The sequence below is a fragment of the Pseudomonas sp. LBUM1646 genome, assembly GCF_059716165.1.
Genome location: NZ_CP166810.1, coordinates 5,819,749 through 5,877,419 on the forward strand (window position 1 = coordinate 5,819,749; position 57,671 = coordinate 5,877,419).

Consider the following 57,671-nt stretch of genomic DNA (forward strand, 5'->3'; position numbering starts at 1 on the left):
CGACCACGACGCACGCCAATGGTGCGTGGTGTCCAGAGGAGTCATGGGGCATGCAGGCTTTTTTATCACCGGGGATCGGACTGCTGGGGCGTTTTGGCTTCGCACGCAAATTTCAGCTGCTGTTTTTGCTGTTTATCCTGCCGCTGGCCGGCAGCCTGTGGATGATCGGCCAGGATTATCGGGACAAACTGCAGCTCATTTCCGGCGAACGTGCCGGGGTTCGTCAACTACTGGCCCTGGACGCGCTCGACAACCTGCTCGCCGCCCAGCGTGACCGCGCCGCCCGTTGGCGCGCCACTGAAACCAATCGCCAGCCGACGCCGGCCACGATCGCCGCCATGGGCGCTTTCGACGCCGTGCAGCCCGCCGTCGCCCAAGCCACCACGGACTTGGGCAATGCCCTGAACACCGAAGGTGCCGAGGGCGAAACCCTGACCCGCTATCAAGCCCTGCAAACCGCCCTCAACGGTCTCGACTCGAAAAGCCTGAGCAGCGTCGGTTGGTGGCCGGACGGTTACGATCGCTTCACCAATGCCCTGAGCGCCCTGCAAGCGCTGCGCGAACAAATCGTCATGGACAATCGTCTGACCCTGGCGCCATGGCTGGAAACCTATTTGCTGACGCAGATCTCCACCCAACATGCGCCGGACCTGATCGAACGGGTCGGGCGCCTCGCCGCAGTCGGCCAGGCCTCCGTGGTGTCCGGGCAGTTCACCTTGCAAAGCCGTCTGCAACTTCGGGATTTGCGCAGCCGCATCGGTGATGCCCGCGAGCAGTTGGTGAAAACCGCGAGCCTGCTCGAAGCACGCCTGCCTAGCGCCCTGCAAACCTGGGCCGGGCAATACCATGACAGCCTCAAGCATCTCGACTCGACATTGAAAGTCCTCGATGACGGCGTGTTCGGCGGCAGCATCAACCTCAAGCCGGACGACTTCGAACGCAACCTCGACGCGCTGCTCACCGACCTCGCTGCGCTGCGCCAGCAATCGCTGGTGTCGCTGGATCAACGCCTGGATTACTACCACACCTCGGCCATCCGCCAGTTCATCCTGGTGGCGACGATCTTTGGTTGCCTGCTGTTGGCCGCGCTGTACTTGTTCGTCTGCTTGCAGGCCTCGATCCGGCACAGCGCCAGCGGCATTACCGTCCTGGCCGAAGCCTTGCGTGACGGCAACCTGAGCCTGCAAGTGCCGGTGCAAGGCCGTGACGAATTGGCGGCGATCAGCACCGCCCTCAACGTCGCCGTGGTGCAACTGCGTAACAGTTTGCTCGGGGTCGATCACGAGACCTTGCAGCTGAGCAATGCCGTGCGCACGCTCAACGATCACTCGAGCGGCGCGCTGGGCGAAGTCGAGGCTCAGCAAATCCAGATCAGCCAGATCGCCGCTGCTGCCACGCAATTGGCCGCCACCTCGCAAGGGGTCGCCCAGAGCTGCGAACAGGCGTCCGGCAGTGCGCAGCACACCCAACGCATTGCCGCCGACAGTAGTCGCGACAGCCAACGCACGACGGCGAGCATTCAGCAGCTCAATCAGCGGCTCAATGACACCGCGGCGGCATTGGGTCGGGTCAGCGAGCAAGGGCAGCAGATTCAATTGGTGGTCGACACCATTCGTGGCGTCGCCGAGCAGACCAACCTGTTGGCGCTCAACGCCGCCATTGAAGCGGCTCGCGCGGGCGAACAGGGTCGCGGGTTTGCCGTGGTGGCGGATGAAGTGCGCAGTCTTTCCCAACGTACGCAGTCGTCCACCGCGCAGATCGCCAGCACCGTCGACAGCCTGCGCAGCACCGTGAATGAAGCAGTGACCCTGATGGAAGCCGCTTGCGGCCAGGCGCAGACCGACGCTGAAGCCGTCACGGGCCTGGGCGCACGACTGGGGGAAATCGCCAGCGCCGTGCAAAGCGTCACCGACACCCTGGCGCAAATCGCCACCGCCGTCGAAGAGCAAGCGAGCACCGCCGATGAGGTCAGCGGCAACATCCAGCAAGTCGATCAGGCCGCCGTCAGGTTGCTGGAAGGCGCGCGGGCCGTGAACCTCGCGGCAGACACCTTGAGCCAGGGCAGCAAGGCCTTGAGTGCGAATACCGGGAGATTTCAGCTCAGTTGATGCCCTGCCCTGCCCAGGTTTTTCGGGGCAGGACGATAACCGGTTGAAAGTGTGGAGAAATATTTTAAATTTGCGCTTGACGCATCTGCGTTCCAGGTGAATAATGCGCGCCACTTGGCTACATAGCTCAGTTGGTTAGAGCATAGCATTCATAATGCTGGGGTCCGGGGTTCAAGTCCCTGTGTAGCCACCAAGTACTAAAAACGGCTTACCGAAAGGTAGGCCGTTTTTTTATGCCTCGAGAAAAGTGCCCGACCCAGTCAGGCGCGAAGCGTCGACAACGCAGACAACCCGCGCTCCCAAATTTGCCAGGTGCGCAGCCAGACCATGGCCTGCCAATCGCTGTCGGCGGGATAGAACTGCTCCAGCAAATTGAGTTTGATCCCACGTCCGACCGCATCACTCGGATCGCCATGCAAATGTAGCCAGTGGTCATCGCGCAAATGCCGATGAACCTCTGCCCCCGGATACGTCCCGCACTCGATCACAAACGGCATCAGTCGCACGTCAGGCAAGGCATTGAGCAACGCCTGCGAGGTGTAACCGGTCGCGGTCGCCGCCACCCCGGTTTCACTCGTGGTGTTGGCGCCGGTGTGCAAGGTGTAAAGCCATGGGCCATAAATGGCCTGAGCATCCGCCAGCGCCGGGTAAGCCTCTTCGGTAATGGTCAGCAGCATCGGATGACCGTACTCTCCGGCCCCGGTGTGCAAGTCGAAGCACATCGCGACGTCGGCGTGAGCAACATGCTTTTGAATGATCTGGTGCAGCGTGCGGTTCGACCAACTCGGCGCCAGGCCGCCATAGAACAAACCATCAGGGTGACTGTGCTGGCCACCCTCGACAATCGACATCACCGCCGGCCAGCCGTGTTCCTTGATCTGCCCGTCGAGCAAGGCATCGGCGCGATCACGCTCGGGACCGTGCAACTCAGTGCAGGCATAGATTTCATCCAGCAACCCGTAGGCCTGGTTATCCGGCAGCGGTCGCTCGAAGTTCAGGTGATTGCGGTTGAGGTCGATATTGTCTTCATTGACCCGACGCAACCACGCCGTGCCCCACGGGTTGATCAGATGGATCATCACCACCGCGACATCCGTCGGCAGCGAACGCTTGCCCAAGTCCTGCAACCATTTGATCTGACATCCCGAGCCATAGAAGCCTTCGACCCCATGGGTGCCGCTCAACACAATCAACAGACGCTTGGCCCCCGGGTCGCCGAGCACCGCCACATCGGTGCTCAACGGTTCACCGAACGGCCCTTTGAGCGGATGCGGATATTCGGTCAACGTCGCCCCTGCAGCAGTGGCCGCTGCGAGGAATTGTTCACGTTGCCCACGGTAACTTGGCTGGGTAGGAAACTCGTTCTGCATGTGTGCCTCTTGTTGGTTTTCTGGCCGCTCTATTGATCTCGACCCTACAGAAAATTCGCCTGCTCATGAAGGGTAAAAGTGTCTTGGCTGTCGGACGTGGTTTGCGTCGTGCTCTAACGGCCGATAAAGTCCCCGGATCTTTTATCCCACGGACGGAGTGCCCCCGCGTGTTCTCAGCCTTCCACTTGAGCCGCTATCGCCTGTCAGCCTTGTCGCTGATCGCCACCGCATTAACCCTCGCCGCCTGCAACGCCCCACCCTCCTCGCCTTCGGTCTCGACGTTGCCCGTCGCACCGGAAGCCGCCTCGGGTTATCGCACCGACCTGCAAACCCGGCACGCCTCTAAACACATGGCGGCAGCGGCCAACCCGCTGGCGGCCGAAGCCGGGCGCGAGATGCTGCGTCAGGGTGGTTCGGCCATCGATGCGGCCATTGCGATGCAAGCGGTATTGACCCTGGTCGAACCGCAATCGTCGGGCATCGGCGGCGGCGCGTTGATCGTGTTGTGGGACGGTAAGGCTGTGCGTACGTATGACGGTCGCGAAACCGCTCCGTCTGGCGCCACCGAGAAACTTTTCCTGCAAGCTGATGGCACACCGATGCCGTTCACCCAGGCGCAGATTGGTGGTCGCTCAGTGGGAACGCCGGGCGTGTTGCGGGCGCTTGAACTGGCGCATCAGAAACACGGGCGCCTGCCCTGGGCGAAGCTGTTCGAGCCGGCAATCAAACTCGCGGAACAAGGCTTTGCGATCTCACCGCGCTTGCATCAACTGATCGCTTCGGACTCGTCCATGCAGCGTTCGCCGGACATGGTGGCGTACTTTCTGAATGCCGACGGCAGCCCGAAAGCCGTCGGCACGACACTGAAGAACCCGGCGCTGGCCGCTGTACTGAAACGCATCGCCAACGAAGGTCCCGACGCGCTATATAAAGGCCCGGTTGCCGAAGAAATCGTCGCCAAGGTCCAGGGCCATAAAAACCCTGGCAGCCTGTCGCTGAACGATCTTCAAGGCTACAAGGCCAAAGAGCGCGCGCCACTGTGCACCGATTACAAGCGCTGGCAGGTCTGCGGCATGCCGCCACCGTCGTCGGGCGGGATTGCCGTGGCGCAGATCCTCGGCACCTTGCAAGCCCTGGAAACCCGCGACCCGCGTTTTGCCCTGGCACCGCTCAAACCGCTGAAGACGGATAAACCGGCAGGCATCGAGCCGGCTCCAGAAGCCGTGCACCTGATCTCCGAAGCCGAACGCCTGGCCTACGCTGACCGCGCGCAATACGTAGCCGACACCGACTTCGTGCCGGTGCCGGTCAAAGGCCTGGTGGACCCGGCCTACCTGGCCAGCCGCGCCGCCCTGATCGGCGATCGCAGCATGGGCATGGCCAAACCTGGCACACCGCCGGGCATTCAAGTCGCCTACGCGCCGGACCGCTCGCCCCTGCGCATCTCCACCTCGCAAGTGGTCGCCGTCGATGACGAAGGCGGCGCCGTGTCGATGACCACCACCGTCGAAGCCGCGTTCGGCTCGCACCTGATGGTCCAGGGCTTCATGCTCAACAACCAGATGACCGACTTCTCGTTCATCCCCGAAGAGAACGGGCAGAAAGTCGCCAACCGCGTCGAACCCGGCAAACGCCCGCGCTCGTCCATGGCACCGACCCTGATCTTCGATCGCCAGAGCGGCGAGTTCCTCGCCACCATCGGCTCCCCCGGCGGCTCGCAAATCATCGAATACGTCGCCAAATCCACCATCGGCCTGCTCGACTGGAACCTCGACCCGCAAGCCGCCATCAGCCTGCCCAACTTCGGTAGCCGCAACGGCCCGACCGAACTGGAACAAGGGCAGTTCAGCCCGGTGCTGATTCAGGCATTGAAGGATAAAGGGCATGCGGTGAATGAAATCGATATGACCAGCGGGACCCAGGCGATTGTTCGGGTGAAGGATGCGCAGGGGAAAGCTTCGTTGGCCGGCGGGGCGGATCCGCGGCGTGAGGGGGAAGCGTTGGGGGATTGAATCGTACATGGGGATGAGAAAGGGCTTACCGGGAGGTAGGCCTTTTTTTATGGAGAATGAGCTTGATCAGCTCTCTCGCGTAGCCTTTTCCTACCCGCAATTAACGGTTTCTTGGGTAAGGTTTCGAGGGGGCTCACCTCCAGCATTGCAACAGCGTTTACCTCTGCTAACTGAATGGACTGAGGGCGCTTTCCCGTACGTCGGCTTCGCCTACACAGACTTGCATCAGTCCCACTGCGGGACTAGGATCACGCCATGAGAATAATCACCATCAGTCAGCTGAAAAGCTTCTGGGAGAGATACCCGGATTCGGAGCAATCGTTCCTAGCCTGGTTTGACGAGTCAAGAAAAGCGAATTGGACAACACCAGCGGACATAGAAGCGCACTTCGCTACCGCGAGTATTCTTAAAGGTCGCAGAATTGTGTTCAACATCAAGGGCAATGACTTTCGACTGGTAGTTGCCGTGGCTTACCGCTTCGGCGCGGTGTACATAAAATTTGTCGGCACCCATGAGCAGTACGACGCAATTGACGCTGATACCGTCGAGATGGAGTAACCCATGAACATTCGTCCGATTCACACCGACGAGGATTACCGTGCAGCGCTAAAGAGCGTTTCTGCACTGTTTGATAATGAGCCTGAGCCAGGCACGCCCGAGGGCGACTATTTCGACATCATGATCACGCTCATCGAAGCGTATGAGTCGAAGCAGTTTCCGGTCGATCTGCCAAACCCGATCGATGCGATCAAATTTCGTATGGAGCAGTCCGGCCTGTCTGCTGCTGATCTGGCGCCGGCCATTGGCCGGACGAACCGAGTTTACGAAGTGCTTAATGGCAAACGCGCATTGACGCTCCCAATGATCTGGAAATTGCATGAGCTGTTCGGAATTCCAGCAGAGAGTTTGATCAAACCGGTGAAGTTGGCTTGATCAGATGGCGTAGAACGTAACCGGGCTATACAACACGAAAGAAAACCCGGGGGCTGAAAATCTCCGCCTCCGGGACCGACTCAAGTCGGCACACCCAAACGAGCCGGATCACCACTTCAGCATTCACCGCACCACCCGTCACGCTGGTGACCTTGCCTTCCAGGCAGTTCCGCGCAGAGAGGCGGATGTCACTGGATTCGGAAGCGCTACGCATCTACGCGCTCACATACACCCACGCCTCAATCCCGGATTTCAAGACCACGCTGACACGCTTGTAGTCCGACACTTCATAGCTGTCAGCGGCGGCCAGTTCTTCAGGTGTGATCTGAAACACTGTCCCGGCAATCGGCGCACTGCTTGTGCTACCGGGGCGCAGAATCGGGTGGTGAGTCTTGCCACTGGTGGCTAGCACGTCAGGGTCGGTAATTTCCACCCAGGACTGTTCATACCCCAACATCGCATCGGTGCTGCCGGCCAGTTCGCGGCCGAAGTTGGCCAGTTGCACGGCTTTGTCTTGCAAAGTGCCGTAGGAAAACAGGTAAACAGTTGCAGCCGTCATCGATAGATCCTTGATTGAATTTTTACTTGCCAGTCACCCTGGCCATAACGCGATCTGTAGCAGCTGGCGAAGCCTGCGTCCGGCTGCGCAGCAGCCGCAATACCTGAACTCCCGATCGTCCTGAAGCACCGCGTCGACTGATTTCACGTCTGCTGCGCAGACGGACGCAGGCTTCGCCAGCTGCTACAAAGAGCGTGTTTCACCTCAACTCTTCTTAACTGACCGGCACTAAGCCTAACGGCTGATCTTCAACGCCTGCCGCGCCTGATGTTTCTCCAGCGCCAGGTCGATCAGGCGGCTGACCAACTCGCTATAAGTCATGCCGGTGGCCTGCCACAGTTTGGGGTACATGCTGATACGGGTGAAGCCGGGCAGCGAGTTGATCTCGTTGATCAACACTTCGCCACTGTCGGTCAGGAACACATCGACTCGCGCCAACCCGGAACAGCCGAGCACCTGGAACGCCTCGACGGCCAGGGCGCGAATGCGTTCGCTCGCTTCGACGCTGATGTTGGCCGGCACCACCACTTGGGCGGCCTGGTCGTCGATGTATTTGCTGTCGTAGGAATAGAAGCCGCTGCTCACCACAATTTCGCCGCAACCACTGGCGATCGGCTGATCATTGCCAAGCACCGCGCATTCTATCTCGCGACCGCTGACGGCAGACTCGATCAGCACTTTTTCGTCAAAGCTCAGGGCCAGTTCAACCGCGGCCGCGTATTCGGTTTCGTCGGTGACTTTGCTCACGCCCACCGACGAGCCCTGGTTCGCCGGTTTGACGAACAGCGGCAGGCCGAGTTTGCCTTGGACCTCCGCCAATCCGGTGCGCGCGGCGCTGGCACGGTTCAACGTCACAAAGGGCGTAACCGCAATCCCGGCATCACGCAGCAAACGCTTGCTGATGTCCTTGTCCATGCACACCGCCGAACCCAGCACATCGGAGCCGACAAACGGCAAATCCGCCATGCGCAGCAAGCCTTGCAGGCAGCCGTCTTCGCCGAGGGTGCCGTGGACGATCGGGAAGATCACATCGACGTGCCCCAGCAGTTCCTGGCTTGAGGTTTCCACCAATTGCTGACTGGCCTTGCCCGGTACCACCGCCAGTTCGCGATTGGATTGATTGAGGGCGATCAGTGCCGGGTTTTCCTGGTTCAGCAGGAAGTTCGAGGGATCGTTGAGGTGCCAGTGGCCTTGTTTGTCGATGCCGATCAGCACCGGTTCGAAGCGCGAACGGTCCAGTGCATCGACGATGTTTTTCGCCGATTGCAGCGACACTTCATGCTCCGCCGAACGACCGCCAAAAATAATTCCTACCCGCAGCTTGCTCATTGCCTGGCCTCATGGTGAACGTGCTGTTTGATACCACGGCAACGCCGATGAGTTAAAGGCTGAAACTTCGCGCCGTCTCCACAAGTCATTGCTAATACGCATCCCGTCATGCAGAGGCTGCCCTTGAACGCTCCGACCGATCGTCGCAACAGCCTCTCCCTGGACGGGCTCAACTTCTTTCTCGCCGACGTGCGCGATGGGCTCGGGCCGTACCTGGCGATCTATTTGCTAGCGGTGCATCACTGGGACCCGGCCAGCATCGGCCTGGTGATGACCCTGGCCGGGATCGCCGCGCTGCTGACCCAGACTCCGGCCGGTGCGCTGATTGACCGAACCCGTCGCAAACGCGCAGTGATCATCGTGGCAGCGCTGCTGGTGACGGTGAGTTGCCTGGTGCTGCCCTTCATTACCTCGTTCACTCTGGCCGCCCTGACCCAAGCCTTGAGCGCCGTCGCGGCCTCGGTATTCGCCCCGGCCATCTCCGCGATTTCGCTGGGCATCACCGGGCCTCGGGCCTTTACCCGCCGCACCGGGCGCAATGAAACCTTCAACCATGCCGGCAATGCTGCCGCGGCGTTGCTGGCCGGTGGTTTTGCCTATTTGTTCGGCCCCGTGGCGGTGTTTTACCTGATGGCCGTGATGGCGCTGGCCAGCGTGATTGCCATCAGCTTTATTGCGCCACAAGCCATCGATCACGACGTTGCCCGAGGCTTCGACCCGCAAGGCCCCGCCCACGGCGAACAACCGTCGGGGTTGAGTGTGCTGCTGCACAACCGACCGCTGCTGGTATTCGCTATTTGTTGTGGGCTGTTTCATCTGGCGAACGCAGCAATGCTGCCACTGGTGAGTCAGAAATTGTCCTTGGTGAACCTGCAAATGGCCACGCCGCTGACGTCCGCCTGCATCGTCGCCGCACAATTGGTGATGGTGCCGGTGGCGTTGCTGGTGGGATGGAAGGCCGATGTCTGGGGGCGCAAACCGTTGCTGCTCGCCGGTTTCCTGATCCTGCCGTTGCGCGGGGTGCTTTATACCCTGTCGGACGATCCTTACTGGCTGGTGGCAGTGCAGTTACTCGACGGCGTCGGGGCCGGGATCTTCGGCGCTTTGTTTCCGGTGGTGATCAAGGACCTGACCCAAGGCACCGGACGCTTCAATGTGAGCCTGGGCGCGCTGTCGACGGTGTTTGGTCTGGGCGCCGCACTGAGTAACGGACTGGCTGGACTGGTGGTTCAGCAGGCCGGCTACAGCACAGCATTCCTGACCTTGGCGGCGGTGGCGGCGACAGCGCTGGTGTTGCTCGTGGTGGCCATGCCCGAGACGTTGAATCGCTCATCTGCCATTGCCGATCAACCCGTGGCCACCGCGCTGACCTGATCAGCGATTGGCCACCAGGTGCGCGCCGAACAGCAAGTAGCAACTGCCGGCAAAGCGGTCCAGCCACTGGCGCGAACGCTCATAAACGCTGGCGAACCGACGGCTGGCAAACAGCAGCGCCACGCAGCAATACCAACTGAACGACAGGCTCGCCATGATCAGCACCGCCAGCGCCAGCAACATCGGTGGCGGTGAGGCCGGCATGGCCGTGGCGAAAATCGTTGCGACGAACAGCGCCGACTTGGGATTGGTCATGTTGCCCAAAAAGCCCCGTCCATAGGCCGACAGCAGCGAACGCCCTGCTCCGTCCAGCGGGTCGCTTGCGCCCGGCACCGTCGCCGGTTTGCGCTTGAACTGCTTCAAACCCAGATAGATCAGGTAACAGCCACCAGCAATCTTGAACGTCAGATAAAGCGTCGGCGCCGCGCTGAACAACGACTTGATGCCCAAGCCACCGGCCAATCCCCATAACACCGTGCCCGTGGCAACGCCCAACGCGGATATCACACCGTGCCGTCGGGAACAACTGGCCGCCAATTGCGCAATGTTGAAGAAGTTGGGACCCGGAGTGACTACCGCAACCGTCCACAAAAGGGCCAGTGACAATAACGGTGCGGCGTAACTCAGGTGGATCAGTTCCATTGGAGGGATCGCCTTCGTGGCACAGGAGGATTTTGTACCTTGCAACATTTTGTGGTTCTTTTCTACTCGTCACTGGGATTCCATGCGTCAGCAGACAGACCCGTTGTCACTGGGTTAACGTGGGCTGAACCGAGTTCAAGACAGCAGCACCATGGCCAAGCACACGCCACCCAACGACTGGTTCCACCGCGCGCCCAACATCGGCGGGCTGGAGCGTATCGAGGCGTTTTTTGCCGGCCACGGCTACGACCTGCATCGTCACGACACCTATGCCATCGGCCGCACCTTGGGCGGGGTGCAGAGCTTTCAGTATCGCGGTGGCTGGCGTCACAGCCTGCCCGGTGGGACGTTGGTGCTGCACCCGGATGAACTCCACAATGGCGAGGCCGGCACCGACAGCGGTTTCCACTACCGAATGATGTACATCGAGCCGGCGCTGATCCAGCAGATACTCGGCGGTCAGCCGCTACCGTTCATCAAGACCGGCCTGTCTACCGATCCACGCTTGTTCGCCGCCACCGATGTGCTGATGCGCAGCCTGGATGATCCACTCGACCCGCTGGAAGAACAGGACGCGTTGTTCGATCTGGCGCACGCCTTGAGTACCGTCTCCGGCGCGCCCGGCAAACGCCAGAGTTTCGACTATACGGCGGCCGAGCGCGCTCGGGAGTTCATGCACAGTGCCCTTGATCGCACCGTGACCCTGGAGGAACTGGCGCACCACAGCGGTCGGGATCGCTGGAGTCTGTCACGGGATTTCCGTTTGCTGTTCGGCACCAGCCCTTATCGCTACCTGACCATGCGACGCCTGGACCTGGTCCGTGCACTGCTGATTCAGGGCCAGTCGCTGGTCAGCGCCGCCCTCACCGCCGGCTTCACCGATCAGAGCCATATGACCCGGCAGTTCAGCAAAACCTACGGCCTGTCACCGGCCCGCTGGATGAAAATGCATCGACGCTGAGTCACGCACAATCGTTCAAGAATCACGTCGATACGCTGGTTATCGTGGGCCCGGAATCAATCCGGAGAACCACCTGATGAACACATTCAAAAGCCTCAACTTCCTGCAGAAAATCGAGCTGATCGACCAGCACTGGTCACCGAGGGTGATCGCTGAAATGAACGACTATCAATTTAAAGTGGTGAAGTTGCTGGGGGATTTCATCTGGCACGATCACCTCGACACCGACGAAACATTCATCGTCCTCGAAGGGCAATTGCGCATCGACTTTCGCGACGGTCATGTGCTGATTTCGGCAGGCGAAATGTACGTCGTGCCCAAGGGCGTCGAGCACAAGCCGTCGGCGGAACAGGAAGTGAAACTGCTGCTGATCGAACCCAAGGGCGTGGTGAACACCGGCAGTGAAGGCGGCGAACGCACGGCGGTGAATGATCTGTGGATTTGAAAAACACCGCAAATGCGCAGACTGTGGCCGTCGTAATCACCTGACCGATTTTCGGTCGACGAATAAGGACATTCCATGAGCGACTTCCCGACCCTCGAAACACCCCGTCTGCTGTTACGCGAAATCGTAACGGCCGACGCCCCTGCCGTGCTGGCGACTCACGGAGATGAGCAGGCCATGCGCTGGTTTGGCATGGACCCGATCACCGACATCGCCCAGGCCCAGGCATTGGTAGAGACGTTCGCCGAATCGCGTACTCTGCCCAATCCCGGCATCCGCTGGGGCATTCAGCTGCGGGAGCACGAAGATTTGCTCGGCAATTGCGGCCTGTTCAAATGGAACAAATCGTGGAAAAGCTGCTCACTGGGTTTCGCGCTGGGGCAGTCGGCCTGGGGCAAGGGCATCATGTCCGAAGCGCTGCAAGCCACGCTGGTCTGGGGGTTTGAACAGATGCAACTGAATCGGATCGAGGCCACGGTCCACCCGGAGAACCAAGCGTGTTTGAAGTTGCTCGAACGCTTGGGTTTCGTCCAGGAAGGACAGCTTCGTCAGGCGGGTTTCTGGTTGGGGGAACATCACGACTTGCTGCAACTTTCGTTGTTGCGCGCAGAGTTTGCAGCGTCGCCGATCAGCGCTGTTTAGTCAGACTCGCCCAGCGTCTTGCCATCCACCGGGTCACCGATCGTCAGGAAGTGCCCACCGGCGACATGGTGCAAGGTACGCAACGCATCGTGCCCCTCGAAGTGCCAGCGGCCGTCGCTGAACACACGCTCATCAGCTTGGGCAGCAATCACCTCAGCCAGAAACAGGTCGTATTGCTGATGATTGTGCGGCTCCGGCAGCAGCCGGCACTCCAGCCACGCGACACAACCGTCCAGCATCGGCGCATCGATCAGCTCACCGCTGAAGGTCGGCAAGCCATAGGCCTGGAACTTGTCCTGGCCGTGCGCCTGCGTCAGTTCCAGGCCCGACGTCGAACCCACGGTTTGCACGATATCGGCCTGGGCGACGCAGGGCACGTTCACCACGAACGTGCCCGAGGCTTCCAGCAGTTGCCGGGTCCAGGTGGACTTGTCCAGCACCACCGCAATTTTCGGCGGTTCAAAATCCAGCGGCATGGCCCAGGCCGCGGCCATGATATTGCGCTGGCCGTCGTGGGCCGCACTGACCAGCACGGTCGGCCCGTGATTGAGCAGGCGATAGGCCTTGGATAACGGAACCGGACGGCGATGGGAAACGGTCATGGGTGTCTGCTCCGGAAGAAAACGCCGATTGTATCGGCAACCGGAGGACAAACATCAAGTCGCCAATTGATTCGCAAACTGCCCGACCGCGCTCACCACTTTCTGCGCGCCGTCGCGAATCTCGACGATCACTGTGCCCGCCTCCGCCGCGAGTGCCAGGCCTTGTTCTGCCTGGAGCTTGCCGTCGGTCATCAGGCTGACGGCGTTGCGCGCCATGTCCTGGTTCTGCCGCACCACGCCGACAATTTCATCGGTGGCCTGGCTGGTGCGTGACGCCAGTTGCCGGACCTCGTCCGCCACCACCGCAAACCCCCGGCCCTGCTCACCGGCACGCGCCGCTTCGATGGCCGCGTTGAGCGCCAACAGGTTGGTCTGCTCGGCAATGCCGCTGATGGTCTTGACGATGGTGCCGATCACCAGCGACTGCTCGTTCAACGCTTCAATGCCTTCACCGGCGGTTTGCATGTGCTTGGCCAGGTCGCGCATCACGTCCACCGCCTGAGTCACCACCGCCGTACCGCGCTGGGCGCTGTTATCGGTTTGCAGCGACGTGCTGTAGGCGATGTTGGCGGCCTCGGCGACGGCTTGCTCCTGATTGACCTGATCGGTAATCACCGTGGCGAACTTCACCACTTTGTAGAGCTTGTTGTTGGCGTCGACCACCGGGTTATAGGACGCCTCCAGCCAGACCACACGACCGTGGCTGTCGATGCGTTTGAAACGGTCAGCGACAAACTCGCCATTGTTCAGACGGCGCCAGAAGTTCTGATATTCGGCGCTGTTGTACTCCTCCGGCTCACAGAAAGTACGATGATGTTTGCCCTGGATCTGCGCCAGGCTGTAACCCATGCCGTTGAGGAATCGCTCATTGGCAGCCAGCACATTGCCGTTGAGGTCGAACTCGATCACCGCCGTCGAACGCACCAGCGCACCAATCAGGTTCTCGTGCTCGCGAGACGCTTCGATAGTACGAGTCAGGTCACTGGAATAAATCGAGAAGTGCTTGATACGACCGTCCGCCGAGCGTACCGGCTGCAGGATTGAACGCAGCCACGCCTCGACACCATTGCCGCGCAACAAACGCACGGTGCCGGCAAAATGCTCACCTCGGGTCAGTGCGTTTTTGAAGCGCCGATGGAATTCGTCGGACTTCACATGCGCCGGCACGATGTCTTCGATGTGCCGACCGATCAGGTCGTTGCTCTTGTAGAGCATCTCGCCGAGGAAGTTCTGGTTGACCGATTGAACCCGCCCATCGGGATCGAGGGTCAGGCCCAGCATCTCGCTTTCCAGGCTTTCCTTCACTTGCAGGAGGCTGGAGAGTTCTTCGCGAAGAGCGGACAGCTCCTGCTTCAAGCGTTTATTGAACATGGGAAAGCACCGAGGGCTGGGGTAGAAAGCGGTATGCAGCTTAACCATCGGCCTTGGGGATATTTTCTGAAGAGTGTTTTGAGCTTGTCCTACAAAAATAATGGCGACGTGCCACTCGGCCTGCTCCCCTCTAATGCGCCGGTTACAAAACCCACCGCTCTAGCCCGGCCACATCAGGTATCCTCCGACTAAATTGCAACAACATGTTGCAACGGTATCTACCCGATAAGGAGTCCCGTTTTGGAGTTATCGACTGCTGCCTGGATGGTTCACGACACCCGTTTGATCCTTTGCGTCCTGCTGGCGATTGCCACGATTATCGTGTTGATCAGCGCCACCAAACTCCCGCCGTTTCTGTCGATTCTGATCGGCACTTTCATTGCCGGTGTCGGCGCCGGTTTGCCGCCCGAAGACGTGGCCAAGGCGTTCAGCAAAGGCGCCGGGGCGATTCTTGGTGAGGCCGGGATCATCATTGCCCTAGGGTCGATGCTCGGGGCGTTGATGGCCGAATCCGGTGCCGCCGACCGCATTGCCTCGACCTTGCTCGGGCTGGGCAAAGGCAAGTCATTGCCATGGGTCATGGCGCTGGTGGCGATGGTGATTGGTCTGCCGCTGTTTTTCGAAGTGGGCCTGGTGATGATGGTGCCGATCATCTTTGTCATGGCGCGTCGCTCGGGTCAGCCGTTGCTGAAAATCGCCATTCCGGCGCTGGCCGGGATGACCACGTTGCACGCCTTGATGCCGCCACATCCGGGCCCGCTGATTGCGGTCAGCGCGTTGCACGCCGACCTTGGGTTGACCATGTTGCTGGGCTTCAGCATCGCGATTCCGGCGGTGATTCTGGCCGGGCCGCTGTACGGCAACTGGCTGTCGAAACGCATGCACGTTGAAGAGCCGGCGGAACTGGGCGCACTGTTCAGCGCCCCGCCCAAGGCCCCGCGCCAGCCGAGCTTCGGCATGTCGTTGCTGATTATTTTGCTGCCTGTATTGCTGATGCTCGGCAGCACGTTGGCGAAAGTCGCGATGAATCCAGAAAGCAGCGCCGCCCTGACCCTGAAATTTCTCGGCGAGCCGCTGGTGGCGTTGGGCATTGCGGTGATGGCGGCGGTGATTTGCCTCGGCTGGGCCAATGGCATGCGCCGCGAAGAAGTCGGCGGCACGTTACGCAAAAGTCTGGCGCCGATTGCCGTGTTGCTGCTGACCATCGGTGCCGGCGGTGGTTTGAAGCAGACGTTGCTCGATGCCGGCATCAGTCAGACCATCAGTAAAGTCGCCGAAGGCGCGCACATGCCGTACCTGCTGCTGGCCTGGCTGATCGCCGTGGCGTTGCGGCAGGCCACCGGTTCGGCCACGGTCGCGACTACAACCACCGCGGGTATTTTGGCGCCGATGATGGCGGGGCTGGCGGCGACACAAAGTTCATTGGTGGCGTTGGCGATTGGCGCCGGCTCCGTGTTTTTCTGCCACGTGAACGACGCCGGATTCTGGATGGTGCGCGAGTACTTTGGCTTGCAGCTCAAGCAGACGATCTGGGTCTGGTCGATCCTGCAAACCATCGTGTCGGTGGTGGGGTTGGTGGGGACGTTGCTGTGGTGGCATTGGTTGACTTGATGTCCGTCGCGTCCCCGAAACAACTACAGACAGGGCGCCACGGAGTGGCTTCCTACCTTGGGCATGCGCGCGCCGAAATACGCCGCGCTGCTCACGCCTACCGCGCCCATCACCGCGCAGAAGATCACACAGATCCACGGGCTCCACGGCATCAGACCGATCAGTAACAGCGGTGTGATACTCGCCCAGGCGGCATAGGCAATGTTGTAGGTGAAGGAAATCCCCGAGACGCGAATCCGTGCCGGGAACAGGCTGACCATCACCGACGGCACCGCGCCGACCACGCCACAACTGAGACCGGCAATCGCGTACGCCAGACCGATCCAGTCGCCGCCAATGATCAGGCAGGTATAGAGCACGCCGATGCCCAACGGCAGCAACAGGCTGTACAGCATCACTGTGCGCCAGGCACCGATGCGATCGACCAGCAAACCGGCGAGCACACAACCGATGTTCAGGAACACGATGCCCAACGCGCTCAGGGCGAAGGTGTGGCTGGCGGTCATGCCGAAGGTTTTCTGCATCATGGTCGGGGTGATGACCACGAACACCACCACCGCCGAGGTCAGTACGCAAGTGAGGATCATCGCCGGCAACATAGCCAGACGATGTTCCCGCAGCACGGTGCGCAGCGGCAGTTCGACCGACGCATCGCGGCGGGCCTGCATGGCCATGAACACTGGGGTTTCACTCAACCAGCGGCGCAGCCAGACACCGATCACACCGAACACACCACCCAGCAGGAACGGATAGCGCCAGGCGTAATCGAGGATTTCTGCCGGGGTGAACGCCTGAGCCAGAAAGGTCGCGGTCAACGCGCCAATCAGATAGCCAAACGTCAGCCCCGCCTGGAGAAATCCGAGCGCGTAACCGCGATGGCCGGCCGGTGCGTGCTCGGCAACAAACACCCAAGCGCTCGGCACTTCACCGCCCACCGCCGCACCCTGGAGGACGCGCAGCACCAACAGCAGCAACGGCGCGAAATAGCCGATCTGCGCATAGGTCGGCATGATCCCGATCAGCAGGCACGGCAGCGCCATCATCAAAATGCTCAGGCTGAAGACTTTCTTGCGCCCCAGCTTGTCGGCGAAGTGCGCCATCAGAATCCCGCCCAGCGGCCGCGCCAGGTAACCGGTGACGAAGATCCCGAAACTTTGCAGCAAACGCAGCCACTCGGGCATTTCCGGCGGGAAGAACAGTTGGCTGAGGGTCAGGGCGAAAAACACGAAAATGATGAAATCGTAGATTTCCAACGCCCCACCGAGCGCCGCAAGGCCCAGGGTCTTGTAGTCCGAACGGGTGAACGGCGCCGGGCGCATATCGGTGTTGGCAGTCATGAAAAGAACTCTGGCACAGGCAAAAACCAAGGCGCCCATGGTCTACGCAAATGCACCTGTGGACAAGCCGATCAGGTTCCTGGGTTGGTTTTTAGCGGTTCTCTGTGCATTGAATTCAGCGTCACGACACCAATAATCGGGCACTTTCCAACCCACAGGAAAGCCGCCATGAGCAGCCATACCCGCAGCAAACGCCTGACCGTTCCCCAACTGGTGGCCATGAAAGGCCAACAGAAAATTGTCTCGCTGACCGCTTACACCCGCTCGATGGCCGAGTTGATGGACCCGTTCGTCGACTTCGTGCTGATCGGCGACTCCACGGCCATGGTCGGTTATGGCCGCACCTCGACCCTGGACATGAGTCTGGAAGAAATCATCGGTCACACCCGTGCGGTGGTGACCAGCACCCGATTGGCCTGCGTGGTTGCCGACATGCCGTTCGGCAGTTATCAGGAATCACCGCAACAGGCCTACCGCAATTGCGCCGAAGTGCTGGCCCGCACCGGTTGCGATGCGCTCAAGCTCGAAGGCGGCAAGGCCTTGGCCGGCACCGTGGAGTTTCTGGTGCAGCGCGGCATTCCGGTGATGGCGCATATCGGCCTGATGCCGCAGTACGTTAACGTCATGGGCGGCTTCAAGGCCCAAGGCCTGAATGACACGACCGCCGCTGCCATCGAAGAGGATGCTCGCGCGCACCTCGCCGCCGGTGCGTTCAGTCTGTTGCTGGAAGGGGTGGCCGAACCGTTGGCCCGGCGCATCAGCGATTTCTCCGCGATGCCGACCATTGGCATCGGCGCTTCACCCGCCTGCGACGGGCAAGTGTTGGTGACCGAGGATGTTCTGGGGCTGGGCGGTGAATATGTGCCGCGCTTCGTCAAACCCTATGCGGATGTCGGCGCACTGATCAGCCAGGCGTTCGAGTGTTTCGCCGATGAAGTGCGCAACGGCCAGTTTCCGCAGATGCAGCATTGTTATGGCGTCAGCTGACGTTCCTGCTCAATGGCTTCGGCCAGCGTCTTCACGGCCTGGCCGATGTCCTTGCTCCAGTCCACGGTGTAGCTAAGGCGCAGGTAATTGCGCCACAAACCCTGTTGGCTGAACATCTCGCCGGGGGCAATCACAATGCCTTTGGCCAGCAAGCGCTCGAACACCCGGCGCATGTCCACCGGGTCGACGGATCGCGCCCACAGTGTCGCGCCCCCCGCCGCTGCCACCACGTTGAGCTGGTCGGCGGCGTGCTCTTGGAGCAGGCGGGTCATCTGCGTCATGCGTTCATGGAGCAGGCCGCGCAACCCCTGAGTGTGCTGATCAATACGCCGCGAGCCATACAGGCGGGCCAGCGCTTTCTGCCGGATCGGCGAAAGGCGAAACGCGCGGTCGAGGCACTGGCGCTGCATCGCGGCTTCCTGACCACGGATCAACACATAGCCGAACGGCGCTTCCGCACCGATGACCTTATCGAACGTGGAAAACACCACCAGCCTCTCGGGGTCGGCGAAATCCCGGTAGCGCGACTGCTCGGGGAGGAATCCGAACTCGCCATAACTGTCGTTCTCGAACAGCCAGATACCCCGCTCGCTCAGCCATTCGCATAACTGCTGTTTGTCGGCCGCCGGCATCAGGCTGCCGTGAGGGATATTCACACCGGATGAGAACACCGCCAGCGCGACGGTTTCACGCTGCAACAGGTTGAGAACCTGTTGCAGGTCGAAGCGGCCATCGGCTTGCAGAGGCAGTTCGATCACCCGGATGTTCGCCGCGTGTAACTGCCGCAATATCGCCCAGGAGCACGGCGACTCCACCAACGCCACGCTGCCATGCAGTTTCAGCGCGGCCAACGACATATCCAGCACACTGCGCAGATCGGCGCCAATAAACACCTGCTCCGGCTGCCAGTAATGCTCGGTCGAACGGGTGTAGCGCTCAGCCAGCACCGTACGTAATTCGATCTCGCCGAAGGGTTGATACAACGGCACCGCCGAACGTGGATATTGGCGCAACAATTCGCGCTCGGTCATCAGCAGCGGGTTTTCCAGGGACAGCAACATCGACGGCGCATCGCTGCTCAGCGCCAGCATGCCGGGCTGGCGCGCGTAGGCGTAAACGTTGTCGAGCAGGTTGGCGGCCGGTGTCGCCAGTTGCGTCGAATTGGCCGGGCAGAAATAGCCGAGCTTGGGTCGGGAAAAGACCCGGCCCTCATCTTCAAGCAAGGCGTAGGCACACTTGGTGGTAGACACCGAGACCTTCAAGCGCAGCGCTAACTGGCGCAATGACGGCAGTTTCCACTCGCCCTCGGTCCGGGTCGAATCGATCAGCTCGACCAGGTAGCGGTACACGGCTTGATAGGCGAAAGTGCTGTCCTTGTTCAATCGCGGTCATTCCTGAGGGGGTAGGCACGGCGCAGCATCCTCCCTTGGCGGGCACGACGCAATCTGCGCCAAACACTAAAACAGCCCCGCAAAAAAACTGCGATTGATTTACTGTTGGCACCTGACCAGACGGGCCTTTGCGGCCCGGAACATCACAATAATCATAAAAATCCGAGGTACTCCCGTGGCCGCTGATATCGACGATAGCCGCTATGCCCGCTTTGCCCTGCGCTGCTCAAGCTTTGCCGAACGCTGGTTCCCCGATTCCTGGGTATTCGCCGCCCTGGCGGTGATCATCGTGGCCCTGGCGACCCTGGCCATGGGCGCCAAACCCACCGACGCCGCCATGGCGTTCGGTGACGGGTTCTGGAGTTTGATTCCGTTCACCATGCAGATGGCGTTCGTGGTGATTGGCGGCTATGTGGTCGCCAGTTCGCCACCAGCGGTGAAGCTGATTGATCGCCTGGCGCGGATCCCGAAAAACGGTCGCTCCGCCGTGGCCTGGGTCGCATTGATTTCCATGGTTGCGTCGTTGCTGAACTGGGGCTTGTCGCTGGTGTTCGGCGGCTTGCTGGTACGCGCCCTCGCCCGCCGCACCGATCTGAAAATGGATTACCGCGCGGCCGGTGCCGCGGCCTACCTGGGCCTTGGCGCCGTTTGGGCATTGGGCTTGTCGTCGTCCGCCGCGCAATTGCAGGCCAACCCGGCCAGCCTGCCGCCGTCGATTCTGTCGATCACCGGCGTCATCCCGTTCACTCAAACGATCTTTCTCTGGCAGTCCGGTGTGCTGTTGCTGGCGCTGATTGTGGTCTCGCTGATCATTGCCTACGCCACCGCACCCGGCCCGAATAGCGCGCGTGATGCCAAGGCTTGCGGGATCGACCCGAGCTTCAACCTGCCGCCGCTGCAACCGCGCACCCGCCCCGGTGAATGGCTGGAACACAGCCCGTTGCTGACGATTCTGCTGGTGCTGTTGGCCGGCGGTTGGCTATTCCATGAGTTCTCGACCAAACCGGCGATCAGCGCGATTTCCGGGCTGAACACCTACAACTTCCTGTTCATCATGCTCGGCGCCCTGCTGCACTGGCGGCCGCGCAGCTTCCTCGATGCAGTGTCTCGAGCAGTGCCGACCACCACTGGCGTGCTGATCCAGTTCCCGCTATACGGCTCAATCGCCGCGCTGATGACCACCGTCAAAGGCACGGACGCCCAGACCCTGGCCCACCACATCTCGACCTTTTTCGTACAAATCGCGTCCCATGACACCTACGCGTTATTGATGGGCGTGTACTCGGCGATTCTCGGTTTCTTCATCCCGTCCGGCGGCGGCAAATGGATCATCGAAGCGCCGTACGTGATGCAAGTGGCCACCGACCTGAACTACCACCTGGGCTGGGCCGTACAGATCTACAACGCCGCCGAAGCCCTGCCGAACCTGATCAACCCGTTCTACATGCTGCCGCTGCTGGGCGTGCTGGGATTGAAGGCGCGGGACTTGATCGGGTTTTCGTTTGTGCAGTTGCTGGTGCACACGCCGCTGGTGTTGTTTCTGCTGTGGGCGTTGGGGACGACGCTGGTTTATACGGCGCCGGTGATGCCGTAAACACGGTTAGGCGTTCATCCTTTTCTGCGATGAACGCCGCTTTGTGGCGAGGGGGCTTGCTCCCGCTCGGCTGTGAAGCAGTCGTAACCCTGCCACCTCGTTTCTCCTGAAACAACTCGGTTACCAGTATCAGGGCCGCTTCGCGCCCCAGCGGGAGCAAGCTCCCTCGCCACAGTTTCTATGCCTGCCATGCAACTGCAGATCGGATCCAACTTCGTGTAACCTCCCCGTCACATCGCGCTGCTAGCGTCCCGCCGAAACAACTCGCAACAAATTGCCATAATTCTGCAAAAAAACAGGAGCTGGAATGAACGACGAAAAAGACGGCAACGACATCCCCTCCCCTGAAACCGATCAACCTACCGATACCAGTCGCCGCCGCTTCCTGGGTGGCGTTGCAGTATTGGGTGTCGGGGCAACCCTGAGCGCCTGCGGCACCAAAGGCGATGACGCCGACAAACCGGTCGAGCGCCCGCTGACGCCCACCGAGCTGGACAAAGCCCTGCACGAAAACGTGAAAAACGTCGTGGTGATCTACGGCGAAAACCGCAGCTTCAACAACTTGTTCTCCGACTTCCCCGGTATCGAAAAACCGCTGTCGGCACTCAAGCCGGAGGATTACCAGCAGCGGGACCGTGACGGCAGTCTGCTCTCGACCCTGCCACCGGTTTGGGGTGGCTTGAACCAGGTCGGTCCGCAAACCCTGGATGGCGTGGTTTATCCCGCCGGCACGCAATTTCAGGAACACTTGCCCAATGCGCCCTACGCACTCAAAGGCCCGCAAGGCGAAGACTTGCCCCTGAGCCTGGTGACCCGCGATTTGTGGCATGTGTTCTACCAGAACCAGATGCAAATCAACGGTGGCAAAAACGACCGTTTTGTCGCCTGGGCCGATTCCGGTGGCCTGACTTTCGGCCACTACGCCCAGACCCGCTATTCATTGCGCTTGTGGGATGTCGCCCGGGAATTCGTGCTCTGCGACAACTTCTTCCAGGGCGCTTTCGGCGGTTCGTATCTGAACCATCAATACCTGATCAGCGCCCAAGTGCCGTTCTACCCGGATGCCGCCAATTCGATCGCCAAGCCACAGATCGCCACATTGCTGAGCGATGACCCGACCGACAACCGCCTCAAACCGCTGGACGCATCGCCCGCCAGCGCTATGACCGGCCCGCCGCAGTTCGGCCCGAGCCTGCTGACGCCCGATGGTTACGCGGTAAATACCATGGCGCCGCCGTACTGGCCGACCTGGATCCGCGACCCCGAGCGCCCGGACTATGCCAAGCCGTTACCTAGCGTGCTGGTGCCGCAAACCCACGACCACATCGGCGACAAGCTGTCGAAAAAGAACGTCGACTGGGCCTGGTACGGCGGCGCATGGCAAGCCACGATCGATGAGTACAAGGATTCGGGCGCCATTCCGAAGATTCCCAACTTCCAGTACCACCATCAGCCGTTCAACTACTTCAAGCGCCAAGGTCCGGAAAACCCGGCCGAGCGCGCCAAGCGTCTGCGCGACGGTGGCTTGGGCGATGAGTCGAGCACCAACAAGTTCCTGGCCGATGCCGAAGCCGGCAAGCTGCCGGCGGTGACGTTCTACAAACCCCAGGGCAACCTGAACATGCACGCCGGGTACGCCGACATCGCGTCCGGCGACCGACATATCGTCCGTGCCCTGAAAGTGCTGCAGCAAAGTCCGCAATGGAAAAACATGGTGGTGGTGATCACCGTCGACGAAAACGGCGGCTGGTGGGACCACGTTGCGCCGCCCAAGGGCGATCGCTGGGGCCCGGGAACGCGGATCCCGGCGCTGGTGATTTCACCGTTTTCGCGCAAGAGCACGGTGGATCACACGGTTTATGACACCGCTTCGATCCTGCGGCTGATCACCCGCACCTTTCAGCTGGAAACCCTCGACGGGATTAAAATGCGCGATGACGCGATGATTGCCCGGGGTCAGAAGCCCATGGGTGATTTGACCAATGCTCTGCATTTTCCGGGTTGATTGATTGAAGATCAAAAAATCGCAGCCTTCGGCAGCTCCTACGGGGGAATGTCGTCGGCTGCGATTTTTTGCATGGGCACTGGACCGCTCGACACATCTGGTTTCAGTATGTACCCGCCCCCGCCTACGAGGGCCCACGCTGAAAAGGATCTGAGCATGTTCAAACTCGCAGGACTTACCCTCGCCGCCCTCACCCTGAGTGCCGCCGTCCACGCCGATGTCGATCTCAAGCTGGGCAGCACCGAACGCGTCACCCGACTCTTCGCCTACCCCAACAATTGCAACGTGATCTGCTTTCGCAACTGGACGCTGGAGCAGACTGTCGAGCATTACCTGACCCAGAGCGTGCAACGCGATGGTTACAGCACCGCAAAAGTCCGGGTCAAAACCGATAACCATCAGCTCTACGCTGAAATCACTGGCGTGCCCAAGGGTTATGACAAACCTCTGGCCGCCCTGCTCGATGCCGGTGACCTGGCCTACAACGGCGCCAAAAAACTCAACATTGATGGCAAATGGGCTTATAGCTGGTATCTGTTCCTGCCATTGGGCATGGCCCTGGAAAACCGTAAAAGTGTCGAGTTGCTGCACTTCCCGCCGGATTACTCGCTGACCCAGGCGCAGGATTACCTGCGCTCGGCCACCACTGATCGTTGGGCGACGCTGTTGACCGACAACGGCATTCCGGCCGCCCAGACACCGGCCTATCAGACCATCATCGACATCGCCCCGATTGCTGCGCCATCCAGCGCCGGTAAGGATCTGGAAGGCGTCTACGACTACTTCAAGGACTACCAGACCACCATGGTCAAGGAAGTCAGCCAGAATGCCAAAGGCGCAGCGTTGCCGATGGTCGCGTTCGGCGCGCCGGTGCGTAACTGGATCAAGGCGCAATACGGCGTGACTGTGAGTGTGCTGGGTCTGGCGACGATCAGCCCGAGTGCCGGGGTGAAAGTGCCGGTATTGGGTTCCAACCACCCGAGCTACATCTGGTACGCCGCCGACCCGGAAACCTACACCGGCCCCGATGCCCAGGCCAAGGCTGATGCCGCTGGCCTGACCGTCATGGGCCAGGATTTGAGCGCTGCGTGCTGGCAGGCCGGGATGGGCAGCAAACCGGGCAGCGATCCAAGTGCCCAGCTGAAAAGCTGCACCCAGACCTGGCAGGTGACCCAGAAAGAAAAAACCTGCGAACTGTTCTACACCTCGATCCGCAACCTGACGCCGGCAGACGCGGCGACCAAATGCGCCACGCCGCCGGTCAAGTCGCAGCTGCAACAGCTGCAAGCCCCGGCTCCAGTGCCTGCGGACCCTGCACCGCAAATCTGAAACGATAAACGCCTTTTGCACGTGAGCCATGACTCACGTGCAAAAGCGCACTTTTCCCCTGTCAGTTCTGACAGTAGACCGAATACATGATTTGCGAGAGGCTTGAGGCATACCCAGTGTTGCAGGGCTGACAGGAGCGTCAGCGTCCAGAAGTTGCAGCACTCTGCCGACAAGGATCGTTATGAAAGCTCAAGCGCTGCACGGCCCCGACAAACCGCCCACGGACGGCATCTACCCTTTCGCAGAGTTACCCATTCGCCTTGGATTTCCTGCCAAGGCCGACTTCGACATTATCTACGACGCCCAGGGCTCGGCAGAGGCCGTCGCGGCACGCCGGTCATTTCCCCGCATCACCCGGATTTGCCGGGCTTCAGGGCATTTGCTGCCGTATCGCTGTCGACATACACGGCAACTGGCCCCCGGTATCCACGTCTACGACCCGCGCTTTTGCGGGCTGTTGCGTCACTCCTGCGACCCAAACGTCTTTCTCGACATGAGCGAGCTGTGGTTATGGGCGCTGAAGGACATCAACAGCGGCGACCGGCTGACCATGGATTACGCCACCACAGAAGACAAACTGCGGCGCCAGTTCGCCTGTCAGTGCGGCTCGACGGACTGTCGCGGCTGGATCACCGGCTACGATGAACCGCCGAACGCCGACGGCCAGCTGTTTCTAATGCACTGGCGTCGGCGAAGTCTGTGCTGAACGGCGTTACAACGCACCGACCGGACGCAGGCGATATTGCGGCGGCAACTGCTCGAAACCGCTGATGGTCGCGTTCAGGCTTTTCCAGCGACCGTCCTTGATGCCGTAGATGCAGCCGTGGATCGACAGGCTCTGCCCGCGATGCCAGGCGTTTTGCACAATGCTGGTGTGCCCGACGTTGGCCACTTGCTGGACCACGTTGAGCTCGCAGAGGCGGTCGACCCGTTCTTCTTCGGTGGGCAACTTGGCCAGTTCTTCGCGTTTTTCATAATAGAGATCGCGAATCGAGCGTAGCCAGCCATCGATCAGGCCCAACTGACGATCCTGCATCGACGCACGCACGCCGCCGCAGCCGTAATGGCCGGTGACCAGGATGTGTTTGACCTTGAGCACGTCCACCGCGTACTGAATCACCGACAGGCAGTTCAAGTCGGTATGCAACACCACGTTGGCCACGTTACGGTGCACAAACAGATCGCCGGGCAACATGCCCACGATCTCGTTCGCCGGTACGCGGGCGTCGGAGCAACCGATCCACAGGTATTCCGGGGTTTGCTGGCGGGCCAGTTTGGCGAAGAAATCAGGATCTTCTTTGGTGATCGCGTCAGCCCAACGCTCGTTGTTATCAATCAGATCTTGTAATTCGTTCATGCAATGAAGCCTCAAGAATGGTGCGCAGCTTTGACAGACGACCGCCCGTCGGGGTCACGCACGTGATGCAGATAGCCGGTCTTCCAGGTCGGCGGAATTCTCAGGAGCTCAGTAGGTCCACCCTAGTAAGGCCCACAGTATGAGGAATTGCCATGACTGATTCACGACGTCCGTACGATGCAGTGCAACCGGAGCCCATCGATGATAACGAAGACCGCATGGGTTCGATGCATGAGCTGGATTTCGACGAGGAAGAACCCAGCGCCAAAATCGGTGACGAGCTGCCGGAAAACGAACGCGAACGCCTAATGCCCAAGGAACGTGTGCGCGAAGCCGGCATGACCGGAGCCTCGACCGACGACCATGAGTCTACCGACGATGACATGAGCCCGGAAACCCTGATCCATGAAGACGGCGCGCGGGACTCCCATGAAGCCGGTGAGGGCAACCAGGCGGATTGGGACCTGAGTATTGTCGATGAAGACGATATTGGCGGCGGCAATGGGTTGGATGAAGCGGAGTTGGCAAAGCGGGATCCGATAGACGGGAATCGTTGATCGATCCGCGATTCATCTGACTGACCGGATCTACCTGTAGGAGCTGCCGAAGGCTGCGACCTTTTGATCTTTCTGTGTCGCGACAACAAAAGATCAAAAGGTCGCAGCCTTTGGCAGCTCCTACGGGGGATCGGTGTTTAGTCAACCAGGGTGCAGGCCATGACCACCGCATCTTCCCGCCCGCCCACCGCCGGATAATAATCCCGGCGCCGACCAATCTCGTTAAACCCATACCGCTCATACAACTTGAACGCGCCACGGTTGCTGTCGCGCACTTCCAGGAAACACTCCCGCGCCTTGGCGTCATACGCCCGGGACATCAAGTGTTCCAGCAGCGTCAAACCCAGGCCTCGGCCCTGATTTTCCGGTTTGACGGTGATGTTCAGCAGGTGCGCCTCATCCAGAATAATCTGCACCACACCGTGGCCGACCTGCTGCGAACCTTCGAACATCAGCCAGATTTGGTACTTGCCCAGGCCATCGAGAAAAATCCCCCGAGTCCACGGGTGGCTATAGGCCGCATATTCGATCTTCAGTACAGCGTCCATGTCCGCCTCGGTCATCGGGCGGAACGATACAGCGTCACTCATTCGATTCTTTCCAACGCGCCATCAGCCGACGCATGGCTTGCCAGACATCAGCCTTACGCTGTGGCTCTTCCATTAAAAGTTCCAGACCCGGCAGGGCCCAGACCGAGCCCAGGCCTTCGACCTGGAGTTCACGGTTGAAGGATTCGGCGTTCGCCTCGCCGGCAAACCGCACCGCCGGCAGGCCGATCAGCCATAGACAGACGCACGGGGCGTCTTCGAGCCGGGCCGAGAGGAAACCTTGCACGAAGTCCCGAGCCGCTTCCGGCCCCTGATCCATCGTGCCGCGGACCAACAGCGGCCAGCGCACCGGTTCGCCGACGATCTGCGGGCTGTCCGGCAGGCCGGCGGCACGCAGCATGTCCTTGAGCAACATGTACGCAGGATCGCGGGTCTGGAAAGTTTCGCCTGTGGGTAACTCCACCAGCAGCAGGCAGCGCCCGGCCCGCAGCAATTGCAGGGCGAAACGCGGCGGCGGCACGACCGGCGCCTTGATCACGACCGGAGCCGCCTCTTCTTCGACCTTGGCGCCGGTGCGGGTGCTGGCCAGCGATGGGCGCGGCACTTCGATTTTCACCCGTTCGACCGGTTTGACCACCGGTTCCACGGGCACCTCAGCCACGGTCGCCTGCACCACCGGGGCGACGACCAACGGCTCAGGCGTCTCCAGCAGTTCGGGCCGCGAGGGCGCAGCAAAGGGCAATTCGGTGCGCGGCAGCCAGTTGGCCACCTGCATGGCAGTCAAATAAGCGCGACGACGGGACTCGATAAGCAAAGGTCGGCCACTTGTGGATAACTAAAGTGCGCTGATTCTACCGCCCTTCGCTCAAGATCGCCCGCTGTTGATCGATACTCTTACCCATAGAAACAGCGACAGCCCGTCCCGCGAGTGAATCGCAACGGGCGTGATGCAGTACAATCGCTGCTTTTATTCGACAACCAGCCGGCCATCCCGATGATCGAACCCAAGCGCGTCTTGCGCGCCCTCGCTGAACACTGGGCACTTCTGGAGCCACTGTGCGAGCACTTCGACCAAGGCACACTGAGCCTCAACGAACTGCGTTCACAGTTGGCCGCCCAGCAACTGGACAGTACCCCGCAGGACATCACCAGCCTGCTGGACGTGTGGATCCGCCTCGACATCCTGGTTCCCGTGGCGAAAAGCCCGAACCGTTTCGAGCTCAATGCGCAGATCCACGACTTCCTCGCCTACCTGCGCCGTGAGCACCGTCTGGGCCTGTGCCTGGAAATCGAAGCCTATTTGCGCCATCTCGAACGCCTGGCCGGTTACATCCAGGACGCCTTCGACATCCGCGACGGCCACGACCTGGCGCGCCAATTGCGCCTGCTCGACATGCGTGTACGGGATGTCTTGAAGAAACTCGCCAACGACGAACAGGCCCTGGTGGCCGTCGCCGAACGGGCCAAGACCAGCGACCGACAAATCCCGTTGCGTCAGCGTTATGCCGAAGTACTGGCGACCTGGGACGAATACGTCGAGCCGATGATTCAGTTGGTGAACGCCGACGGCGCCTTCGAACAAGGCGTGCGCAAGGTCGAAAACGTCCTGCTGCGCATGCTCACCGAACAGCAACGCCTTGGCCACCTGGTCGATGACGACATGCTGCTGCGCACCCACGCGCGCATCCTCGAAATGCAGACCAGCGCTCAGCTGACCCTGCGTCACGCCCGCGAACTGCTGCTGCCGTTGCGTGAAGAGGCCCGTCGTCATAACGCCGTAACCCGTGGCGCGGCACTGGCCTTGTCGGCCATTCGTCGTAAAGGTATCGATGCGGTGCCGCAAGCCGCCATGCCGATGTTCACCCGGCCGCAAAGCACCTTCCTCGGCAGTGCCAGTCAGGTCGAAGCCTACGTGTATGCCCTGGCCCGTTTCGAGCCGAAACCGGCGCGTTTCCCCAAGGCCCACAAAACCCAGAAAGGCGAAACCCCGCGCGCGCCACGCACGGTTCGGGAAATGCTCGAACGTTGCGAAGACGCGCTGCCGATGCCGGACCTGATGACCTGGCTGCTGGAGCAGGAACCGGACGGCGCTACCGACGAATTGCTTTATTGGTTCTCGCGCCTGTCGCGGGAAAAACGCTTCACCCGCGAGCGTCTGGAACGCCGCGATTATCACACTCATGAGCATCAGGTCAGCCTGCGCTCCTTCGCCCTGCTCTCGGCCCGCGACACCGCCGCCGAGGATTCTGCGAGCACTCCACATGCATCTTGATCTTTCCGAACTGTCCCAACTGGCGCCGATCTTTCGCGAGCTGTTCAAGGGCTACCACGTCAGCCGCCGCGATCCGGAGCTGTACGCACAATTGTCGAACTTCCAGGACCAGTACCGCACGCTGTTCAGGGCGCTGGGCTATGAATTGGTCTGCGACACCCGTGGTTTCTATTACTTCGTGCCGGATCTCGCTGCAGCGGCGGTGAACAAGACCGCGCAACGTTTGGCGCTGTTCACCTTCATCCTCGTCGAACACCTGGCTGACCAGGGCCGCGACCCGGTCGCCGTGCTTGACGGCGGCAGCCTCGGTCGCGACGAATTGCCGTCGCTGCTGGAGAAATACCGCGACCTGTTTATCCAGGCCGAAGTGCAGACCGTCGAAGAACTCGAAGAAAAAATCATGCGCCGCATGACCCAACTCGGTTTCGCTGGCGAAGAAAACGGCATCTACCGTTTCCTGCCACCGATGCACCGTTTCCTCGATGTCTGCCTCTCGGTTCAGCAGGACCGCGATCTGGCCGCCAGCCTGCACAGCGTGCTGCCATTGCCAGTTCCGGTACTGATCGATGACGACAGCGATGAAAAGCTGCTGGAAACTGATGATCCGCTGGACCTCAGCGACTTTGCTGAAGAAAGCGAAGAAGACGCAATGGCCCGCGCCATCGCCGAAGAACAGGAGACCGACGCATGAGTAAGGAACGCTACGGCATTCGCCGCTTCGCCCTTTTGAACACCGCCGGTTACAGCCTCGGATTGTTCCCGCTGGAAGAACCGCTGTCGGTCTATGGAGCGAACAACCTCGGTAAATCCGCCTCGATCAACGCCTTGCAGTTCCCGATCCTGGCGCGCATGTCGGACATGAGTTTCGGCAAGTACAGCCTGGAACAATCCCGGCGTTTCTATTTCGCCTCGGACACCAGTTACATTCTGGTCGAAGTGTCGTTGCCTCACGGTCCACACGTGATCGGCGTGGTCGGTCGCGGCCCGGGTGGTGGTTTCGGTCACCAGTTTTTTGCCTACGCCGGCAAACTCGACCTGGCTCACTACCAGAAAAACGACACCTGCCTGCGCCAGAAAGAGCTGTTCACCAACCTTGAGCGCGAGGGCCTGAAAGCCTACGAACTCAAGCCCGATGAACTGCGGCGTTTGCTGGTCGGCGGTCACACCTCTATTCCGCTGGACCTGACGCTGATCCCGCTGCGCTCCACCAGCGAGCAGAGCCTCAAGACCTTCCGCGCGTTGTTCATCAACCTGCTGCACATGCGCGAAATCACTGCGGCCAAGCTCAAGCAGCTGTTCCTCGATGCTTTCGAACACAGCCTGCGCTCCGGCAGCGTCGATTACATCGCCGCGTGCGAAGAAGCGTTCCGCGATGTACGACGTATGGAGCAGGACTACAACTCGCTGGTCACCGCCGGCCCGCTGGTTGAAGCACTGGCTTCCGGGGTTGCCCAACGCAATATCCTGCGCGGCAAACTGCATCGCATCTCACCACTGCTCGATTCGTTGCTTGGCACTTGGTCGGACTACGCCAGCGCGCGTAAGGAAGAGCTGACCATTCAGGCCGAGCACTACCGCAACGAGCAAGACGCCCTGCAGAACGATCAGCGTGGCGGCACCCAGGAGCTGATGCGCCTGGAGCGGGAAATCACCGGCATCCAGCGTTGGCTCGGTGAGTTGTCGGTGCTCAAGCATCGCTTTGCGTTGGTCACTGACGTCAAAGTCCTGGAGCAGCAATTGCTCGCGGCCAAGGATGCCCACGATGAACTGGCCGGTGCGCTGGCTCAGTCGCGGCAGTTCAGCGCCGAAGACTTGGAAGAACGTCTGCGGGACCTGGAAAAACGCCTGAAGTCGGTGAAGCAGCAACTCGATCACGCCGACAACAACAGCTACGCCCGTCTGCGCGAAGAGTTCTCGCAACAGGACGTCGAGCGCTTGATGCGTCTGTTCAACAGCGCGCTGTTCAGCCTGCCATTGGGCGAGCACGGCATTACGCTGGACGAGGACGGCCATTGGGTCAAATCCCTGGAACTGATCCTCGATGGCTTCAAAGGCGAGCGCTTCGAAGTGCCGGGTCTGGCCATCGACATCTCGCACATCGAGCCGCCGGCCCTGCAAGCCCTGGCTGACCGCGCCGCATTGCGCGATCAGAAAGAACGCTTGGAGAAAGAACTCAAGCAACTGAAAACCCAAGCCGCCGTGGTCGCCGACCGCGCGGCGAGCAAGACCCAGACCGAAGCGCTGTACCAGCAAGTGCTGGATGCGCAAAAGGCCCTGGAAGATTTCCGTCGCGCGCAAACCCTGAGCGCCGAAGAAGACGACAAGCTTGAGCAATTGGCGCAGATGGAAGCCGCGCAGGAAGAGTTGAAGCGTTCCAGCGATGCCTTCACTGAGCGCGTCCAGCAACTGTCGGCCAAGTTGCAACTGGTCGGCCGGCAGATCGGCGACATGGAAGCCAAGCAACGCACCCTCGACGACGCCCTGCGTCGCCGTCAGCTGTTGCCGGCCGACATGCCCTTCGGCACGCCCTTCATGGACCCGATTGACGATTCCATGGATAACCTGCTGCCGCTGCTTAATGACTATCAGGACAGCTGGCAGGGTTTGCAGCGCAGCGATGGTCAGATCGAGGCGTTGTATGCACAGGTCCGCCTCAAAGGCGTGGCCAAGTTTGACAGCGAAGACGACATGGAGCGTCGCCTGCAATTGCTGATCAACGCCTATGCGCACCGTACCGATGAAGCGCTGACCCTCGGTAAGGCGCGCCGTGCGGCGGTCACCGACATCGCCCGGACCCTGCGCAATATCCGCAGCGACTACGACAGCCTCGAGCATCAACTGGCGCTGTTCAACCGCGAGATCAACAAGCGTCAGGTGTCCAACCTGCAGAGCTTCCGCATCGTGCTCGCGCCGAACAAGGAAGCCCTCAAGCACATCGACCAGATCATCCACAGCGCCGGCCAATACGAAGAAGGCGAAACCCTCTCCGTGTTCGACCTGAGCCAAAGCGCCGATCAGGACAACAAGAACGAAGAGGCCAAGGAATACCTGGCGCGGTTGGTGGCGGCAAACCACAACCAGCTCGGTCTCAAGGACTTGTTCGAACTGGCGTTCGAGATCACCAAGGTCAACGGTCAACCGGTGATCCACACCGACATCGACGGCGCGGCGTCCAACGGCACCACCATGACCATCAAGGCGCTGACCAACATGTACTTGTTGCTGCACTTGATGGACCGCGACCAGGCCGGTCGCGTGCGCCTGCCGTACTACCTCGACGAGGCAGCGGACATCGACGAGAAGAACCAGGCGGCGCTGCTGGAAACCAGCCTGCAACTGGGCTTCGTGCCGATCCTGGCGAGTGTGAAGCCGCAGGTCTGCGCCAGTGTGGCGATTGACCTGGAAGGTGGTAGCGGGCCGAACGGGATCTACATCGATGAGGCGGACTGGAAGTACATTCGTCGTCACGATGAAGTGAAGGCGACTGTGAATGTTGCAGCGGATGAGCCGGAGCTGGATGCGGTCTGATGCTTGATTGAAGGTCATAAAAAAGGCCGCGATCCAATGGATCGCGGCCTTTTTCATATCTGCTGCATGGGGTTACTTGCCGAGTGAAATTTTCGGCGCCCAAGTCAGCCATTCATCCTCAAACTTGTCGAATAGCGGAAAGGTCTGCTCTGGCCGGGCCGGCGTGCCCATGCGTTCACCGTCCGGTGTAGCGAAAGCGACGCCGCCCTGGATCAGTGTCTCCAGCGATTCGGTCCGCACTGTCGCGCCTTTGAACAGGCCGAAGTCCAGGCCAAAGCCACTGGTGTTCCAGAACCGCGTGCCACTGCGCACCAATGGCGCATACTTCGGCTCGATCAGGATGTGCACCAGCACGCGATCCGCCGTCGAGCCCAATTCATAACCCGTCACCTTGCCCACGGTGATTTCACGATAGGTCACCGGCACACCCGTTTTCAGCGAACCACGACGGGCCGCGCTCAATACCAGGCTCAACCCGGCTTCAACCTTGGCGGACTCCGGCGGGTTGGCCAGCGCTACAAAGTTCTTCTGCGGACCGAGGTTTTTCGCCGCCGGTTGCACTTCGATGTATTGACCGGTGACCAGCGTTTCCAGGTTCGAGGTCTTGATCAATCCCAGCTCAGGCTTGACCACCCAGAACTGGCTGCCTACCCGCGCAATGCGTTCCGGCACTTCGGTAATCCGTGCGGTCAGCATCACCGACTGCAAGTCATCAGTCAGGTCAACGTCCTCAATCTTGCCGACGTCCAAGCCTTTGAAGCGGATTGGCGTGCCGGTACGCAAACCATCCGCGCGATCGACTTTGATGGTGACCACCGCGCCTTTCTGGTTCGCATCGTCATGGCTCGGGAACAGACGGAAACGCGGGATTTTCTTTTGCAGCGGCGCCTTGGCTTCCGGGGTTTCGAAAGCGATACCGCCGGCCATCAGGCTTTGCAGCGATTCACTCTTGACCTGGATGCCTCCGGTCAGCCCACCGCTGAGTGTGATGCCGCTGGCGTTCCAGAATCGCGACGAGGCGTTGACCAGCCCTTCGTATTCTTTCTCGATGTGAACACCGATCACCAATTGTTTCTTGGTCTTGGAGAACTGATAACTCTGGACCGAGCCGACTTTGACCTGCTTATAGAGCACCGGGCTGCCGACTTCCAGGGAACCGAGGTTCTCGGTAAACAGCACCATGTGCAGGCCCGGTGAGCGCAGGTCCAGCGGCGGCGCCTTGGCTCGAGCCACGAACTCGCGCTGCGGCGCACTGCCCTTGTCGCCCGGGCGCACGGCGATGTAATTGCCTTTGACCAAGGCTTCCAGGCCGGTAATGCCCGCCAGCGAGATCGACGGTTTGACCACCCAGAATTGAGTGCCGGTGACGAGGTAATCTTCGGCCAGCGGGTCGAGGGTCAATTCGGCGGTGGCGCCGGACAAGTCCGGATCGATCTTCAGCGCCTTCAGGTTGCCGACCTGGATACCCTTGTACATCACTGGCGTACGGCCAGCCTGCAAGCCTTCGAAGTCGCTGAGTTTGACCTTGACCCGAATACCGGCTGCCGCCGCATCGAAGTCTTCGTAGAGACGGAACGGAAGGCTCGGATCGGTCGGAGGGCTGTCCTTGCGGTTTTCCGGCGTGGCGAACGCGATACCGCCGGCGACGATACTGGCCAGGGATTCGCTGCGGATTTTTACACCAGACAGATTGGCGTCGATGCTGATGCCGCTGGAGTTCCAGAAACGTGTGTGTTTGCGCACCAGGCTGGCGTAGGTCGGCTCGATGAACACTTTGAGCTCGACGGTGCTTTGGTCTTCGGACAGCAGGTAGCTTTTGACCTGGCCAACCTTGATCTGCTTGTAAAACACCGGGCTGCCGCGGTTCAACGATCCGAGACGATCAGCCTTGATGGTCAGATGCAGGCCGGGCTTGGAGTCCGACAGCGGCGGCTCTTCGGCCAAGGCCTTGAACTTGCGGGTCGGCTCGCCTTCACCGGGGCTGACGGCAACATAATTGCCCGACACCAGGGTTTCCAGGCCAGTGATACCGGCGAGGCTCACGCTTGGTTTGACCAGCCAGAAGCGCGTACTGGTCTTGAGGTACTGCTCCACGTCCTTGTTCATCTCGACGGTAGCGATTACACCTTTGGAGCTGCCTTCGTCGTCGAGCTTGAGGGTCTTCACCTTGCCGACCGACATGCCCTTGTAAACCACTTCGGTTTTGTTGGCCTGGATGCCCTCGCCGCTTTCGAAGCGCACTTGAATCTCGATACCGGTTTCGTTGTAGGCACGCCAACCGAGCCAGCCGCCAATGATCAGGGCGATCAGGGGTAGGACCCAGATAGCTGACCAGTTCGAGGCCGGTCGGGTTTTCGCTGTAGGCAAATCAGTCATGGTCGTCGTCCGACTCCGTGTTATCCCAAATCAGTCGGGGATCGAAAGTAACTGCGGCAAGCATCGTCAGAATCACCACACTGGCGAAGGCGATGGCGCCAAGATTGGCTTCGACGCTGGCAAGCCGTCCGAAATTCACGACCGCCACCAGGATGGCGATCACAAAGATATCCAGCATCGACCAACGGCCGATGAACTCGATAAAGCGGTACATCACAATTCGTTGGCGTGCCGACAGGGGCTGGCGCCGCTGCACCGAAAACAGCAGCAACGCGATGCCTACGAGTTTGAACGTTGGTACCAGAATACTGGCGATAAAAACCACGGCCGCGATGGGGATCATGCCGTGCTGAACCAGTTGGATCACGCCGGACATGATGGTGCTGGGATCGCCCTTGCCCAGTGAGCTGACGGTCATGATCGGCAGCATATTGGCCGGGATGTAGAGAATCGCGGCGGTGACCAGCAGCGCCCAGGTACGCATCAAGCTGTTCGGTCGACGGGCGTGAACCAGCGCACCGCAGCGGGTGCAAACTTGCTCGTCGGTGTCGGCTTCCTGCTTGTTCAACTCATGACATTCGATACAAATCAGAATGCCTGCATCAATCGCCCGCATGGGCATCTTCTCCTGACAAAGCCTGCCAGATCTGGTGAGGCGACATCACAACCTCCAACCACACCTGGACCAGCAACAAACTGATAAAGCACGCCAAGCCAAGACCGACGGTGATCGCTGCCATATCTGCCAGCTTCACGATCGCTACCAGCACGCCCATGAGGTAAACCTCAAGCATTCCCCAATCCCGAAGGTGGTGGTAAATGCGGTAGAGCAGCAAACCGTAGCTGCGCCCAACATCAAAGCGAATGCTCAGGAGCACCAGCAACTGACAAAGCAATTTGAGCAGCGGGATTCCCATGCTGCACAGGAATACAACGACCGAGACGCCTTGCATGCCGGTATTGAACAGGCCGATAACGCCGGTCCAGACAGTGTCTTGTGACGATTGCCCGAGTAGATTGAGCTGCATGATGGGTAAAAAGTTCGCCGGGACATACAACAACAGGGCGGCAATGACCAAGGCAAGGCTGCGCTGAACAACGTTATGCCGATGAGCATAGAGTTCGTAGCCGCAGCGTGGACATAGGGCTTTCTCGCCATGGGCGAGTTCGGGCTTGCGCATCAGCAGGTCGCACTCATGACACGCCACCAAGTCGTCCAGCGGTAAATCTGACAGCCCTGGGGCGTCAACCGAATCTGGCATAAAAGGCTCTTGCTCCGAAAAAGATGGGCCTATTCTAGTGTTCTGAATCGAAAATAACTGTGCAAATTTGTGCTGCTGTCCGAGCGCACTTTCCTGCGGGCAAAACAAAACCCCTACCTGCATACGCAGATAGGGGTTTCGGAATTTAATCTTGACGATGACCTACTCTCACATGGGGAAACCCCACACTACCATCGGCGATGCATCGTTTCACTGCTGAGTTCGGGATGGGATCAGGTGGTTCCAATGCTCTATGGTCGTCAAGAAATTCGGTAGCCAGGTCGTTCACCTTTCGGTTTACGCTCCAGCGAATGGGTATGTGACAGATTTGTGTGTTTTTTTGCTGCGAACTTTCGGTTCATTGCGTCTTCACACACCGCAATCTGATGCTCTCTCGAGTAGTCAAATTGCTTGGGTGTTATATGGTCAAGCCTCACGGGCAATTAGTATTGGTTAGCTCAACGCCTCACAGCGCTTACACACCCAACCTATCAACGTCGTAGTCTTCGACGGCCCTTCAGGGGACTCAAGGTCCCAGTGAGATCTCATCTTGAGGCTAGTTTCCCGCTTAGATGCTTTCAGCGGTTATCTATTCCGAACATAGCTACCCGGCAATGCCACTGGCGTGACAACCGGAACACCAGAGGTTCGTCCACTCCGGTCCTCTCGTACTAGGAGCAGCCCCTCTCAAATCTCAAACGTCCACGGCAGATAGGGACCGAACTGTCTCACGACGTTCTAAACCCAGCTCGCGTACCACTTTAAATGGCGAACAGCCATACCCTTGGGACCGGCTTCAGCCCCAGGATGTGATGAGCCGACATCGAGGTGCCAAACACCGCCGTCGATATGAACTCTTGGGCGGTATCAGCCTGTTATCCCCGGAGTACCTTTTATCCGTTGAGCGATGGCCCTTCCATACAGAACCACCGGATCACTAAGACCTACTTTCGTACCTGCTCGACGTGTCTGTCTCGCAGTCAAGCGCGCTTTTGCCTTTATACTCTACGACCGATTTCCGACCGGTCTGAGCGCACCTTCGTACTCCTCCGTTACTCTTTAGGAGGAGACCGCCCCAGTCAAACTACCCACCATACACTGTCCTCGATCCGGATAACGGACCTGAGTTAGAACCTCAAAGTTGCCAGGGTGGTATTTCAAGGTTGGCTCCACGCGAACTGGCGTCCACGCTTCAAAGCCTCCCACCTATCCTACACAAGCAAATTCAAAGTCCAGTGCAAAGCTATAGTAAAGGTTCACGGGGTCTTTCCGTCTAGCCGCGGATACACTGCATCTTCACAGCGATTTCAATTTCACTGAGTCTCGGGTGGAGACAGCGCCGCCATCGTTACGCCATTCGTGCAGGTCGGAACTTACCCGACAAGGAATTTCGCTACCTTAGGACCGTTATAGTTACGGCCGCCGTTTACCGGGGCTTCGATCAAGAGCTTCGCGTTAGCTAACCCCATCAATTAACCTTCCGGCACCGGGCAGGCGTCACACCCTATACGTCCACTTTCGTGTTTGCAGAGTGCTGTGTTTTTAATAAACAGTCGCAGCGGCCTGGTATCTTCGACCGGCATGGGCTTACGCAGTAAATGCTTCACCCTCACCGGCGCACCTTCTCCCGAAGTTACGGTGCCATTTTGCCTAGTTCCTTCACCCGAGTTCTCTCAAGCGCCTTGGTATTCTCTACCCAACCACCTGTGTCGGTTTGGGGTACGGTTCCTGGTTACCTGAAGCTTAGAAGCTTTTCTTGGAAGCATGGCATCAACCACTTCGTGTTCTAAAAGAACACTCGTCATCAGCTCTCGGCCTTAGAATCCCGGATTTACCTAAGATTCCAGCCTACCACCTTAAACTTGGACAACCAACGCCAAGCTGGCCTAGCCTTCTCCGTCCCTCCATCGCAATAACCAGAAGTACAGGAATATTAACCTGTTTTCCATCGACTACGCTTTTCAGCCTCGCCTTAGGGACCGACTAACCCTGCGTCGATTAACGTTGCGCAGGAAACCTTGGTCTTTCGGCGTGGGTGTTTTTCACACCCATTGTCGTTACTCATGTCAGCATTCGCACTTCTGATACCTCCAGCAAGCTTCTCAACTCACCTTCACAGGCTTACAGAACGCTCCTCTACCGCATCACCTAAGTGATACCCGTAGCTTCGGTGTATGGTTTGAGCCCCGTTACATCTTCCGCGCAGGCCGACTCGACTAGTGAGCTATTACGCTTTCTTTAAAGGGTGGCTGCTTCTAAGCCAACCTCCTAGCTGTCTAAGCCTTCCCACATCGTTTCCCACTTAACCATAACTTTGGGACCTTAGCTGACGGTCTGGGTTGTTTCCCTTTTCACGACGGACGTTAGCACCCGCCGTGTGTCTCCCATGCTCGGCACTTGTAGGTATTCGGAGTTTGCATCGGTTTGGTAAGTCGGGATGACCCCCTAGCCGAAACAGTGCTCTACCCCCTACAGTGATACATGAGGCGCTACCTAAATAGCTTTCGAGGAGAACCAGCTATCTCCGAGCTTGATTAGCCTTTCACTCCGATCCACAGGTCATCCGCTAACTTTTCAACGGTAGTCGGTTCGGTCCTCCAGTTAGTGTTACCCAACCTTCAACCTGCCCATGGATAGATCGCCCGGTTTCGGGTCTATTCCCAGCGACTAGACGCCCTATTAAGACTCGCTTTCGCTACGCCTCCCCTATTCGGTTAAGCTCGCCACTGAAAATAAGTCGCTGACCCATTATACAAAAGGTACGCAGTCACCCAACAAAGTGGGCTCCCACTGCTTGTACGCATACGGTTTCAGGATCTATTTCACTCCCCTCTCCGGGGTTCTTTTCGCCTTTCCCTCACGGTACTAGTTCACTATCGGTCAGTCAGTAGTATTTAGCCTTGGAGGATGGTCCCCCCATATTCAGACAAAGTTTCTCGTGCTCCGTCCTACTCGATTTCATGACTAAGAGATTTTCGCGTACAGGGCTATCACCCACTATGGCCGCACTTTCCAGAGCGTTCCGCTAATCTCAAAGCCACTTAAGGGCTAGTCCCCGTTCGCTCGCCACTACTAAGGGAATCTCGGTTGATTTCTTTTCCTCAGGGTACTTAGATGTTTCAGTTCCCCTGGTTCGCTTCTTAAGCCTATGTATTCAGCTTAAGATACCTAACTTATGTTAGGTGGGTTCCCCCATTCAGACATCTCCGGATCAAAGTCTGTTTGCCGACTCCCCGAAGCTTTTCGCAGGCTACCACGTCTTTCATCGCCTCTGACTGCCAAGGCATCCACCGTATGCGCTTCTTCACTTGACCATATAACCCCAAGCAATCTGGTTATACTGTGAAGACGACATTCGCCGAAAATTCGCAATTACTCACAAATTTTACCTTAGCCTGATCCGTTACCAGTGAAAGTAACGTTCAGTCTATCTTTCTATCACATACCCAAATTTTTAAAGAACGATCTAATCAAAGACTAGAAATCAACATTCACCATCACCAGGATGGAATGCTCATTTCTAAGCTTTCAACAAACAGAAGCAGTAGTGGTGGAGCCAAACGGGATCGAACCGTTGACCTCCTGCGTGCAAGGCAGGCGCTCTCCCAGCTGAGCTATGGCCCCGTATTTCTACAGGCGTTTCCCACACAAGCAAAATTGGTGGGTCTGGGCAGATTCGAACTGCCGACCTCACCCTTATCAGGGGTGCGCTCTAACCAACTGAGCTACAGACCCAATTTCGGGCTGCTTCTTTATCGTCTTCTTCAATGAATCAAGCAATTCGTGTGGGAACTTATGGAGCAGCTGATGTCGTCGATTAAGGAGGTGATCCAGCCGCAGGTTCCCCTACGGCTACCTTGTTACGACTTCACCCCAGTCATGAATCACACCGTGGTAACCGTCCTCCCGAAGGTTAGACTAGCTACTTCTGGTGCAACCCACTCCCATGGTGTGACGGGCGGTGTGTACAAGGCCCGGGAACGTATTCACCGCGACATTCTGATTCGCGATTACTAGCGATTCCGACTTCACGCAGTCGAGTTGCAGACTGCGATCCGGACTACGATCGGTTTTCTGGGATTAGCTCCACCTCGCGGCTTGGCAACCCTCTGTACCGACCATTGTAGCACGTGTGTAGCCCAGGCCGTAAGGGCCATGATGACTTGACGTCATCCCCACCTTCCTCCGGTTTGTCACCGGCAGTCTCCTTAGAGTGCCCACCATTACGTGCTGGTAACTAAGGACAAGGGTTGCGCTCGTTACGGGACTTAACCCAACATCTCACGACACGAGCTGACGACAGCCATGCAGCACCTGTCTCAATGTTCCCGAAGGCACCAATCCATCTCTGGAAAGTTCATTGGATGTCAAGGCCTGGTAAGGTTCTTCGCGTTGCTTCGAATTAAACCACATGCTCCACCGCTTGTGCGGGCCCCCGTCAATTCATTTGAGTTTTAACCTTGCGGCCGTACTCCCCAGGCGGTCAACTTAATGCGTTAGCTGCGCCACTAAGAGCTCAAGGCTCCCAACGGCTAGTTGACATCGTTTACGGCGTGGACTACCAGGGTATCTAATCCTGTTTGCTCCCCACGCTTTCGCACCTCAGTGTCAGTATCAGTCCAGGTGGTCGCCTTCGCCACTGGTGTTCCTTCCTATATCTACGCATTTCACCGCTACACAGGAAATTCCACCACCCTCTACCATACTCTAGCTCGACAGTTTTGAATGCAGTTCCCAGGTTGAGCCCGGGGATTTCACATCCAACTTAACGAACCACCTACGCGCGCTTTACGCCCAGTAATTCCGATTAACGCTTGCACCCTCTGTATTACCGCGGCTGCTGGCACAGAGTTAGCCGGTGCTTATTCTGTCGGTAACGTCAAAACACTTACGTATTAGGTAAATGCCCTTCCTCCCAACTTAAAGTGCTTTACAATCCGAAGACCTTCTTCACACACGCGGCATGGCTGGATCAGGCTTTCGCCCATTGTCCAATATTCCCCACTGCTGCCTCCCGTAGGAGTCTGGACCGTGTCTCAGTTCCAGTGTGACTGATCATCCTCTCAGACCAGTTACGGATCGTCGCCTTGGTGAGCCATTACCTCACCAACTAGCTAATCCGACCTAGGCTCATCTGATAGCGCAAGGCCCGAAGGTCCCCTGCTTTCTCCCGTAGGACGTATGCGGTATTAGCGTCCGTTTCCGAGCGTTATCCCCCACTACCAGGCAGATTCCTAGGCATTACTCACCCGTCCGCCGCTCGCCACCAGGTACAAGTACCCGTGCTGCCGCTCGACTTGCATGTGTTAGGCCTGCCGCCAGCGTTCAATCTGAGCCATGATCAAACTCTTCAGTTCAAACATCTTTGGGTTTTTAAGAAACCCTAAACTTGGCTCAGCAATCGTTGGTTACATCTTTGATTTCTCGCGGAGTAACTTGTGATGCTGATAATCTTGTTGACTATCAGTCTGACTCCACAAGCACCCACACGAATTGCTTGATTCAGTTGTTAAAGAGCGGGTGGTTAAGATCTTTCGTCTCAACCGAGGCGCGCATTCTACAGCAGCACCAGTTACTGTCAAGCGGTTATTTTCAGAAGCTTTCAAAGTTTCCTTTGCAACTTCAACCACTTGCGCTTCCGATCTCTCGTTAGCGGGAGGCGAATTCTACAGCGTTACTCGCTGCTGTCAACACCTCTTTTCCGCTACTTTCGACCGAGAAGATCGAACCGTCGACCGAGCCAAACAACACCGCTCAATCAACTCCTTCGGGGCTTCGATAACCTGAAGCAACTCGCTGCCGAAAACCGCATAACTCTTTGTTTACCAAGGAGTTTTCCGTTTCGACTGCGCCGGAAGTGGGGCGAATTATAGACTTCCAGAATCTGCCGTCACCCTTAATTACGCCTTTCTCGCAGAAGGTGCCTTTTTAGCGGTCAAACGTGGAATTCGACGGGCCACAGGAGGCAGACGCAGCACTATCAGCAATGCACCTATAGAAGCATAGATAGCCCACTCCTTCAGATCAGCGCGAACAATCCACAACATATGCAGCAACCCAAGCCCGAGAATCACATAGACCAGCCGATGCAGCTTCTTCCAACGCGAACCCAAACGCCGCTGACTGTAACGATTGGACGTTACCGCCAACGCCAACAAACAGAGAAAGCCCAGCGCCCCAACAATAATGTAAGGCCGCTTGCGCAACTCGACACCCAGTTGCGACCAGTCAAACCCGAGTATGAACGCCGTATACCCACTCAAATGCAGTACCACATAAGCAAAGCACCACAAACCCAGCTGTCGGCGGACAGCAATCCACCCCGCCCAACCGGTCAGCTTCTGCAAAGGCGTCATGCTTAACGTAATCAGCAGGAGGATAAGCGTGCCCAGCCCCAAGCGATCAACCAGGACTTTGCCCGGATCAGGCCCGAGCACATCCGCCCAGGCTTGATACAACCAAAGAAGTGGCCAGACCGCGATAGCTATAAAGACAAAAACCCGCCAAACCGCAAAACGCATCAGTAGTTCTTCCGCAAATCGAGTCCTGTATATAAAGAGGCGACTTCATCCGAGTAGCCGTTGAACATCTGTGTGTCCCGCACATTGGGCTTGAACAGACCACTCGGCAAACGCCGCTCCCGTGCCTGGGTCCAACGCGGGTGATCGACCGCCGGGTTCACGTTCGCATAGAAACCGTACTCGTCCGAAGCAATGCTCTGCCAGGTCGTCTTCGGCTGTTCACTCACCAGGCTGATCCGCACAATGGATTTGACGCTCTTGAAGCCGTACTTCCACGGCACTACCAACCGCAGAGGCGCGCCGTTCTGATTCGGCAACTCCCGGCCATACATGCCCACCGCAAGAATCGCCAACGGGTTCATTGCCTCGTCCAGACGCAACCCTTCTACATAAGGCCATTCAATCAAGGCAAAACCGGAGCGCTGCCCGGGCATGCTCTTGGGATCCTGCAGGGTTTCGAAGCGAATGTACTTGGCCTTGGAAGTGGGCTCGACTTCCTTGAGCAACGCCGAGATGGGAAAGCCTATCCAGGGAATGACCATCGACCAGGCCTCCACACAGCGAAGTCGATAAATCCGCTCCTCTAACTGATAAGGCTTCATGAAGTCTTCCAGTGCGTACCGCCCCGGCTTACCCACCTCCCCGTCCACCACCACGCTCCACGGCTCGGTCTTCAGTGCACCAGCATTGGCCGCCGGATCACCTTTATCCGCACCGAACTCATAGAAGTTGTTGTAGTGGGTCGCGTCCTTGAACGGTGTGATTGCCTCATCCTTGACGTTGACCGCACCCCATTTGGTAGAAGGGAGCTTTTCGGCAAACCAGGAAGGCGCCTTGCCGGGCTCAACATCTGCATAGCGTGCAGCATCGTCAGCACTGGCCCAACGAGGCAGACTGCCCACGGCCAACCCGGCCACGGCAGCACCGAGCACATTGCGACGAGATAGATAGAAGGACTCAGGCGTAACGTCCGACTCATGGCAGTCAGACGTTTTGGGGACTTTGATCAGCATGGCTACTCCGCAGCATTGGAGGACAGATGCACCAATAGACTGCGGAGTATGAGGGAAATTACATCACTCGGCGTTTTTGTGCCGACGAAGACGTAACAGGTATTGCACCGGGCCTGAGGCCGCATACCCAAGGAACACCAGCAGCAAAATGCGCGGCGGGTCACTAAAGACCACGGCAAACACCAGCACCACCGCCAGGATTGCGACAAAGGGAACGCGCCCTTTCAAGTCCAGCTCCTTAAAGCTGTTGTACTTGATGTTGCTGACCATCAGCATGCCGGCAGCCGCAACCATCAAGGCCACCAGGAACGACATCTTGGAGCCCTGGATGCCGTAATCGCTGAATGCCCAGACAATCCCGGCAACCACACCGGCAGCAGCCGGACTGGCCAGACCGATGAAGTAGCGCTTGTCCGCAGTGCCGACCTGAGTGTTGAACCGGGCCAGACGCAGAGCTGCACCCGCCACATAGATGAAGGCAACCATCCAGCCGACCTTGCCCATGTCACCCAGGGCCCAGCCGAAAGCCAGCAACGCCGGTGCAACGCCAAAGGCGACCATGTCCGACAACGAATCGTACTCGGCGCCGAAGGCACTCTGGGTATTGGTCATTCGCGCAACGCGGCCATCAAGGCCGTCGAGCACCATGGCGACGAAAATCGCGATGGCGGCAAACGCAAAATACTTGCTCGCGCCGATCGAGTCGCCGGCGCTCAAGGCCGCCTGGGCACTCATCGAATTGATGATGGAATAGAACCCTGCGAACAGGTTCGCAGTGGTGAACAGATTCGGCAGAAGATAGATACCACGATGCCGGACTTTACGACCTTCAGCGTCATGCCCTTCTTCGATGTGTTCATCGATGGGCAGCAGACTTTCGGCGTCAGGAGCCTGGTTTGGCTCTTCGGGACGTTCGCTCATGGACATTACCTTGCAACAGGGTGGAAAGTTTCGACAGGTGTCTGGGACGACGGTTCGGCCGCAAACGATGCAGCTTTATACCAGAACCGGCGATCCAAACGAAAAAACGCGGCCTAGGCCGCGTTTTCCGTACAAGACAGCGACTTAGTTTTTGGCTTTGTCGACGATCTTGTTGGCACCGATCCACGGCATCATGGAGCGCAATTGCTCGCCGATGATTTCGATACCGTGAGCGGCGTTGTTACGACGCTTGGCGGTCATCGAAGGATAGCCGGTTGCGCCTTCGCTGATGAACATCTTGGCGTATTCGCCGTCCTGAATACGTTTCAGAGCATTGCGCATGGCCTGACGGGATTCGGCGTTGATCACTTCCGGACCGGTCACGTACTCGCCGTACTCAGCGTTGTTGGAGATCGAGTAGTTCATGTTGGCGATACCGCCTTCGTACATGAGGTCAACGATCAGCTTCAGTTCGTGCAGGCATTCGAAGTAGGCCATTTCCGGCGCGTAGCCAGCTTCAACCAGGGTTTCGAAACCGGCTTTAACCAGTTCAACGGTACCGCCGCACAGTACGGCTTGTTCGCCGAACAGGTCGGTTTCGGTCTCGTCCTTGAAGGTGGTTTCGATGATGCCGGTACGACCGCCACCGACGCCAGCAGCGTAGGACAGTGCTACGTTTTTGGCGTTGCCCGACGCATCCTGGTAGATAGCGATCAGGTCAGGGATACCGCCGCCCTTGACGAACTCGGAACGCACGGTGTGGCCCGGTGCTTTCGGCGCGATCATGATCACGTCGAGGTCAGCGCGCGGAACAACCTGGTTGTAGTGGATCGCGAAACCGTGAGAGAAGGCCAGGGTGGCGCCTTTCTTGATGTTCGGCTCGATTTCGTTCTTGTACAGGGCCGACTGGAACTCGTCTGGGGTCAGGATCATGACCAGGTCGGCAGCTGCAACAGCGGAAGCAACGTCAGTCACTTTCAGGCCGTGGGCTTCGGCCTTGGCAACAGTGGCCGAGCCTTTACGCAGGCCGACGGTAACGTCAACGCCGGAGTCTTTCAGGTTGCACGCTTGAGCGTGGCCCTGGGAACCGTAACCGATGATGGCAACTTTCTTGCCCTGGATGATCGACAGGTCGCAGTCTTTTTCGTAATAAACTTTCATGAAATTCCCCTATATATCCAGGCCGTTCGGGCCATTCGCTAATTTGGTTTAGATGCTGAGTACTTTGTCGCCGCGGGCAATACCGGTTACGCCGCTACGGACGGTCTCCAGAATCGATGCGGTGCCGATGGACTGAATGAAGCTGTCGAGCTTGTCGCTGGTACCGGTCAGTTGAACGGTATACACGCTGGCGCTGACATCGACGATCTGCCCACGGTAAATATCGGTGGTGCGCTTGATCTCGGCGCGCTGGGCGCCGGTGGCCTTGACCTTGACCAGCATCAGTTCGCGCTCGATGTGAGCACTCTCCGACAGGTCGACCAGTTTGACCACTTCGATCAGCTTGTTCAGGTTCTTGGTGATCTGCTCAATCACTTCATCATGGCCAACAGTGGTCAACGTCAGACGCGACAGGGTCGGGTCTTCGGTCGGTGCCACGGTCAGGCTTTCGATGTTGTAGTTGCGCTGCGAGAACAGGCCGACTACACGAGACAGAGCGCCCGGTTCGTTTTCCAGAAGCAAGGAAATAATATGCCGCATGATTAAGTACGCTCCGTCTTGCTCAGCCACATATCGCGCATGGAGCCGTCTTTGATCTGCATCGGGTAGACGTGCTCGCTGGTGTCGACCGAAACATCGATGATCACCAGACGATCCTTCATGGCGAACGCCTCTTCCATCTTCGTCTTCAAATCTTTCGATTCGGTGATGCGCACGCCGACGTGACCATAGGCCTCTGCCAGCTTGACGAAGTCAGGCAACGATTCCATGTAGGAGTGCGAGTGACGGCTGCCGTAGCTCATGTCTTGCCACTGGCGAACCATACCCAGAACACCGTTGTTCAGGATGACGATTTTCACCGGCAAGCCATATTGCAGACAGGTGGACAGTTCCTGGATGTTCATCTGGATGCTGCCCTCGCCCGTTACGCAGACGACGTCGGCATCCGGGAAGCTCAACTTGATGCCCATGGCCGCCGGGAAACCGAAGCCCATGGTGCCCAGGCCACCGGAGTTGATCCAGCGGTTCGGCTTGTTGAACGTGTAGTACTGCGCGGCGAACATCTGGTGCTGGCCCACGTCCGAAGCGACATAGGCATCGCCCTTGGTCACTTCGCACAGGGTTTCGATCACGGTCTGCGGCTTGATGACGCTGCCGTCGCCCTTGTCGTAAGGGAACAGGCCGCGATCACCGCGCCACTCATCCACCTGCTTCCACCAACTGGCCACGGACTCCTTGTTCGGGGTCTCGCCGATTTCCTTGAGGATCGCGACCATTTCGCTCAGGACACTCTCCACCGGACCAACGATAGGTACGTCGGCCTTGATGGTCTTGGAGATCGAAGCCGGGTCGATGTCGATGTGAATGATCTTGGCGTTCGGGCAGAACTTCGCCGGGCCGTTGATCACGCGGTCATCGAAACGTGCACCGACGGCGAGGATCACGTCCGCGTGGTGCATCGCCAGGTTGGCGGTGTAGCTGCCGTGCATGCCGAGCATGCCGATGAACTGACGGTCGGTGCCAGGGTAGGCACCCAGACCCATCAGGGTATTGGTCACTGGCAGGTTGAGCATCTTCGCCAATTCGGTCAGCGGCGCGGAGCCACCCCCGAGGATCACGCCACCGCCGGCGTACATCACCGGACGCTTGGCCGCCAGGAGCATTTCTGCAGCCTTGCGGATTTGCCCGGAGTGACCACGAACCGCCGGGCTGTAGGAACGCAGCTTGGCTTTTTTCGGGAAGATGTATTCGAACTTCTCGGCCGGGTTGGTCATGTCTTTCGGGATATCGACCACGACCGGACCCGGACGACCGGATTGCGCCAGGTAGAACGCTTTCTTCATGACTTCCGGGATTTCCGAAGCGTGCTTGATCATGAAGCTGTGCTTCACGATCGGCCGGGAGATACCGATCATGTCGGTTTCCTGGAACGCGTCGGTACCTACCATGGTGCTAGGCACCTGGCCGGAAATGACCACCATTGGAATGGAGTCCATATAGGCAGTGGCGATCCCGGTGATGGCGTTTGTTGCGCCAGGACCGGAAGTCACCAGTACCACGCCGGCTTTACCGGTGGCACGGGCATAGCCGTCAGCCATATGGGTAGCCGCTTGTTCGTGACGAACCAGGATGTGGGTCACTTCCGGTTCTTTGAACAGGGCATCGTAGACATGAAGAAGAGCACCACCGGGGTACCCGTAGATATATTTGACGCCTTCGTCACGCAAAAAGCGGACGAGCATCTCACCGCCAGATAAAAGCTCCACGTTGTTCACCTCTAAAACGCCAGAATACCGTCCACTCAAACGAGGACGGGTCTTAATAGGTTTACTTCTCGGCAGAGCATGAGCGACGGTGGTCGCCGACTACGTCAGCACTGACTGAGCAAGTATTGGGATCGTCCCAAGTGTTGCGGGCCTTTCCCACCCAGCGCGAGGTAACGCGTTGCGGGTGTAACAGGTCGGCGCGGGTATGCGCCTCATGATCTACCGAGTGGGTCTGCTTCTGGCAGTCCCTCTACAGCGGACTTTGGATTCTTCTGTTTCGTCCTCTGCAAGTCAAGTCGTCTATGTGCTTTATTGTGAGTAAGCACATGAGAACGCAAGAAAAAACCCGTAAACAGCATGTGTGTTAGCTTCAATTGCGCAACTTATGACAAGGAAATGGCATGCGTACCTTCTTCCTCACCGCCAGTCTGCTGATCACCCTGAGCCCAGTGTGCATGGCCGGTCAGATTTACAAGTGGGTGGATGCCCAAGGGGTGACCCACTTCGATGCCCAGCCACCCCAGGGTCAGCAGGCCACCACCGTGGTCACGCCTGCCCCGCCCGTAGGCAAGCCGAACGTGCCTGAGCGCAGCAACGTGCTGGGCGATCAGCAGGCCATCGATAAGACCGTGAAAAAGCAGGTCGCCGAGCAGCAAGCTCAGCTCAAGGTGTTCTGCGAGCAGGCACGGACCAACCTTGCTCAACTGCAGAACAATCCGCGACTACGGGAAGAAATTGACGGCGAGATGCGCCGCCTGACTGACCAGACACGTCAGGAGCGCATGACCGAAGCACAGAAGCAGATCGCGGATAATTGCCAATAGTGCGCGTGGGATTTGCTGGAAATGAATGTAGGAGCTGACGAGGGAACCGAGGCTGCGATCTTTTGATTTTAGTTTTAACGCAAAATCAAAAGATCGCAGCCTCGGTTCCCTCGACAGCTCCTACAGGCTCCTACGACAAATCGGCGTCAGCGGGAGGCGGTGATCAGCAGGTCGAACTCTTTGAGCAGGACCTGAAGCTGCCGATCCTTGCCCTGGACATTGCGCGCGGCGAAGACCATTTCGGCCATCTCCTGGATGCCCGACGCATTGGGCAAAGGCAGATCCTGTTCGAGGATCGCCTTCATGCGTGGCAGGAAGATCCATTGCAGCCATTGCTCGAAATCCAGGGTGTCGACCGAAAACGGCTCGACGCTGGACAACGCTTCAACACTCGGCGAAACCTCGTCCCACCAGCCCTGAACCCGCAGCTCACGCTCGATCAGCAGCAGTTGCTCGGCAATCTTTGGGAAACGTGCATCCATCACAGCGAAACCTTGGCCTTCTGGCGGGCCAGTGCGGCGCCGGCGGAATCGCCCTGTTTCTCACGGGCCTGAGCGATCAGTTCCCACAGGCTGGCCTGAAGATCCGGACGGCCATTGGCGAACGTCAGGCCACGACGAGCGAACTGCTCGGCCTGTGGCGCATCGCCCTGAGCCATGCGCACCTGCGCCAGGCGATAAAGCACTTGCGGTTCACGCGGAGCAACACGCTGGGCACGCTCCAGACTGGAAGACGCGCCGTTGAGGTCGCCACCGGCCTGTTGCTGTTGCGCGGTAGTCAGCAACGCCAACACTGGACCGTCCAGTTGCTCGTCGGCAGACAAACCACCGCCGGTGCTGGCCGATGGAATCCCGGTCGGCGCCGACGGCATGCTGTAGCTGCCTTGATTGATCGGCGCGGACTGAACCGGCGACGTATCAATCGGACCCGGCGTAATCGGGCCAGGCGTGATCGGCGAAGTGCTGATCGGTGCCGAACTCACGGCGCCACCACCAGGGACCATCACCACCACACCGGTATCACCTTGCGGGATCGCCTGAGTCTGGCCTTGTGCCGGACGCTTCACGGTCGTCTGACGGAAACCGCCATTCGCCTGAATCCGTTCACTGTTCGAAACCGCGCTGCCGGAATCCACAACCGGGATCGAACCGCGCTGCACGCTGGAACAACCGCTGAGCAAAGCCACGGCGGTAACCGCTGGAATCAACCACTTGTTCACTTGAAACCCTCTTTGCTTAATTCATCCAGCCCTTGACCCAATCCATCACCGTTTCGCCGGAAGCAGGGGTTTCCCCACCGCAAGCGGCGCCGGGAGGCGGTTCGCTGCCGCGAATATACGGCATCTGCACCGCACCTGGGCAGTTGGCATCGGAGCCTTGCCCAGTGCGCGAATCCACCCATGCCTGAACAATGTTGTCCGGTTGCGGCATGTCCAGCGGCAGCGGGTCAGCCTTGCGCATAAAACTGGTCCAGACCTGCAACGCACCGGTGGCACCGGTGAACGGTGTCTTGCCGTTATCGTCGCGCCCCAGCCAGACCACCGCCAGCAGATCCTGACTGAAGCCGGCAAACCAGCTGTCCCGGGAATCGTTACTGGTACCGGTCTTGCCCGCCAGCGTCAGGGTTTTCGGCAGCACGTTATAGACCGAACTGCCGGTGCCTTCACGCATGACCCGCTGCATCGCGCTCTGGATCAGGAAAATCGACGCCGGGTCGAAACGCTGCTGAATCTGGAACGGATACCGTTTGAGCGGCTCGCCTTCGGCAGTCAGCACACTGCGAATCCCGCGCATCGGCGTATTGAAACCGCCGTTGGCCAGCGTCTGGTACATGGTCGCCACTTCCATCGGCGTCAAGCCACCTGCGCCCAATAGCATCGACGGGAACGCCGGGAACTCACGAGTCACGCCCAGCCGTGCCAAGGTCTTGAGGACATTTGGCACGCCCAATTCCAGCCCGAGACGCGCAGTCGACAGGTTGTAGGAATGCGCCAGCCCCTGGTACAGGAACACCGTACCGTGGGAGCGGCGATCATAGTTCTGCGGTTTCCAGACCTGACCGTCCGCGCCCTTCACCGAGAAGGCATCGTCCGACAGCCAACTGGTCAAGCTGTACTGGCTCGGTTTTTCAAGCGCGGTCAGATACACCGCCGGCTTGATCAGCGAGCCGATTGGTCGTACGGCATCCAGTGCACGGTTGAAACCGGCAAAACTCGCCTGGCGACTGCCGATCATGGCCTGGACTTCACCGGTTTCCGGGTTGGTCACCACCATGGCGGCTTCGACGTCATCCGAACCTTTGCGCCCGGACAATCGTTTAAAGGTGTCATTGACCGATGCTTCGGCTTTCATCTGCAGGATCGGGTCGAAACTGGTGAAGATCCGCAGGCCTTCTTCGGTCAAGTCTTCGTCGCGATAGTCTTCGCGCAGCTGACGTTTGACCAGATCGATAAAGCCCGGGAACGAGCTGTCGGCCAGTTTGCCGCGAGTGGTTACGCCCAGAGGCATAGCCTTCGCGGCAGCGACTTGTTCGGCAGTGGCAACGCCCTGTTGCTCAAGCACATCGAGCACCAGATTGCGTCGCTCCAACGCCCGCTCCGGGTTACGACGCGGGTTGTAATAGGACGGCCCCTTGACCATGCCCACCAGCAAGGCAACTTGATGCAATTTCAACTCGGACAATGGCTGGCCGAAGAAGAACTGACTGGCCAGACCGAAACCGTGCACAGCTCGCTGGCCGTCCTGACCGACGAATACCTCATTGAGGTAAGCCTCAAGAATTTCCCGTTTGTCGTAATGCAACTCAAGCAACATCGCCATCATCGCTTCGGTGAGCTTGCGGGTCAGGCTGCGTTCGCTGGTCAGGTAGAAGTTCTTGACCAATTGTTGCGTAAGCGTACTGCCACCCTGGGTCATCTTGCCGCCAGAGGTGTTGACATAGACGGCCCGGGCAATCGACTTCGGCGATACGCCCCAGTGGTGATAGAAGTCCCGGTCTTCCACGGCAACCAGGGTTTCCAGCAGATACGGCGGGACCTGATCAATCTTGATCAGAATGCGGTCTTCGAGGTTTTTCGGATAAATCCCGCCGATCATCAGCGGCTCCAGTCGCACCACAGACAGCTTCGAGCCGTTGGTCGCAGAGAGCTCGGCCACATAGTCGCCGGAGAACCGAACCCGCACGGGCTGGGGCTTCTCCATGCCTTCATAAAACTGGAAGCCGCGGGTATTCAAGTCGACGGTATTGCCGTTGACCGCCGCAGCGCCGGGACCGTTGCTCACGGCTTCGCGTCGGTAGCCCAAGGCATCGAGTTCGGTGAGGAAGTCGTCCTTGCTCAGCTTCTGGCCGGTGAACAGCTCAAGCGGGCGGGCATAGACCTTGGCCGGAATGGTCCAGCGCTTGCCGGAGAACTTCTCCTGCACGATGGCATCCAGGTAAACCGCGAACCCGGCGAGCACGACGAGGCCGACCAGGCTGAGTTTAATGGCCCAGCTCAACCACGGGCTAAGCCCCTTGGAAGGTGGTTTTTTTTTGCTGCGAGGGGATCGAGTACGAGTCATGGCGGCGGATTATACGCACTTTATTCATACTCAACAGGAGCCCGCCGAGGTTTGCGTCAGGCGGACTTGCGGCCATAATGACGGCCGTGAATTTTCCCCAGACTCTGAAGGATCGCCTGTGAGCCAGTCCCTGATCGCCGCCCTGCAAAACCCGGCCCTCTACCCGCATCCCGTCGACGGGTTCCAGGTTATCGAGACCCATATCTCTTGGGTCATCCTCACGGGCCCCTTTGCTTATAAAGTGAAGAAACCGGTGAATTTCGGCTTCCTCGACTTCACCAACCTCGACGCTCGCGAACATTTCTGCGGCGAAGAGCTGCGTTTGAACCAGCGCCTGACCAACGATTTGTATCTGGAAGTGTTGCCGATCACCGGCAGCGTCGAAGCCCCACAACTGGGCGGTGATGGCCCGGTGGTCGATTACGCGCTGAAGATGCGCCAGTTCCCGCAAAGCCAATTACTCAGCACCCTGCAAGCCAACGGCGAACTGACCACCGCGCACATCGACGAAATGGCCGCGCAAATCGCGCAATTCCACCTCACTGCGCCGAAAGTATCGGCCGAACACGAAGCCGGCACCCCGGACAGCGTCATGGCACCGGTGCGCCAAAACTTCGAGCAGATTCGTCCGTTCCTCAGCGACAAGGCTGATCTGTTGCAACTCGACGCTCTGCAAGCCTGGGCCGAAAGCAGCTTCGAACGCTTGAAGCCACTGTTTAACCAACGTAAGACCGACGGCTTCATCCGCGAATGCCACGGTGACATTCACCTGGGCAACGCCACCGTGATCGACGGCAACGTCGTGATCTTCGACTGCATCGAATTCAACGAGCCGTTCCGCTTCACCGACGTCTACGCCGACACCGGTTTCCTGGCGATGGACCTGGAAGACCGCGGCCTGAAAAGCCTGGCGCGCCGTTTCATCAGCCAGTACCTGGAGCTGACCGGCGATTATCAGGGCCTTGAGCTGCTGAACTTCTATAAAGCCTACCGCGCCCTGGTCCGCGCCAAGGTCAGCCTGTTCAGCATGCCGGCCGAAGCCGATCCGGTGCAGCGCGCCACGACCCTGCGCCAGTACCGCAACTACGCCAACCTGGCGGAAAGCTACAGCACCATCCCTTCGCGTTTCCTGGCGATTACCCACGGCGTTTCCGCTGTCGGCAAAAGCCGCGTGGCCATGCGTCTGGTGGAAGCGCTGGGCGCCGTTCGTCTGCGCTCGGATGTGGAACGCAAGCGTCTGTTCGGTGAACAAACCGTACCGAACGATCCACAGGCCGGCATCTATAGCGCTGACGCCAGCGCCGCGACCTACACTCGCCTGCATGACATCGCCTCGGTGATCCTGCGCGCCGGTTTCCCGGTGGTGATCGATGCGACCTACCTCAAACGCGACCAGCGTGACGGCGCGGCAAAAATTGCCGAAGCCACCGGTGCACCGTTCCTGATCCTGGACTGCAATGCGCCGCAAGCCGTGATCGAGAGCTGGCTGGCCCTGCGTCAGGCAGACAAAAAGGATCCGTCCGACGCCAACCTGGCCGTTATCGCCGATCAGCAAGCCAGTCGTGAAGCGCTGACGCCAGCTGAGATTCTTTGCAGCAAGCGCGTTCAAACCAATGAAAGCGGGACTCTCGACACCGTTGTGGCGCAGATTCGCCAACGCATGCCGGGCCTGTAAGAAACTATTTCAGCCGTGGAGCCTTCGCTGGCTTCACGGCTGTCAAATAGTGGCACTATACTGGCGTCATAAAACCAACAGGTGATGTGACATGAGCCAGCCGAAACTTCTCGACACCCCGCTTTACGCCTTGCTGCACAAAGACGACATCACAGGTTTCAACAAAGAGCGCCCTACGGACGGCCCGATCGACATGGTCGGTGGCGATTTCCGTGGTCTTGACCTGCGCGAGCTGAACGCCGATGGCGTTGACTTTACCGATGCGTATTTCCGTTCCGCCGACTTGCGCGGCATCGACTTTCGCAATGCGTCCCTTGAAGGCGCGAGCCTGGCCCATGCGCAAATCTCCGGCGCCTACTTCCCGCCAGAGCTGAGTGCCGACGAGATTCTGATGTCGATGAACTTCGGTACACGCCTGCGTTATCGCACCCGCTAAAAACGACCGTCACCTGACAAGTCCAGCGCTCCCGCCTTGCGCTGGACGCTGTGCGCTATCTGCCGTAAAAACTGACTCCCAACACCTTCTCCTACTGCGTCCGCAGACATTCCTTGCGCGCCAAGCGCTTGCCGCTTAGAAGCTTTTGCCTCGAAACCGACCAAACAATCACGCTTTTCCTACTGATGGCTACACTCCTCAAAGGCTCGCCCACGCTCCGTTCGGCTGTCGCAAGGAGGCTTGATGAATGATGAACTGCAACACCTGAAGAATCTTGGCAAGACGTCGGCCCAGTGGCTGCATGCCGTGGGCATCCACAGCGCCTCGGACTTGCGTCGCCTGGGGGCGGTGGATGCTTATCGCGCCGTGCGCACGCGCGGGTTCCGGGCGTCCAAGGTGTTGCTGTATGCAATCGAAGGCGCCCTGATGGACGTGCACTGGAACGACATCCCCGCTGAACGCAAGGAAGCCCTGAACAAACAATTGGAAGCCATCTCTTCACGCCACAAGAATTGAACAGGCGCCATCGCCATGTACTTGCTCGGGGAACAACCGGCTTACGCCGACACGCTGATCAATCGACTGCAAAACCTGCCCGCGCGGTTGCTGGAGGGTTTATCGCCCTGTGGCCCGGCCCTTGAGTTTTCTGCCGTCGACGACCTCGCGACGGTATTGCCCGGCAATCAGCTGTTCTTGCTCGACAACGGCCTGTTGCACGGCTGCGTCGACCATCGCCCCTTGTTCTATTTGCATGAAGGCGATCTGGTCGGCCTGCGTCAGGGCGTTGAGCTGCCGCATTGCCGCTTGCGCAGTGATGGCCCGCTGTCCTTGATTCCTTATCTGCGATCCGAGGTTTTCCAGCATATTTATGCCGAGCCGCAGCGCTCGGAGTTATTCCTGCAATACCTGGTCGGCCAGACCGCCCTGTTGTCCGACGCGGTCGCCCGCCTGAAACAACCCGAGTACCGCAGCACCCATGGCTTTCAGCGCGTGGCCAGTGGCGAAGTGCTGATTCAACAGGGCGATGAAGCGGACCATGTGTTCGTCATCATCGAAGGCCACGCCGAAGCGTTTGTCGACGGGCACAAAGTCGGCGATGTCCCGAAGGATGAGATTTTCGGCGCCATGGCGGTGTTCACCGGCGAGAAACGCAACGCCAGTGTGATCGCCCGCGAACCGAGTACGGTGATGCTGATTCCCAAGGACCAGTTTCTGAACCTGACGCAAAGCAATCCGAAGATCGCGCACAGCCTGATCGAGAGCATGGCGCGGCGCATCGACCTGCTCAATAAGCAGATCACTCAGTTGAGCTCGCAGAAAAACCCAGGCTAAACCCAATGATTACGGGGCTTTCAGTCCAACTGAAAATAAATGAGCTAATCAGCGGTTGACTTGGTAATGAGAATCGCTATGATTATCACAACTGGTCGCGAGACTGGTCGATATTCTGAAAAGCCCTTGGTTCGGACTCTCAGATTATCTCCTCATCAGGCTAATCACGGTTATTTGACCCGGCTCTTGCCGGGTCTTTTTTTGCCTGTGGAAAAGGGATTACTGGCTCATCTGCTTGCGCATCTCTTCGCAATAATCCGGCGCCGGCGTGGCAGGCGTGTACCAGACGAAATCGGCCATGGCGGACGTGACTTCACTGCCCTGCTGCGCCAACAGCAACACGGTGGGGGCTTCGGATTCTCCCAGGTCCAGCACATGAAGCGGCACGCCGACATCCTTGCGCGCATGGTACGCACCGGCAAACAGCATTGACGGTGTGGGTGCCGCGAGCAGCCGCTCGGCGATGCGCCGGTCACGTTGTTGCTGCACCGCCAGCATCGCTGGCATTTGCGATTGGGGCAGCAGGCCGCAATGGGAGCCGCTGATTTGCTCCAGCAGCTCTTTCTTGACCGACGGGGCATTGCTGCGCGAACCGCTCACCGCCGTTGGCTGGGTGTAGAAAGCACGAACTTCAGCGTTGTCGAGATTGGCCGCCAGCAGTGGATAAGGTTGATCCAAGGCGAAGCGCACAATCGGCCCGTACACATCCCAGTCCCAACCCGATTGCCAGGCCAACGCCCCGGGCAAATCAGCTGGAAGTGTCGAGGCATGGCGCACGTCATCGACGCGCGGTTGTTGATCGGGCGTGAGCATTTCCAGCAGCAGGCTGCCTTGGGGGCGCTGCTGCCCCAGCTCCTGGAGCAACCACAATTGCAGTTGATGGTGATCGCGGTTGTCATGCTGCTCGCCGACGATCAACCGCTCAGGCTTGGCCAACCGTACGACCAGTTCTTGCGCCGTCAGTGACTGACCGCTGCGCAAGTCGCGAATCTCACCCGTGATCGGTGGCGGCGCCGACACATGCTGACAAGCACTCAGCAACAGTGCAGCCAGCAGCAGAATCCCTCGCATGTTCTCACCTCGATGAATGGCTCAGCGGGCGATGATCAGCGGATGCCCACGCTCCGGGTGCAGTTGCACCAATACTTCCAGCCCGAATACGGCTTTGAGCGGCTCAGGACGCAACACCTGCTCCGGTGTATCCAGCGCCACCGGGCGCCCGCCTTCGAGCAGCAACAGGCGATCACAATACCGCGCCGCCAGGTTCAGATCATGCAAGATCACCATGACTGCCGCACCGCGATCAGCGAACTCGCGCACGGCTTGCAAAGTGGTGTGCTGATGCAACGGATCGAGCATCGAGGTCGGCTCATCCAGCAACAGCGTCTGCCCCGCCTCCCCCGGCCAGAGCTGCGCCAGCACTCGCGCCAAATGCACCCGCTGGCGCTCGCCGCCGGAC

Annotated in this window: 48 protein-coding genes, 3 tRNA genes, 3 rRNA genes and 2 pseudogenes (1 of these 56 running past the window's edge); 24 read left to right on the forward strand and 32 right to left on the reverse strand. The window is 59.0% G+C overall.

The annotated features are described in order from the left end of the window. Positions 1-50: 50 nt before the first annotated feature. Together ACA071_RS26515 and ACA071_RS26520 are read left to right on the forward strand one after the other, a co-directional pair. Complete coding sequence (locus ACA071_RS26515) at positions 51-2,108, forward strand: methyl-accepting chemotaxis protein (protein WP_497641802.1); 2,058 nt, start codon at positions 51-53, stop codon at positions 2,106-2,108. Positions 2,109-2,224: 116 nt separating this feature from the next. Continuing rightward, positions 2,225-2,301: transfer RNA gene (locus ACA071_RS26520), tRNA-Met, on the forward strand. Positions 2,302-2,368: 67 nt separating this feature from the next. Here the strand turns inward: ACA071_RS26520 and ACA071_RS26525 are convergent. Beyond that, positions 2,369-3,478 carry a DUF2817 domain-containing protein gene (locus ACA071_RS26525; protein WP_497641803.1) on the reverse strand — a complete coding sequence of 370 codons (1,110 nt, stop codon included), beginning with the start codon at positions 3,476-3,478 and terminating at the stop codon, positions 2,369-2,371. Between the two features lie 167 nt (positions 3,479-3,645). Here ACA071_RS26525 and ggt point away from each other — a divergent pair, with 167 nt between their 5' ends. The 3 genes from ggt (at position 3,646) to ACA071_RS26540 (ending at position 6,423) form a co-directional block, all read left to right on the forward strand. Beyond that, entirely contained in the window at positions 3,646-5,490 is a 1,845-nt protein-coding gene (gene ggt, locus ACA071_RS26530) for a gamma-glutamyltransferase (RefSeq protein ID WP_497641804.1), read from the forward strand. 255 nt (positions 5,491-5,745) lie between these two features. Continuing rightward, positions 5,746-6,048, forward strand: a complete 303-nt coding sequence (locus tag ACA071_RS26535) for a type II toxin-antitoxin system HigB family toxin (protein WP_497641805.1) — start codon at positions 5,746-5,748, stop codon at positions 6,046-6,048. Between the two features lie 3 nt (positions 6,049-6,051). Continuing rightward, a complete protein-coding gene (locus ACA071_RS26540; protein WP_497641806.1) occupies positions 6,052-6,423 on the forward strand; it encodes a helix-turn-helix domain-containing protein in 372 nt (123 codons plus the stop codon). 100 nt (positions 6,424-6,523) lie between these two features. Here the strand turns inward: ACA071_RS26540 and ACA071_RS26545 are convergent. The 3 genes and pseudogenes from ACA071_RS26545 to ddlA all read right to left on the reverse strand — a co-directional run. Further along, positions 6,524-6,625, reverse strand: a pseudogene (locus ACA071_RS26545) (TOBE domain-containing protein); the annotation flags it as partial. A 12-nt stretch (positions 6,626-6,637) separates the two neighbouring features. After that, positions 6,638-6,982: a gamma-glutamylcyclotransferase family protein gene (locus ACA071_RS26550; RefSeq protein ID WP_497641807.1), complete on the reverse strand. Its 345-nt coding sequence runs from the start codon at positions 6,980-6,982 to the stop codon at positions 6,638-6,640. Positions 6,983-7,216: 234 nt separating this feature from the next. Further along, a complete protein-coding gene (gene ddlA / locus ACA071_RS26555; protein WP_497641808.1) occupies positions 7,217-8,311 on the reverse strand; it encodes a D-alanine--D-alanine ligase in 1,095 nt (364 codons plus the stop codon). A gap of 123 nt (positions 8,312-8,434) precedes the next feature. On the opposite strand from ddlA, the gene ACA071_RS26560 reads away from it, so the two are divergent. Next, on the forward strand, positions 8,435-9,685 hold the full coding sequence (locus ACA071_RS26560; protein ID WP_497641809.1) for an MFS transporter: 1,251 nt from the start codon (positions 8,435-8,437) through the stop codon (positions 9,683-9,685). Here the strand turns inward: ACA071_RS26560 and ACA071_RS26565 are convergent, their stop codons facing one another. Next, positions 9,686-10,327 (reverse strand): LysE family translocator, encoded by a 642-nt coding sequence (locus tag ACA071_RS26565; RefSeq protein ID WP_497641810.1) that lies wholly within the window; start codon positions 10,325-10,327, stop codon positions 9,686-9,688. Between the two features lie 151 nt (positions 10,328-10,478). On the opposite strand from ACA071_RS26565, the gene ACA071_RS26570 reads away from it, so the two are divergent. The 3 genes from ACA071_RS26570 to ACA071_RS26580 all read left to right on the forward strand — a co-directional run bounded on the left by ACA071_RS26570 (position 10,479) and on the right by ACA071_RS26580 (position 12,375). Beyond that, a complete protein-coding gene (locus tag ACA071_RS26570) occupies positions 10,479-11,288 on the forward strand; it encodes an AraC family transcriptional regulator (protein WP_497641811.1) in 810 nt (269 codons plus the stop codon). Positions 11,289-11,364: 76 nt separating this feature from the next. Next, positions 11,365-11,733: a cupin domain-containing protein gene (locus tag ACA071_RS26575; protein ID WP_497641812.1), complete on the forward strand. Its 369-nt coding sequence runs from the start codon at positions 11,365-11,367 to the stop codon at positions 11,731-11,733. A 75-nt stretch (positions 11,734-11,808) separates the two neighbouring features. Continuing rightward, complete coding sequence (locus ACA071_RS26580) at positions 11,809-12,375, forward strand: GNAT family N-acetyltransferase (protein WP_497641813.1); 567 nt, start codon at positions 11,809-11,811, stop codon at positions 12,373-12,375. On the opposite strand, the gene ACA071_RS26585 is transcribed toward ACA071_RS26580, so the two are convergent. The 3 genes and pseudogenes from ACA071_RS26585 to ACA071_RS26595 all read right to left on the reverse strand — a co-directional run. Then, positions 12,372-12,977: a flavin reductase family protein gene (locus tag ACA071_RS26585; protein WP_497641814.1), complete on the reverse strand. Its 606-nt coding sequence runs from the start codon at positions 12,975-12,977 to the stop codon at positions 12,372-12,374. The two genes, ACA071_RS26580 and ACA071_RS26585, sit on opposite strands and share 4 nt — an antisense overlap. A gap of 54 nt (positions 12,978-13,031) precedes the next feature. Next, entirely contained in the window at positions 13,032-13,463 is a 432-nt protein-coding gene (locus ACA071_RS26590) for a methyl-accepting chemotaxis protein (RefSeq protein WP_497645391.1), read from the reverse strand. Positions 13,464-13,571: 108 nt separating this feature from the next. Beyond that, positions 13,572-14,396: pseudogene (locus ACA071_RS26595) on the reverse strand (PAS domain-containing protein); the annotation flags it as partial. A 192-nt stretch (positions 14,397-14,588) separates the two neighbouring features. Between ACA071_RS26595 and ACA071_RS26600 the strand changes: the two are divergent. Next, positions 14,589-15,959: a GntT/GntP/DsdX family permease gene (locus ACA071_RS26600; RefSeq protein ID WP_497641815.1), complete on the forward strand. Its 1,371-nt coding sequence runs from the start codon at positions 14,589-14,591 to the stop codon at positions 15,957-15,959. 23 nt (positions 15,960-15,982) lie between these two features. Here the strand turns inward: ACA071_RS26600 and ACA071_RS26605 are convergent, their stop codons facing one another. Beyond that, on the reverse strand, positions 15,983-17,296 hold the full coding sequence (locus tag ACA071_RS26605; RefSeq protein WP_497641816.1) for an MFS transporter: 1,314 nt from the start codon (positions 17,294-17,296) through the stop codon (positions 15,983-15,985). A 168-nt stretch (positions 17,297-17,464) separates the two neighbouring features. Here ACA071_RS26605 and panB point away from each other — a divergent pair, with 168 nt between their 5' ends. Further along, positions 17,465-18,283, forward strand: coding sequence for a 3-methyl-2-oxobutanoate hydroxymethyltransferase (panB, locus tag ACA071_RS26610; protein ID WP_497641817.1), 819 nt, complete (start codon positions 17,465-17,467; stop codon positions 18,281-18,283). Here panB and ACA071_RS26615 read toward each other — a convergent pair. Beyond that, positions 18,268-19,665 (reverse strand): aminotransferase-like domain-containing protein, encoded by a 1,398-nt coding sequence (locus ACA071_RS26615; RefSeq protein WP_497641818.1) that lies wholly within the window; start codon positions 19,663-19,665, stop codon positions 18,268-18,270. The two genes, panB and ACA071_RS26615, sit on opposite strands and share 16 nt — an antisense overlap. A 184-nt stretch (positions 19,666-19,849) precedes the next feature. On the opposite strand from ACA071_RS26615, the gene ACA071_RS26620 reads away from it, so the two are divergent. The 4 genes from ACA071_RS26620 (at position 19,850) to ACA071_RS26635 (ending at position 25,308) form a co-directional block, all read left to right on the forward strand. Further along, on the forward strand, positions 19,850-21,268 hold the full coding sequence (locus tag ACA071_RS26620; protein WP_429512471.1) for a short-chain fatty acid transporter: 1,419 nt from the start codon (positions 19,850-19,852) through the stop codon (positions 21,266-21,268). A 307-nt stretch (positions 21,269-21,575) separates the two neighbouring features. Next, a complete protein-coding gene (locus ACA071_RS26625) occupies positions 21,576-23,273 on the forward strand; it encodes an acid phosphatase (protein WP_497641819.1) in 1,698 nt (565 codons plus the stop codon). A gap of 156 nt (positions 23,274-23,429) precedes the next feature. Next, positions 23,430-24,602, forward strand: a complete 1,173-nt coding sequence (locus ACA071_RS26630; protein ID WP_497641820.1) for a hypothetical protein — start codon at positions 23,430-23,432, stop codon at positions 24,600-24,602. Between the two features lie 181 nt (positions 24,603-24,783). Beyond that, the gene (locus ACA071_RS26635) at positions 24,784-25,308 is read left to right on the forward strand and encodes an SET domain-containing protein-lysine N-methyltransferase (RefSeq protein ID WP_497641821.1); all 525 of its coding nucleotides are present in this window, start codon (positions 24,784-24,786) and stop codon (positions 25,306-25,308) included. Positions 25,309-25,314: 6 nt separating this feature from the next. Here ACA071_RS26635 and can read toward each other — a convergent pair whose 3' ends face one another. Further along, on the reverse strand, positions 25,315-25,959 hold the full coding sequence (gene can / locus ACA071_RS26640; RefSeq protein ID WP_123514497.1) for a carbonate dehydratase: 645 nt from the start codon (positions 25,957-25,959) through the stop codon (positions 25,315-25,317). Between the two features lie 152 nt (positions 25,960-26,111). On the opposite strand from can, the gene ACA071_RS26645 reads away from it, so the two are divergent. Beyond that, positions 26,112-26,516, forward strand: coding sequence for a serine kinase/phosphatase (locus ACA071_RS26645; protein WP_497641822.1), 405 nt, complete (start codon positions 26,112-26,114; stop codon positions 26,514-26,516). Between the two features lie 137 nt (positions 26,517-26,653). On the opposite strand, the gene rimI is transcribed toward ACA071_RS26645, so the two are convergent. Both rimI and ACA071_RS26655 read right to left on the reverse strand, forming a co-directional pair. Continuing rightward, positions 26,654-27,106: a ribosomal protein S18-alanine N-acetyltransferase gene (gene rimI / locus ACA071_RS26650; protein WP_123410073.1), complete on the reverse strand. Its 453-nt coding sequence runs from the start codon at positions 27,104-27,106 to the stop codon at positions 26,654-26,656. Next, on the reverse strand, positions 27,099-27,839 hold the full coding sequence (locus ACA071_RS26655) for a P-loop NTPase family protein (protein WP_497645392.1): 741 nt from the start codon (positions 27,837-27,839) through the stop codon (positions 27,099-27,101). The genes rimI and ACA071_RS26655 overlap by 8 nt, the downstream gene beginning before the upstream one ends. Before the next feature lie 219 nt (positions 27,840-28,058). Here ACA071_RS26655 and mksB point away from each other — a divergent pair, with 219 nt between their 5' ends. From mksB to mksF, 3 genes are read left to right on the forward strand one after another with little or no spacing between them, the layout of a single operon-like run. After that, positions 28,059-29,336: an Mks condensin complex protein MksB gene (gene mksB, locus ACA071_RS26660; protein ID WP_497641823.1), complete on the forward strand. Its 1,278-nt coding sequence runs from the start codon at positions 28,059-28,061 to the stop codon at positions 29,334-29,336. After that, positions 29,326-30,027 carry an Mks condensin complex protein MksE gene (mksE, locus tag ACA071_RS26665; RefSeq protein ID WP_347805955.1) on the forward strand — a complete coding sequence of 234 codons (702 nt, stop codon included), beginning with the start codon at positions 29,326-29,328 and terminating at the stop codon, positions 30,025-30,027. The genes mksB and mksE overlap by 11 nt, the downstream gene beginning before the upstream one ends. Continuing rightward, positions 30,024-32,864, forward strand: a complete 2,841-nt coding sequence (gene mksF, locus ACA071_RS26670) for an Mks condensin complex protein MksF (protein ID WP_497641824.1) — start codon at positions 30,024-30,026, stop codon at positions 32,862-32,864. Before mksE ends, mksF begins: the two co-directional genes overlap by 4 nt. 72 nt (positions 32,865-32,936) lie before the next feature. Here the strand turns inward: mksF and ACA071_RS26675 are convergent, their stop codons facing one another. From ACA071_RS26675 to ACA071_RS26740, 14 genes are all read right to left on the reverse strand, one after another. Continuing rightward, the gene (locus ACA071_RS26675; RefSeq protein WP_497641825.1) at positions 32,937-35,240 is read right to left on the reverse strand and encodes a PqiB family protein; all 2,304 of its coding nucleotides are present in this window, start codon (positions 35,238-35,240) and stop codon (positions 32,937-32,939) included. Beyond that, on the reverse strand, positions 35,233-35,856 hold the full coding sequence (locus ACA071_RS26680; protein WP_497641826.1) for a paraquat-inducible protein A: 624 nt from the start codon (positions 35,854-35,856) through the stop codon (positions 35,233-35,235). The genes ACA071_RS26675 and ACA071_RS26680 overlap by 8 nt, the downstream gene beginning before the upstream one ends. Further along, a complete protein-coding gene (locus tag ACA071_RS26685) occupies positions 35,843-36,502 on the reverse strand; it encodes a paraquat-inducible protein A (protein WP_497641827.1) in 660 nt (219 codons plus the stop codon). Before ACA071_RS26685 ends, ACA071_RS26680 begins: the two co-directional genes overlap by 14 nt. A 149-nt stretch (positions 36,503-36,651) precedes the next feature. Next, positions 36,652-36,767, reverse strand: a 5S ribosomal RNA gene (gene rrf, locus ACA071_RS26690). Between the two features lie 157 nt (positions 36,768-36,924). Continuing rightward, positions 36,925-39,816 (reverse strand): 23S ribosomal RNA (locus tag ACA071_RS26695). 234 nt (positions 39,817-40,050) lie between these two features. Further along, a tRNA-Ala gene (locus ACA071_RS26700) sits at positions 40,051-40,126 on the reverse strand. 34 nt (positions 40,127-40,160) lie between these two features. Continuing rightward, positions 40,161-40,237, reverse strand: a tRNA-Ile gene (locus ACA071_RS26705). Positions 40,238-40,320: 83 nt separating this feature from the next. Further along, positions 40,321-41,859: ribosomal RNA gene (locus ACA071_RS26710) — 16S ribosomal RNA — on the reverse strand. The 16S, 23S and 5S rRNA genes sit together here with 2 tRNA genes alongside, the layout of an rRNA operon. Before the next feature lie 543 nt (positions 41,860-42,402). Beyond that, positions 42,403-43,023 carry a protein-methionine-sulfoxide reductase heme-binding subunit MsrQ gene (gene msrQ / locus ACA071_RS26715; RefSeq protein ID WP_497641828.1) on the reverse strand — a complete coding sequence of 207 codons (621 nt, stop codon included), beginning with the start codon at positions 43,021-43,023 and terminating at the stop codon, positions 42,403-42,405. Then, a complete protein-coding gene (gene msrP / locus ACA071_RS26720) occupies positions 43,023-44,036 on the reverse strand; it encodes a protein-methionine-sulfoxide reductase catalytic subunit MsrP (RefSeq protein ID WP_497641829.1) in 1,014 nt (337 codons plus the stop codon). Before msrP ends, msrQ begins: the two co-directional genes overlap by 1 nt. Positions 44,037-44,099: 63 nt before the next feature. Then, positions 44,100-44,957 (reverse strand): CDP-diacylglycerol--serine O-phosphatidyltransferase, encoded by an 858-nt coding sequence (gene pssA, locus ACA071_RS26725; protein ID WP_497641830.1) that lies wholly within the window; start codon positions 44,955-44,957, stop codon positions 44,100-44,102. 144 nt (positions 44,958-45,101) lie between these two features. Further along, positions 45,102-46,118 carry a ketol-acid reductoisomerase gene (ilvC, locus tag ACA071_RS26730; RefSeq protein WP_007948647.1) on the reverse strand — a complete coding sequence of 339 codons (1,017 nt, stop codon included), beginning with the start codon at positions 46,116-46,118 and terminating at the stop codon, positions 45,102-45,104. A gap of 48 nt (positions 46,119-46,166) precedes the next feature. Beyond that, positions 46,167-46,658, reverse strand: a complete 492-nt coding sequence (ilvN, locus tag ACA071_RS26735; RefSeq protein WP_003176102.1) for an acetolactate synthase small subunit — start codon at positions 46,656-46,658, stop codon at positions 46,167-46,169. A 2-nt stretch (positions 46,659-46,660) separates the two neighbouring features. After that, positions 46,661-48,385, reverse strand: a complete 1,725-nt coding sequence (locus ACA071_RS26740; RefSeq protein ID WP_497641831.1) for an acetolactate synthase 3 large subunit — start codon at positions 48,383-48,385, stop codon at positions 46,661-46,663. A gap of 401 nt (positions 48,386-48,786) precedes the next feature. On the opposite strand from ACA071_RS26740, the gene ACA071_RS26745 reads away from it, so the two are divergent. After that, entirely contained in the window at positions 48,787-49,209 is a 423-nt protein-coding gene (locus tag ACA071_RS26745; RefSeq protein WP_497641832.1) for a DUF4124 domain-containing protein, read from the forward strand. A 146-nt stretch (positions 49,210-49,355) separates the two neighbouring features. Here ACA071_RS26745 and ACA071_RS26750 read toward each other — a convergent pair whose 3' ends face one another. From ACA071_RS26750 to mrcB, 3 genes are read right to left on the reverse strand one after another with little or no spacing between them, the layout of a single operon-like run. After that, entirely contained in the window at positions 49,356-49,691 is a 336-nt protein-coding gene (locus ACA071_RS26750) for a YqcC family protein (RefSeq protein WP_497641833.1), read from the reverse strand. After that, on the reverse strand, positions 49,691-50,428 hold the full coding sequence (locus ACA071_RS26755) for a tetratricopeptide repeat protein (RefSeq protein WP_497641834.1): 738 nt from the start codon (positions 50,426-50,428) through the stop codon (positions 49,691-49,693). Before ACA071_RS26755 ends, ACA071_RS26750 begins: the two co-directional genes overlap by 1 nt. 16 nt (positions 50,429-50,444) lie before the next feature. Continuing rightward, on the reverse strand, positions 50,445-52,769 hold the full coding sequence (gene mrcB, locus ACA071_RS26760; protein WP_497641835.1) for a penicillin-binding protein 1B: 2,325 nt from the start codon (positions 52,767-52,769) through the stop codon (positions 50,445-50,447). A 118-nt stretch (positions 52,770-52,887) separates the two neighbouring features. On the opposite strand from mrcB, the gene ACA071_RS26765 reads away from it, so the two are divergent. The 4 genes from ACA071_RS26765 (at position 52,888) to ACA071_RS26780 (ending at position 56,212) form a co-directional block, all read left to right on the forward strand. Beyond that, the gene (locus tag ACA071_RS26765) at positions 52,888-54,444 is read left to right on the forward strand and encodes a bifunctional aminoglycoside phosphotransferase/ATP-binding protein (protein ID WP_497641836.1); all 1,557 of its coding nucleotides are present in this window, start codon (positions 52,888-52,890) and stop codon (positions 54,442-54,444) included. Between the two features lie 91 nt (positions 54,445-54,535). Then, positions 54,536-54,880, forward strand: a complete 345-nt coding sequence (locus ACA071_RS26770; protein WP_497641837.1) for a pentapeptide repeat-containing protein — start codon at positions 54,536-54,538, stop codon at positions 54,878-54,880. Positions 54,881-55,123: 243 nt separating this feature from the next. After that, complete coding sequence (locus ACA071_RS26775; RefSeq protein ID WP_007971093.1) at positions 55,124-55,396, forward strand: TfoX/Sxy family protein; 273 nt, start codon at positions 55,124-55,126, stop codon at positions 55,394-55,396. A 15-nt stretch (positions 55,397-55,411) separates the two neighbouring features. After that, positions 55,412-56,212 carry a Crp/Fnr family transcriptional regulator gene (locus tag ACA071_RS26780; protein ID WP_497641838.1) on the forward strand — a complete coding sequence of 267 codons (801 nt, stop codon included), beginning with the start codon at positions 55,412-55,414 and terminating at the stop codon, positions 56,210-56,212. 219 nt (positions 56,213-56,431) lie between these two features. Here the strand turns inward: ACA071_RS26780 and ACA071_RS26785 are convergent, their stop codons facing one another. Together ACA071_RS26785 and ACA071_RS26790 are read right to left on the reverse strand one after the other, a co-directional pair. After that, positions 56,432-57,283 (reverse strand): ChaN family lipoprotein, encoded by an 852-nt coding sequence (locus ACA071_RS26785; RefSeq protein ID WP_497641839.1) that lies wholly within the window; start codon positions 57,281-57,283, stop codon positions 56,432-56,434. 21 nt (positions 57,284-57,304) lie between these two features. Continuing rightward, on the reverse strand, positions 57,305-57,671 hold the 3' end of the coding sequence (locus ACA071_RS26790; protein WP_497641840.1) for a heme ABC transporter ATP-binding protein. 401 nt of this gene lie beyond the right edge of the window; 367 of the gene's 768 nt are visible here — the last part of the coding sequence; its start codon lies off the right edge, out of view — the gene reads right to left on this strand; the stop codon is at positions 57,305-57,307.

Coding starts and splice junctions, on each gene's coding strand:
- ACA071_RS26550 (WP_497641807.1), bottom strand. CDS start 6,982: ATGACGGCTGCAACTGTTTACCTGTTTTCCTACGGCACTTTGCAAGAC.
- ACA071_RS26680 (WP_497641826.1), bottom strand. CDS start 35,856: ATGCGGGCGATTGATGCAGGCATTCTGATTTGTATCGAATGTCATGAG.
- mksE (WP_347805955.1), top strand. CDS start 29,326: ATGCATCTTGATCTTTCCGAACTGTCCCAACTGGCGCCGATCTTTCGC.
- msrP (WP_497641829.1), bottom strand. CDS start 44,036: ATGCTGATCAAAGTCCCCAAAACGTCTGACTGCCATGAGTCGGACGTT.
- ddlA (WP_497641808.1), bottom strand. CDS start 8,311: ATGAGCAAGCTGCGGGTAGGAATTATTTTTGGCGGTCGTTCGGCGGAG.
- mksB (WP_497641823.1), top strand. CDS start 28,059: ATGATCGAACCCAAGCGCGTCTTGCGCGCCCTCGCTGAACACTGGGCA.
- ACA071_RS26525 (WP_497641803.1), bottom strand. CDS start 3,478: ATGCAGAACGAGTTTCCTACCCAGCCAAGTTACCGTGGGCAACGTGAA.
- ACA071_RS26775 (WP_007971093.1), top strand. CDS start 55,124: ATGAATGATGAACTGCAACACCTGAAGAATCTTGGCAAGACGTCGGCC.
- ACA071_RS26630 (WP_497641820.1), top strand. CDS start 23,430: ATGTTCAAACTCGCAGGACTTACCCTCGCCGCCCTCACCCTGAGTGCC.
- ACA071_RS26655 (WP_497645392.1), bottom strand. CDS start 27,839: ATGCAGGTGGCCAACTGGCTGCCGCGCACCGAATTGCCCTTTGCTGCG.
- ACA071_RS26540 (WP_497641806.1), top strand. CDS start 6,052: ATGAACATTCGTCCGATTCACACCGACGAGGATTACCGTGCAGCGCTA.
- ACA071_RS26635 (WP_497641821.1), top strand. CDS start 24,784: ATGAAAGCTCAAGCGCTGCACGGCCCCGACAAACCGCCCACGGACGGC.
- ilvN (WP_003176102.1), bottom strand. CDS start 46,658: ATGCGGCATATTATTTCCTTGCTTCTGGAAAACGAACCGGGCGCTCTG.
- ACA071_RS26685 (WP_497641827.1), bottom strand. CDS start 36,502: ATGCCAGATTCGGTTGACGCCCCAGGGCTGTCAGATTTACCGCTGGAC.
- ACA071_RS26585 (WP_497641814.1), bottom strand. CDS start 12,977: ATGACCGTTTCCCATCGCCGTCCGGTTCCGTTATCCAAGGCCTATCGC.
- mksF (WP_497641824.1), top strand. CDS start 30,024: ATGAGTAAGGAACGCTACGGCATTCGCCGCTTCGCCCTTTTGAACACC.
- ACA071_RS26605 (WP_497641816.1), bottom strand. CDS start 17,296: ATGACTGCCAACACCGATATGCGCCCGGCGCCGTTCACCCGTTCGGAC.
- ACA071_RS26590 (WP_497645391.1), bottom strand. CDS start 13,463: ATGCGCGACCTGGCCAAGCACATGCAAACCGCCGGTGAAGGCATTGAA.
- ilvC (WP_007948647.1), bottom strand. CDS start 46,118: ATGAAAGTTTATTACGAAAAAGACTGCGACCTGTCGATCATCCAGGGC.
- ACA071_RS26570 (WP_497641811.1), top strand. CDS start 10,479: ATGGCCAAGCACACGCCACCCAACGACTGGTTCCACCGCGCGCCCAAC.
- ACA071_RS26785 (WP_497641839.1), bottom strand. CDS start 57,283: ATGCGAGGGATTCTGCTGCTGGCTGCACTGTTGCTGAGTGCTTGTCAG.
- ACA071_RS26535 (WP_497641805.1), top strand. CDS start 5,746: ATGAGAATAATCACCATCAGTCAGCTGAAAAGCTTCTGGGAGAGATAC.
- ACA071_RS26770 (WP_497641837.1), top strand. CDS start 54,536: ATGAGCCAGCCGAAACTTCTCGACACCCCGCTTTACGCCTTGCTGCAC.
- ACA071_RS26750 (WP_497641833.1), bottom strand. CDS start 49,691: ATGGATGCACGTTTCCCAAAGATTGCCGAGCAACTGCTGCTGATCGAG.
- ACA071_RS26575 (WP_497641812.1), top strand. CDS start 11,365: ATGAACACATTCAAAAGCCTCAACTTCCTGCAGAAAATCGAGCTGATC.
- ACA071_RS26745 (WP_497641832.1), top strand. CDS start 48,787: ATGCGTACCTTCTTCCTCACCGCCAGTCTGCTGATCACCCTGAGCCCA.
- ACA071_RS26645 (WP_497641822.1), top strand. CDS start 26,112: ATGACTGATTCACGACGTCCGTACGATGCAGTGCAACCGGAGCCCATC.
- ACA071_RS26675 (WP_497641825.1), bottom strand. CDS start 35,240: ATGACTGATTTGCCTACAGCGAAAACCCGACCGGCCTCGAACTGGTCA.
- panB (WP_497641817.1), top strand. CDS start 17,465: ATGAGCAGCCATACCCGCAGCAAACGCCTGACCGTTCCCCAACTGGTG.
- ACA071_RS26625 (WP_497641819.1), top strand. CDS start 21,576: ATGAACGACGAAAAAGACGGCAACGACATCCCCTCCCCTGAAACCGAT.
- rimI (WP_123410073.1), bottom strand. CDS start 27,106: ATGAGTGACGCTGTATCGTTCCGCCCGATGACCGAGGCGGACATGGAC.
- ACA071_RS26515 (WP_497641802.1), top strand. CDS start 51: ATGCAGGCTTTTTTATCACCGGGGATCGGACTGCTGGGGCGTTTTGGC.
- pssA (WP_497641830.1), bottom strand. CDS start 44,957: ATGAGCGAACGTCCCGAAGAGCCAAACCAGGCTCCTGACGCCGAAAGT.
- ACA071_RS26565 (WP_497641810.1), bottom strand. CDS start 10,327: ATGGAACTGATCCACCTGAGTTACGCCGCACCGTTATTGTCACTGGCC.
- mrcB (WP_497641835.1), bottom strand. CDS start 52,769: ATGACTCGTACTCGATCCCCTCGCAGCAAAAAAAAACCACCTTCCAAG.
- ACA071_RS26780 (WP_497641838.1), top strand. CDS start 55,412: ATGTACTTGCTCGGGGAACAACCGGCTTACGCCGACACGCTGATCAAT.
- ACA071_RS26580 (WP_497641813.1), top strand. CDS start 11,809: ATGAGCGACTTCCCGACCCTCGAAACACCCCGTCTGCTGTTACGCGAA.
- msrQ (WP_497641828.1), bottom strand. CDS start 43,023: ATGCGTTTTGCGGTTTGGCGGGTTTTTGTCTTTATAGCTATCGCGGTC.
- can (WP_123514497.1), bottom strand. CDS start 25,959: ATGAACGAATTACAAGATCTGATTGATAACAACGAGCGTTGGGCTGAC.